General features: G+C 62.4%; 53 protein-coding genes (1 of these 53 cut by a window edge). 36 read left to right on the forward strand and 17 right to left on the reverse strand.

Features of this window, described 5'->3' with window-relative positions; all coding sequences use genetic code 11:
* Window positions 1-49: 49 nt before the first annotated feature.
* From AT959_RS17945 to paaN, 7 genes are all read right to left on the reverse strand, one after another.
* Entirely contained in the window at window positions 50-1,195 is a 1,146-nt protein-coding gene (locus AT959_RS17945) for an ABC transporter substrate-binding protein (RefSeq protein WP_066886155.1), read from the reverse strand.
* A gap of 95 nt (window positions 1,196-1,290) precedes the next feature.
* Window positions 1,291-2,496 carry a 3-oxoadipyl-CoA thiolase gene (gene pcaF, locus AT959_RS17950; protein WP_066886158.1) on the reverse strand — a complete coding sequence of 402 codons (1,206 nt, stop codon included), beginning with the start codon at window positions 2,494-2,496 and terminating at the stop codon, window positions 1,291-1,293.
* Window positions 2,497-2,624: 128 nt separating this feature from the next.
* The gene (gene paaK / locus AT959_RS17955; protein ID WP_066886161.1) at window positions 2,625-3,950 is read right to left on the reverse strand and encodes a phenylacetate--CoA ligase PaaK; all 1,326 of its coding nucleotides are present in this window, start codon (window positions 3,948-3,950) and stop codon (window positions 2,625-2,627) included.
* A 29-nt stretch (window positions 3,951-3,979) separates the two neighbouring features.
* A complete protein-coding gene (gene paaI / locus AT959_RS17960) occupies window positions 3,980-4,444 on the reverse strand; it encodes a hydroxyphenylacetyl-CoA thioesterase PaaI (RefSeq protein WP_066886164.1) in 465 nt (154 codons plus the stop codon).
* Window positions 4,437-5,909: a 3-hydroxyacyl-CoA dehydrogenase gene (locus tag AT959_RS17965; RefSeq protein WP_240481887.1), complete on the reverse strand. Its 1,473-nt coding sequence runs from the start codon at window positions 5,907-5,909 to the stop codon at window positions 4,437-4,439. Before AT959_RS17965 ends, paaI begins: the two co-directional genes overlap by 8 nt.
* Before the next feature lie 61 nt (window positions 5,910-5,970).
* Window positions 5,971-6,765, reverse strand: a complete 795-nt coding sequence (gene paaG / locus AT959_RS17970; RefSeq protein WP_066886171.1) for a 2-(1,2-epoxy-1,2-dihydrophenyl)acetyl-CoA isomerase PaaG — start codon at window positions 6,763-6,765, stop codon at window positions 5,971-5,973.
* Between the two features lie 132 nt (window positions 6,766-6,897).
* Window positions 6,898-8,565 carry a phenylacetic acid degradation protein PaaN gene (gene paaN / locus AT959_RS17975; RefSeq protein WP_066886173.1) on the reverse strand — a complete coding sequence of 556 codons (1,668 nt, stop codon included), beginning with the start codon at window positions 8,563-8,565 and terminating at the stop codon, window positions 6,898-6,900.
* A 378-nt stretch (window positions 8,566-8,943) separates the two neighbouring features.
* Here paaN and AT959_RS17980 point away from each other — a divergent pair, with 378 nt between their 5' ends.
* From AT959_RS17980 to AT959_RS21290, 8 genes are all read left to right on the forward strand, one after another.
* Window positions 8,944-9,972: a hypothetical protein gene (locus tag AT959_RS17980; RefSeq protein ID WP_066886175.1), complete on the forward strand. Its 1,029-nt coding sequence runs from the start codon at window positions 8,944-8,946 to the stop codon at window positions 9,970-9,972.
* Window positions 9,973-10,132: 160 nt separating this feature from the next.
* Entirely contained in the window at window positions 10,133-11,182 is a 1,050-nt protein-coding gene (locus AT959_RS17985) for a 2Fe-2S iron-sulfur cluster-binding protein (protein WP_066886178.1), read from the forward strand.
* Between the two features lie 76 nt (window positions 11,183-11,258).
* A complete protein-coding gene (locus AT959_RS17990) occupies window positions 11,259-12,137 on the forward strand; it encodes a branched-chain amino acid ABC transporter permease (protein WP_240481876.1) in 879 nt (292 codons plus the stop codon).
* A gap of 2 nt (window positions 12,138-12,139) precedes the next feature.
* Window positions 12,140-13,072: a branched-chain amino acid ABC transporter permease gene (locus tag AT959_RS17995; RefSeq protein WP_066886183.1), complete on the forward strand. Its 933-nt coding sequence runs from the start codon at window positions 12,140-12,142 to the stop codon at window positions 13,070-13,072.
* A gap of 1 nt (window position 13,073) precedes the next feature.
* Window positions 13,074-13,835, forward strand: coding sequence for an ABC transporter ATP-binding protein (locus tag AT959_RS18000; RefSeq protein WP_066886186.1), 762 nt, complete (start codon window positions 13,074-13,076; stop codon window positions 13,833-13,835).
* 13 nt (window positions 13,836-13,848) lie between these two features.
* Complete coding sequence (locus tag AT959_RS22085; protein ID WP_083518473.1) at window positions 13,849-15,165, forward strand: ATP-binding cassette domain-containing protein; 1,317 nt, start codon at window positions 13,849-13,851, stop codon at window positions 15,163-15,165.
* A 129-nt stretch (window positions 15,166-15,294) separates the two neighbouring features.
* On the forward strand, window positions 15,295-18,258 hold the full coding sequence (locus tag AT959_RS18010; protein ID WP_083518474.1) for an ATP-binding protein: 2,964 nt from the start codon (window positions 15,295-15,297) through the stop codon (window positions 18,256-18,258).
* Window positions 18,255-18,533, forward strand: a complete 279-nt coding sequence (locus tag AT959_RS21290; RefSeq protein ID WP_157651351.1) for a hypothetical protein — start codon at window positions 18,255-18,257, stop codon at window positions 18,531-18,533. Before AT959_RS18010 ends, AT959_RS21290 begins: the two co-directional genes overlap by 4 nt.
* 25 nt (window positions 18,534-18,558) lie before the next feature.
* Here AT959_RS21290 and AT959_RS18015 read toward each other — a convergent pair whose 3' ends face one another.
* Together AT959_RS18015 and AT959_RS18020 are read right to left on the reverse strand one after the other, a co-directional pair.
* On the reverse strand, window positions 18,559-19,488 hold the full coding sequence (locus tag AT959_RS18015; RefSeq protein WP_066886193.1) for a viperin family antiviral radical SAM protein: 930 nt from the start codon (window positions 19,486-19,488) through the stop codon (window positions 18,559-18,561).
* Window positions 19,479-19,754, reverse strand: coding sequence for a WG repeat-containing protein (locus tag AT959_RS18020; protein ID WP_066886196.1), 276 nt, complete (start codon window positions 19,752-19,754; stop codon window positions 19,479-19,481). The genes AT959_RS18015 and AT959_RS18020 overlap by 10 nt, the downstream gene beginning before the upstream one ends.
* A 411-nt stretch (window positions 19,755-20,165) precedes the next feature.
* Between AT959_RS18020 and AT959_RS18025 the strand changes: the two genes are divergently transcribed.
* Window positions 20,166-22,943: an ankyrin repeat domain-containing protein gene (locus AT959_RS18025; RefSeq protein WP_066886203.1), complete on the forward strand. Its 2,778-nt coding sequence runs from the start codon at window positions 20,166-20,168 to the stop codon at window positions 22,941-22,943.
* An 87-nt stretch (window positions 22,944-23,030) separates the two neighbouring features.
* Here AT959_RS18025 and cysN read toward each other — a convergent pair whose 3' ends face one another.
* Window positions 23,031-24,299: a sulfate adenylyltransferase subunit CysN gene (gene cysN, locus AT959_RS18030; protein WP_066886206.1), complete on the reverse strand. Its 1,269-nt coding sequence runs from the start codon at window positions 24,297-24,299 to the stop codon at window positions 23,031-23,033.
* Window positions 24,299-25,237 (reverse strand): sulfate adenylyltransferase subunit CysD, encoded by a 939-nt coding sequence (cysD, locus tag AT959_RS18035; protein WP_066886209.1) that lies wholly within the window; start codon window positions 25,235-25,237, stop codon window positions 24,299-24,301. Before cysD ends, cysN begins: the two co-directional genes overlap by 1 nt.
* Before the next feature lie 203 nt (window positions 25,238-25,440).
* Here cysD and AT959_RS18040 point away from each other — a divergent pair, with 203 nt between their 5' ends.
* Window positions 25,441-25,959 carry a superoxide dismutase family protein gene (locus AT959_RS18040; RefSeq protein WP_066886212.1) on the forward strand — a complete coding sequence of 173 codons (519 nt, stop codon included), beginning with the start codon at window positions 25,441-25,443 and terminating at the stop codon, window positions 25,957-25,959.
* 79 nt (window positions 25,960-26,038) lie between these two features.
* On the opposite strand, the gene fumC is transcribed toward AT959_RS18040, so the two are convergent.
* The 3 genes from fumC to hpaR form a co-directional block, all read right to left on the reverse strand.
* Window positions 26,039-27,427 (reverse strand): class II fumarate hydratase, encoded by a 1,389-nt coding sequence (gene fumC / locus AT959_RS18045; RefSeq protein ID WP_066886215.1) that lies wholly within the window; start codon window positions 27,425-27,427, stop codon window positions 26,039-26,041.
* A 12-nt stretch (window positions 27,428-27,439) separates the two neighbouring features.
* Window positions 27,440-27,682, reverse strand: coding sequence for a DUF2789 domain-containing protein (locus tag AT959_RS18050; RefSeq protein ID WP_066886218.1), 243 nt, complete (start codon window positions 27,680-27,682; stop codon window positions 27,440-27,442).
* Between the two features lie 99 nt (window positions 27,683-27,781).
* Complete coding sequence (gene hpaR, locus AT959_RS18055; protein WP_066886221.1) at window positions 27,782-28,267, reverse strand: homoprotocatechuate degradation operon regulator HpaR; 486 nt, start codon at window positions 28,265-28,267, stop codon at window positions 27,782-27,784.
* Between the two features lie 137 nt (window positions 28,268-28,404).
* Between hpaR and AT959_RS18060 the strand changes: the two genes are divergently transcribed.
* Together AT959_RS18060 and hpaA are read left to right on the forward strand one after the other, a co-directional pair.
* The gene (locus AT959_RS18060; RefSeq protein WP_066886225.1) at window positions 28,405-29,421 is read left to right on the forward strand and encodes a TRAP transporter substrate-binding protein; all 1,017 of its coding nucleotides are present in this window, start codon (window positions 28,405-28,407) and stop codon (window positions 29,419-29,421) included.
* 55 nt (window positions 29,422-29,476) lie between these two features.
* Window positions 29,477-30,391, forward strand: a complete 915-nt coding sequence (gene hpaA / locus AT959_RS18065; RefSeq protein ID WP_066886498.1) for a 4-hydroxyphenylacetate catabolism regulatory protein HpaA — start codon at window positions 29,477-29,479, stop codon at window positions 30,389-30,391.
* 63 nt (window positions 30,392-30,454) lie between these two features.
* Here the strand turns inward: hpaA and AT959_RS18070 are convergent, their stop codons facing one another.
* The 3 genes from AT959_RS18070 to AT959_RS18075 all read right to left on the reverse strand — a co-directional run bounded on the left by AT959_RS18070 (window position 30,455) and on the right by AT959_RS18075 (window position 32,053).
* The gene (locus tag AT959_RS18070; RefSeq protein WP_066886227.1) at window positions 30,455-30,886 is read right to left on the reverse strand and encodes a GFA family protein; all 432 of its coding nucleotides are present in this window, start codon (window positions 30,884-30,886) and stop codon (window positions 30,455-30,457) included.
* Between the two features lie 92 nt (window positions 30,887-30,978).
* Window positions 30,979-31,284 carry a high-potential iron-sulfur protein gene (locus tag AT959_RS20720; RefSeq protein ID WP_083518476.1) on the reverse strand — a complete coding sequence of 102 codons (306 nt, stop codon included), beginning with the start codon at window positions 31,282-31,284 and terminating at the stop codon, window positions 30,979-30,981.
* Between the two features lie 205 nt (window positions 31,285-31,489).
* The gene (locus AT959_RS18075; RefSeq protein ID WP_066886230.1) at window positions 31,490-32,053 is read right to left on the reverse strand and encodes a YkgJ family cysteine cluster protein; all 564 of its coding nucleotides are present in this window, start codon (window positions 32,051-32,053) and stop codon (window positions 31,490-31,492) included.
* 284 nt (window positions 32,054-32,337) lie between these two features.
* Between AT959_RS18075 and AT959_RS18080 the strand changes: the two genes are divergently transcribed.
* From AT959_RS18080 to AT959_RS18195, 24 genes are all read left to right on the forward strand, one after another.
* Window positions 32,338-32,604: a phenol hydroxylase subunit gene (locus tag AT959_RS18080; RefSeq protein ID WP_066886233.1), complete on the forward strand. Its 267-nt coding sequence runs from the start codon at window positions 32,338-32,340 to the stop codon at window positions 32,602-32,604.
* Between the two features lie 60 nt (window positions 32,605-32,664).
* Entirely contained in the window at window positions 32,665-33,657 is a 993-nt protein-coding gene (locus tag AT959_RS18085) for a ferritin family protein (RefSeq protein ID WP_066886236.1), read from the forward strand.
* Between the two features lie 10 nt (window positions 33,658-33,667).
* Window positions 33,668-33,937 (forward strand): MmoB/DmpM family protein, encoded by a 270-nt coding sequence (locus AT959_RS18090; RefSeq protein WP_066886238.1) that lies wholly within the window; start codon window positions 33,668-33,670, stop codon window positions 33,935-33,937.
* A gap of 25 nt (window positions 33,938-33,962) precedes the next feature.
* Window positions 33,963-35,507 carry a YHS domain-containing protein gene (locus tag AT959_RS18095; protein ID WP_066886240.1) on the forward strand — a complete coding sequence of 515 codons (1,545 nt, stop codon included), beginning with the start codon at window positions 33,963-33,965 and terminating at the stop codon, window positions 35,505-35,507.
* A 10-nt stretch (window positions 35,508-35,517) separates the two neighbouring features.
* Entirely contained in the window at window positions 35,518-35,880 is a 363-nt protein-coding gene (locus AT959_RS18100; RefSeq protein WP_066886243.1) for a phenol hydroxylase subunit P4, read from the forward strand.
* Between the two features lie 65 nt (window positions 35,881-35,945).
* Entirely contained in the window at window positions 35,946-37,007 is a 1,062-nt protein-coding gene (locus AT959_RS18105; RefSeq protein WP_066886245.1) for an NADH:ubiquinone reductase (Na(+)-transporting) subunit F, read from the forward strand.
* Window positions 37,008-37,109: 102 nt separating this feature from the next.
* Window positions 37,110-38,258 carry an ABC transporter substrate-binding protein gene (locus tag AT959_RS18110; protein ID WP_066886248.1) on the forward strand — a complete coding sequence of 383 codons (1,149 nt, stop codon included), beginning with the start codon at window positions 37,110-37,112 and terminating at the stop codon, window positions 38,256-38,258.
* 377 nt (window positions 38,259-38,635) lie between these two features.
* The gene (locus AT959_RS18115) at window positions 38,636-39,634 is read left to right on the forward strand and encodes a helix-turn-helix domain-containing protein (protein WP_083518478.1); all 999 of its coding nucleotides are present in this window, start codon (window positions 38,636-38,638) and stop codon (window positions 39,632-39,634) included.
* A gap of 96 nt (window positions 39,635-39,730) precedes the next feature.
* Window positions 39,731-40,891, forward strand: a complete 1,161-nt coding sequence (locus AT959_RS18120; RefSeq protein ID WP_066886256.1) for an amine dehydrogenase large subunit — start codon at window positions 39,731-39,733, stop codon at window positions 40,889-40,891.
* A gap of 1 nt (window position 40,892) precedes the next feature.
* Window positions 40,893-41,438, forward strand: a complete 546-nt coding sequence (locus AT959_RS18125) for a MauE/DoxX family redox-associated membrane protein (RefSeq protein ID WP_066886259.1) — start codon at window positions 40,893-40,895, stop codon at window positions 41,436-41,438.
* Complete coding sequence (gene mauD, locus AT959_RS18130) at window positions 41,435-42,052, forward strand: methylamine dehydrogenase accessory protein MauD (protein WP_066886262.1); 618 nt, start codon at window positions 41,435-41,437, stop codon at window positions 42,050-42,052. The genes AT959_RS18125 and mauD overlap by 4 nt, the downstream gene beginning before the upstream one ends.
* A gap of 3 nt (window positions 42,053-42,055) precedes the next feature.
* Window positions 42,056-42,589 carry a methylamine dehydrogenase light chain gene (locus AT959_RS18135; RefSeq protein ID WP_066886265.1) on the forward strand — a complete coding sequence of 178 codons (534 nt, stop codon included), beginning with the start codon at window positions 42,056-42,058 and terminating at the stop codon, window positions 42,587-42,589.
* Window positions 42,586-43,047, forward strand: coding sequence for a c-type cytochrome (locus AT959_RS18140; RefSeq protein ID WP_066886268.1), 462 nt, complete (start codon window positions 42,586-42,588; stop codon window positions 43,045-43,047). The genes AT959_RS18135 and AT959_RS18140 overlap by 4 nt, the downstream gene beginning before the upstream one ends.
* 9 nt (window positions 43,048-43,056) lie before the next feature.
* Window positions 43,057-43,497 (forward strand): cytochrome c family protein, encoded by a 441-nt coding sequence (locus AT959_RS18145; RefSeq protein WP_066886271.1) that lies wholly within the window; start codon window positions 43,057-43,059, stop codon window positions 43,495-43,497.
* A gap of 132 nt (window positions 43,498-43,629) precedes the next feature.
* A complete protein-coding gene (locus AT959_RS18150) occupies window positions 43,630-44,745 on the forward strand; it encodes a hypothetical protein (RefSeq protein ID WP_066886274.1) in 1,116 nt (371 codons plus the stop codon).
* A gap of 151 nt (window positions 44,746-44,896) precedes the next feature.
* Window positions 44,897-46,279 carry a DUF1329 domain-containing protein gene (locus AT959_RS18155; protein ID WP_083518479.1) on the forward strand — a complete coding sequence of 461 codons (1,383 nt, stop codon included), beginning with the start codon at window positions 44,897-44,899 and terminating at the stop codon, window positions 46,277-46,279.
* A 35-nt stretch (window positions 46,280-46,314) separates the two neighbouring features.
* The gene (locus AT959_RS18160) at window positions 46,315-47,943 is read left to right on the forward strand and encodes a DUF1302 domain-containing protein (protein ID WP_066886276.1); all 1,629 of its coding nucleotides are present in this window, start codon (window positions 46,315-46,317) and stop codon (window positions 47,941-47,943) included.
* A gap of 82 nt (window positions 47,944-48,025) precedes the next feature.
* On the forward strand, window positions 48,026-50,419 hold the full coding sequence (locus tag AT959_RS18165; protein WP_066886279.1) for an efflux RND transporter permease subunit: 2,394 nt from the start codon (window positions 48,026-48,028) through the stop codon (window positions 50,417-50,419).
* Window positions 50,420-50,430: 11 nt separating this feature from the next.
* Window positions 50,431-51,420, forward strand: a complete 990-nt coding sequence (locus AT959_RS18170; RefSeq protein ID WP_066886282.1) for a WD40/YVTN/BNR-like repeat-containing protein — start codon at window positions 50,431-50,433, stop codon at window positions 51,418-51,420.
* Window positions 51,421-51,440: 20 nt separating this feature from the next.
* A complete protein-coding gene (locus AT959_RS18175) occupies window positions 51,441-52,871 on the forward strand; it encodes an aldehyde dehydrogenase family protein (protein WP_066886288.1) in 1,431 nt (476 codons plus the stop codon).
* Between the two features lie 80 nt (window positions 52,872-52,951).
* On the forward strand, window positions 52,952-53,482 hold the full coding sequence (locus tag AT959_RS18180; protein WP_066886290.1) for a GNAT family N-acetyltransferase: 531 nt from the start codon (window positions 52,952-52,954) through the stop codon (window positions 53,480-53,482).
* Window positions 53,483-53,676: 194 nt separating this feature from the next.
* The gene (locus AT959_RS18185; protein ID WP_066886293.1) at window positions 53,677-54,696 is read left to right on the forward strand and encodes a TRAP transporter substrate-binding protein; all 1,020 of its coding nucleotides are present in this window, start codon (window positions 53,677-53,679) and stop codon (window positions 54,694-54,696) included.
* Window positions 54,697-54,722: 26 nt separating this feature from the next.
* Window positions 54,723-55,265 (forward strand): TRAP transporter small permease, encoded by a 543-nt coding sequence (locus tag AT959_RS18190; protein ID WP_083518480.1) that lies wholly within the window; start codon window positions 54,723-54,725, stop codon window positions 55,263-55,265.
* On the forward strand, window positions 55,262-56,251 hold the 5' portion of the coding sequence (locus AT959_RS18195; RefSeq protein ID WP_066886299.1) for a TRAP transporter large permease. The gene runs 339 nt beyond the window's last position; only the first 990 of its 1,329 coding nucleotides appear in the window; it begins with the start codon at window positions 55,262-55,264; its stop codon lies off the right edge, out of view. The genes AT959_RS18190 and AT959_RS18195 overlap by 4 nt, the downstream gene beginning before the upstream one ends.

Below are 56,251 nucleotides of genomic sequence, written 5' to 3' on the forward strand. Positions count from 1 at the left end.
GAAAGCGGCCCGAAGTTGCTGCAGGGGTTGTGGCGTTCTTTGAGCCGGCTTACTGGGAAATGGTCCAGTCGCCGCCCTTGACTTCCAGCATGCGGAAGGCAGAGAGGTCGAGGCCCATGTGGTCGGTGGCCGACATGTTGAAAGTGCCGCTGGTGCCGACGAAGCCCTTGGTCGCTTCGAGTGCGTCGCGGACCTTGGCCTTGTCAGTGGAATTTGCCCGTTTCATGGCGTCGACCGCCAGCATCAGGCCGTCGTAGGCATAACCGCCAAACGTCGACACATCCTGCTTGTACTGGGCCTTGTAGGCCTTGTCATAGGCGGTGACGATCGGTTTCTGCGGGTCGTTGGCGGCCAGTTTCTCCGGAATCAGCTGGGCCGGCGAGGGCAGGCGGACACCTTCGGCCGCCGGGCCGGCCAGCTTCAGGAATTCGTCGGAAGCGACGCCGTGCGACTGATAGAGCGGCAGCGTGATGCCCAGTTGCTTGTAGTTCTTGGTGACGATGGCCGGGCCCTGGCCGAGACCGAAGACGAAGACGGCCTGGACGCCGGCGGTGTTCTTGATCTTGGTCAGTTGCGGGCTGATGTCGGTGTCCTTGGGGCCGTAGGTTTCGTTGGCAACCAGCGTGACGCCGTACTTGCCGGCAACCGCCTCGGTTTCCTTCTTGCCGGACTGGCCGAAACCGGAGGTTTCGGAAAGCAGCGCCACCTTGCTGATACCGCGCTTCTTCATGTCCTCGAATACCTTTTCGGCGGCCATGCGGTCAGTGTGCGGCGTCTTGAAGACGAACTTCTTGACCGGCTCGACGATGACGACCGCGCCGGCCAGCGAGATGAAGGGCGTGCCGGACTTCTCGGCCAGCGGCACCATCGACATTGTGGCGCCGGTGGTGGTGCCGCCGACCAGGATATCGACCTTGTCGTCGTCGATCAGGCGCTTGGCGAAGCCGTTGGCCTTGTTGGCATCGCTGCCGTCGTCGTAATGGACCAGTTGCAACTGGCGACCGAGGACGCCGCCCTTCTTGTTGAGGTCGTCGACATACATCTGCAGCGTCTTCAGTTCCGGGTCGCCGAGGAAGGCGGCCGGGCCGGTGACGGACAGCACGGAACCGATCTTGATCGGCTCGGCAGCAATGGCAGCAAAGGCGCCGACGACCAGGGCGGCACCGGCAACGAGCTTCTTCATTGTGTGTTTCATGGGTTTGTCTCCTCCACGGGGTTGTTGTCTGTTACTGCGGTAAAACTTGTTGTGTTTCAGTCATTCCCGGTCAAGCCGGGAATGACGCCGGTACGTCAAATACGCTCGATCACCATGGCGATGCCTTGCCCGACACCGATACACATGGTGCACAGGGCGTAGCGGCCGCCACGGCGTTTGAGTTCATAGGCGGCGGTGGTCACCAGCCGGGCGCCGCTCATGCCGAGCGGGTGGCCGAGGGCGATAGCGCCGCCGTTGGGATTCACGTGTGCCGCGTCGTCGGCCAGGCCGAGATCGCGCAGCACGGCCAGCGCCTGCGCGGCGAAGGCTTCGTTGAGTTCGATGACGTCCATGTCGGCCAGGGTCAGGCCGGTCTGGGCCAGCACCTTGCGGACGGCGGGGGCGGGGCCGAAACCCATGATGCGCGGTGCGACGCCGGCCGTCGCCATGCCGACGACGCGGGCCAGCGGCTTGAGGCCATACTGGCCGGCGGCCGCTTCCGAGGCGATGAGCAGGGCGCAGGCGCCGTCATTGACGCCGGAAGCGTTGCCGGCCGTGACCGTGAGATCCGGGCCATTGACCCCTTTCAACTTGGCCAGTTGTTCCAGCGTCGTTTCCGGGCGTGGATGCTCGTCGGTGGTGACGACTTTCGGCTCGCCCTTCTTCTGGGCGATGACTACCGGCACCAGTTCGTCGGCAAAGCGGCCGGCGGCATTCGCGGCGCCCCAGCGCTGCTGCGAACGGACGGCGAAGGCATCCTGGTCGGCCCGGTTGATCTTGAACTCTTCGGCGACGTTGTCGGCTGTCTGCGGCATCGAATGCGTGTCGTAGAGCTTCTTCATCAGCGGATTGGCGAAGCGCCAGCCGATGGTCGTGTCGTAGATCGCGGCGCTGCGCGAGAAGGCGGATTCGGCCTTGCCCATGACGAACGGGGCGCGCGACATGCTTTCGACGCCGCCGGCGATCATCAGCCGGGTTTCGCCGGCCTTGATCGAACGGGCGGCGAGGCCGACTGCATCCATGCCGGAACCGCACAGGCGGTTGACCGTGGTGCCCGGCACCTCGATCGGCAGGCCGGCCAACAGGCCGGACATGCGGGCGACGTTGCGGTTGTCTTCGCCGGCCTGGTTGGCGCAGCCGTAGATGATGTCGTCGACGGCCGTCCAGTCGACCTGCGGGTTGCGTTCCATCAGCGCCTTAAGCGGGATGGCGCCGAGGTCGTCGGCACGCACGCCGCTCAGGGCACCGCCGTAGCGGCCGATCGGGGTACGGATGGCGTCGCAGATAAAGGCTTGAGTCATGAAAATCCTTTCAGCTTTTGACGGTCATCCCCGCGCAGGCGGGGATCCAGCGTCCTTTCTGGGTTCCCGCCTGCGCCCCGAAGGAAGTGCCCTTGGGGTACGCGGGAACGACGGCAAATAGGGTGTTCTCAGTCGCGCTTCGGGCGTTCGTCCAGCACACGCTTGGCCTTGCCGACCTGGGTGCGCGGGATGGCGTCGAATTCCATCACGGTGATCTTGGTCGACACGCCGATGATGGTCTTGATGCGGTGCTGCAGTTCCTTGGAAATGGCCTGGATTTCGACCGGCGCCAGCTTGCCGGACAGTTCGCGCTGGACTTCGCAGCGCACTTCCAGGTTGTCCATGTGCCCGTCGCGGGTGACGACGACCTGGTAATTGCCGGCCAGGCGGGCGTCGCGCAGGATCTGTTCCTCGATTTGGGTCGGGAAGACGTTCACGCCACGGATGATCAACATGTCGTCGGAACGGCCGGTCAGCTTGCCGATGCGGCGGAAGGAGCGGGCAGTCGGCGGCAGCAGGCGGGTCAGGTCGCGGGTGCGGTAGCGGATGACCGGGAAGGCTTCCTTGGTCAGCGAGGTGAATACCAGTTCGCCTTCGGAACCGTCGGGCAGCACTTCGCCGGTTTCCGGGTCGATGATTTCCGGGTAGAAATGGTCTTCCCAGATCACCGGGCCGTCCTTGGTCTCGATGCATTCACAGGCGACACCGGGGCCCATGACTTCGGTCAGGCCGTAGATGTCGATGGCGTCGATGCCGAGCTTCTTCTCGATCTCGTGGCGCATGCCTTCTCCCCAGGGCTCGGCGCCGAAGATGCCGACCTTCAGCGAGATTTCCTCGGGCTTGATGCCCAGGCGTTCGAATTCCTCGGCGATCACCAGCGAGTAGGACGGCGTGACCATGATGATTTCCGGCTTGAAGTCCATGATCTGCTGGACCTGCTTCTCGGTCTGGCCGCCGGACATCGGCACGGCGATGCAGCCGGCGCGCTCGGCGCCGTAGTGGGCGCCGAGGCCGCCGGTGAACATGCCGTAACCGTAGGCGACATGGACCATGTCACCGGCCCGGCCGCCGGCGGCGCGGATCGAGCGGGCGACGACATTGGCCCAATTGTCGAGGTCGTTCTTGGTGTAGCCGACGACCACCGACTTGCCGGTCGTGCCGGACGAAGCATGCAGGCGGGCCAGCTTGTTGCGCGGCACGGCGAACAGGCCGAACGGGTAGTTGTCGCGCAGGTCGAGCTTGGTCATGAACGGGAACTTGCTCAGATCGCTCAGCGTCTTCAGGTCGTCCGGGTGCACGCCCTTGGCTTCGCACTTCTTGCGGTACGGCTCGACGTTGTCGTAGGTGTGGCGCACCGACCACTTCAGGCGCTCCAGTTGCAGCGCCGAAATCTCGTCGCGGCTGGCCGTTTCGATCGGCTCGAGGTCGCCGGGCAGGGGTTTTTTGACGGTCATGGTTGTCTCCTCTGTTATGTCTGGTCGGCTCAGTCGGCCTGTTGCAGGCCGGCGATCACTTCGCCGCTGATGCGATAGCTCTTGCCCCGGAAGAGGGCGATGGTCTTGCCGTGCGTCGTGCGCACGGTGATGTCATAGACGCCGGTGCGCCCGGCCGCCGATTGCTCGACGGCTTCGGCTTCCAGCGTTTCGCCTTCCTTGGCCGGAGCCAGGAAATCGATGTGGCAGGCCGAGGCGACGGTGGTCTTGTTGTAGCTGTTGCAGGCGTAGGCGAAAGCGGTGTCGGCCAGGCTGAAGATCATGCCGCCGTGGCAGATGTGGTGGCCGTTGACCATGTCGCCGCGGACCACCATGGTGAGCAGCGAGGCGCCGGGCTGGACGCGAACGATTTTGATACCGAGCGCCTGGGCGGCACGGTCGCGGGAAAACATCGCTTCGGCGGTGGCTTCGGCCAGGGCTTGTGCCTCGGCCGGGTTGAGCTTGTGTTCAGTCATGGATCTTCCTTCCGGCGCAGACGGCGCGCTGGATCAGCGGCGAAATGCGGTAGCGGTCCTCGCCGTAGCTGGTGCCGAGATTGGCCAGCACGTCGCGGATGGCGGCGACGCCGACGGCATCGGCCCAGGCCAGCGGCCCCTGCGGATAATTGACGCCGAGACGCATTGCCGAATCGGCGGCGCTTTCCGAGCAGACGCCCTGGTTAACCGCATCGGCCGCTTCGTTGGCCAGCATGGCGACGGTGCGCATGACGGCCAGGCCGGGAATGTCGAGGAAGCGGGAGACAGCGTAACCGGCTGCCTGCAACAGGCCGACGGCGGCCGAAATGGCAGCGGCTTCGCACTGTTCGGCGGCGGCGATGGCAAGGCGGCTGGCCTTGCCGTAGTCGAGGGCGAGGTCGATCAGCACGGTATTGGCGACACCGGTTTCAGCGGCGCGTTGCGTCGCGCTGCGGCCATCGGTGACGTAAAGCGCGGCGCGACCGATTTCGGCGATGCGGCCATCGGTGTCCGGGGCGCGGCTGAAGGAGAGGCTGCTCAGTTGCAGGCGCTCGATAAGGCATTCCGCTGCGGTCGACTCGCCAAAAACGGTGATTTTGCCGGCCGGCGTTTGCGGCGCTTCGCTTTGCGGCTCGGGCTGGACGGCGCCTTCGCGGTAGTCGTAGAAGCCGCGGCCCGTCTTCTTGCCGTAGAAGCCGGCATCGACCAGTTCCTGCTGGAGCAGCGAGGGCAGGAAGCGCTGGTCGTTGTAGAAGGCGCGCCAGACAGAATTGGTCACGGCGAAATTGACGTCGTGGCCGATCATGTCCATCAGTTCGAACGGCCCCATGCGGAAACCGCCGGCCTCGCACATGACGGCGTCGATGGTGGCGTAGTCGGCGGCGCCTTCCTGGGCCAGGCGCAGCGCTTCGGCGTAATAAGGGCGGGCGACGCGATTGACGATGAAGCCGGGCGTCGACTTGGCATGGACCGGGGTCTTGCCCCAGGCGGCGGCGGTGGCGAACAGGGTGTCGGCGACGGCCTTGTCGGTGGCGAGGCCGGAAACGATCTCGACCAGCGCCATCAGCGGTGCCGGGTTGAAGAAATGCAGGCCGGCCAGGCGTTCGGGGCGCTGCAATTTGGCGCCGATGGCGGTCACCGAAATCGACGAGGTGTTGGTGCCGAAAATACAGTCGGCACTGACGATGGCTTCGAGATCGCTGTACAGCGTCTGCTTGGCTTCGAGATTTTCGACGATGGCTTCGACGACCAGCGAGGCATCGGCCAGGTCGGCCAGGCTTTGCGCGGCGACTAGGCGGGTGCCGGCGGCCAGCGCCGCTTCGGTACTGAGCTTGCCTTTGTCGGCGAGCTTGGCGAATTGGGCGCGAATGCCGTGGATGGCCTGTTCGGCGGCACCGGGCCGGTTGTCGAGCAGCTTGACCATGTGGCCGGCGGCCGCCGCGATCTGGGCGATGCCGGCCCCCATGGCGCCGGTACCGACGACGGCGACGATGGCCTGTTGGGGCAGGGGTGGATGACTCACGCGTTCACTCTCCGGTGAAATTCGGCGCACGCTTGGCCATGAAGGCGGCCACGCCCTCGGCGTAATCCGGGCTCCAGCCCAGCTCGCGCATGAAGCCGCCTTCCATCGACAATTGCTGTTCCAGCGTGTGGCCGGGGGCGGCGTGCATGGCCTGGCGGGTGCGGACCAAGGCCTTGGTCGGGGCGGTGGAAAGTTGCTTGGCCAGCGCGTCGACCGCAGCAGCGAATTCGGCATCCTCGACGCATTGCCAGATCAGGCCCCAGTCGGCGGCCTTCTCGGCCGACAGCTTGTCGGCCAGCAGGGCGAGGCCCATGGCGCGGGCCATGCCGACGCGTTGCGGCAGGAACCAGGTGCCGCCGGTATCCGGAATCAGGCCGATCTTGCTGAAGGCTTGCAGGAAGGAGGCGGATTTGGTGGCGACGACCAGGTCGCAGGCCAGCGCGACCGAGGCGCCGGCGCCGGCGGCGATGCCATTGACGGCGGCGATGGTCGGCACGCGCAGGTTCTGCAGGCGGAGTACGAGCGGCTTGTAGTTGGCTTCGACGACATTGCCGATATCCGGCATCTTGCCGTCCACCATCTGCATGGCCCGGTCGGCGAGGTCCTGGCCGGCGCAGAAGGCGCGGCCGGCGCCGCTGAGGACCAGGACGCGGATGTTCTTGTTGTCCTGGATATGGTCGAGGGCGACACGCAGCTCGGCGTGCATCTCGGTATTGAAGCTGTTCAGCTTGTCCGGACGGTTCAGGGTCAGGCGGGCGATGCCGGCGTCGACAGTGAAGGTGATGGTTTCAAAGTTCATCGTTAGCTTTCTTCATGACATTGCAACTCGGATCGTCGTCCCCGCGTAGGCGGGGACCCAGAGGTTTCTGGATTCCCGCACCCCAAGGGTACTTCCTTCGGGGCGCCTGCGCGGGAATGACGGCGTCAGAGGTCATACGTGGTAGCGGCGCTGCACAACACAGAAGCGGTTGGCGACAAAGGCAGCGTCGGCGTAGGAGGCGTTGGCGGCCGGGTTGCCGCCGGTGCCGTGGTAGTCGGAGTAGGCGGCCGACTGATTGACGAAGACGCCACCGGTCAGGTTGATCGACAGGGCGACCTTGGAACGCATGGTGGCGGCAGTCATCGCGTCGAGCACGTCGGCCTTGGTCGAGTAGATGCCGGCGGTCAACGCGCCGTGGGTGGCAATAATGCGCTCGGACAGCGCGATGGCGGCGGCGGTGTCGGCCACCTTGACGATGAAGCTGATCGGGCCGAAGCGCTCTTCCATATAGGCCTTCTCGTCGGCGGCATCGCAGGCGAGCAGGACCGGGGTGCGCACTTCCGATTTCGGGAAGTCCGGGTTGTCGAGTTTGGTCGAGGCGAGGATGACCTTGCCCAGTGCGCCGCTATCGGCCTCGTTGATGCGCTTCAGCGTATCGGCCGACTGCACGGCGCCGAGCACGGCGAGGGCGACTTCCGGCTTGCTCAGGAAGCCGGAGACGGCGCGGGCCAGGTCGGCGCAGACGTCGTCGTAGGACTTGTGACCGTCTTCCGTCTCGATGCCGCCGGCCGGCACGAAGATGGCCTGCGAGGTGGTGCACATCTGGCCAGAGTACAGCGACAGCGTGAAGGCCAGGTTGCGCAGCATCGGCTTGTAGGCGTCGGTCGAGTCGATGACGATGTTGTTCACGCCAGCCAACTCGGCATAGACGCGGGCCTGGCGGCAATTGTCGATCAGCCACTGGCCGAAGACGTTGCCGCCGGTGAAGTCGATCGATTTGACGGCCGGGTGGGTGACCAGCTTTTGCGTCGTTTCGCGCTTGTCGGCGACGCACAGCGTGACCAGATTGGGATCGATGCCGTTTTCGGCGAGCACGGTGCGGATGGTGCGGACGGTGATCGCCGCCGGCAGGATGGCATTGCTGTGCGGTTTGACGATCACGGCGTTGCCGGTGGCGAGCGCGGCGAACAGGCCGGGGTAGGTGTTCCAGGTCGGGAAGGTGCCGCAGCCGACGACGACGCCGACGCCGTGGCCGACCAGTTCGAAGTGCTTCTTCATGACCAGCGGCGGGTTCTTGCCCTGCGGCTTTTCCCAGGTCGTTTCGCCGGGCACGAACTTCATTTCACGATAGGCGTAGGCGACGGCTTCGAGGCCGCGGTCCTGGGCGTGCGGCGCACCGGCCTGGAAAGCCATCATCCAACCCTGGCCGGTAGTCATCATCACCGAATGGGCCAGTTCGAAGCTCTGTTTGTTCAGGCGATCGAGAATTTCCAGGCAGATGCCGGTGCGGCCTTCGCTGCCGGCCTTCTGCCAGCCGGTCATTGCCTGCTGGCCGGCGGCGATCAGCGCTTCATGATCGCAGACCGGGTATTGCACATTGAGCTCGATGCCGTAGGGCGACTGTTCACCGCCCAGCCAGCCGGTCAGGCCGGGCTGATTCAGTGCGAACTGCCGGCCGAGATGGGCATCGAACGCTTGCTTGCCATCTTCGGCAGCGGTTTCGCCGTAAGTCTTCGGGCTGGGCATCTCGTTATAGGCCGACCAGTAACCACGGGTGTGGATGGCATTGAGGGCGCCGTCGAGCGTGGCGCGGTGCTTTTCGAGTAGTTGAACGGACATCGGTATCTCCATGGAGGCGTTGTTCTTTGTCAGGTGTGCGCCGGGCAGCACCAATCTACTTGCACGATACGAACTAAGTTTATTTTTGTCAAACAAAAGTATCGTAAAAAATGCACCGTTTTTGTATTCCGTTTAGAGAAAAAGATTACGAAGAAATATAATTTATACAAAAAAACAAATAGATACAAATTTTAAATTTGATGTGTTGTTTGGGTATTCTGAAATGAGGAATTTGTTCCCGATGAGATTTTTAACGATACGATACAAAAAATGTTGACACATCGTACTCATTGGTATCATTATTCAACCAACGCCACACGCCCTGTCGGGTGGCAGATCAACCTGATGATTAAATTCCTACCTAGAGGAGACAGAGAGATGGCTAGCAACAAGGAACGTTTTGCCGACAAGATGGAATTCCCGCCGGAAATCCAGCAGCCCAACATCTATCCGCTGTCCTGGAACAGCAAGACCAAGAAGCTGCAGGAAGTCTGGGAAGCCTCGCTGCGCGAGAACTGGGATCCGGAAAAGCTGCCCTGGGATACGCTGGATGTAGACAGCTACACCTGGGAAGAGCGCGAATCCATCGCCTACTGGTGGAGCCTGCTCTCGGTGTTCGACGCCTCGGCCCCGCCGGTCTTCGCCGAAGCGCTGATCAAGACCTATGAAGTGCATGAGGAAGATCCGGTTCGCAAGTGCTTCTTCTCGGTGACCCGCGACGAGCAGAACCACGAAATCATGTGCGGCCTGGCCATCACCAAGCTGCTCGGCCATCCGGACCCGATCACCTACGAGCCGAAGACCGACCTCGGCCGCCGCCTGCAGAAGAACGTCAAGTGGCTGTACTTCAACGGCGCCCGCTACTGGACCGGCTACAAGCAGGCCGTGCCCAAGTACGACCTGGCCGTGCTGTTCAGCTCCTTCCTGATGGGTGAAATCGCTGCCGCCACCATCTTCAAGCAGATGTTCGACAACTCCCGTGAAGCCGTCTTCAAGGAAGGCTTCAAGAACATCGGCCGCGACGAAGGCCGCCACATGGCGATCTGCATGGCCGTCATGGAACGCGACTACCCGGGCCTCAAGGAAGAAACCAAGGCCGTCGTCACCAAGCAGATCCGCGCCGGTTACCTGTTCCTGTCGGCCGTGCTGTTCGAGCCGCCGATGGAATTCTGGGACCTGCCGGAAGACTTCATCGCCAACCAGCGTGAAGGCGAGGAAGTGGCCCGCGGCGCCGGTTTCGGCATCCCGAGCTACGAAGCCAAGCTCGAAAACTGGAAAAACGCGATGATCAACCTGAAGGGCGTGCTCGACCGCTACAACATTCCGTTCCCGGCCATCCCGGAAGTCGGCATTACCGGCCAGGAAGTCAGCGAAATCGACATGGAAGACATCATTCCGGTCTTCTGAAGCATCGGACAACGTCATCCCCGCGAAAGCGGGGATCCAGAAGAGCACTACTGGATTCCCGCCTGCGCGGGAATGACGATGCCACAACTGGCCGGCGCCCCGAACAAGGGTGCCGGCCTTGCCGCAACAGAGAAACCAAGACAAATAAAGGGGAAGACAAATGGCTCGTATCATCATGCAACCGTCCGGCAAGTCGGTCGATTGTGCCTATGGCGATACCGTTTTGATGGCGCTCGAAAAGGCGGGTTATGCCCTGCCCAACAACTGTCGCGCCGGTGCTTGCGGCGAATGCAAGGTCAAGGTCACGTCCGGTCAGTTCGACCAGGGCATGGTGCTCGACATGGCGCTGTCGCAGGACGAACGCAAGCAGGGTTTCGGCCTGATGTGCATGGCCAAGCCGATTTCCGAGGAACTGACCATCGAATGGGGCACCGAAGATGCCAAGCCAAAACTCTTCCCGCCACGCGAGGACGCACTGTTCGTCGTCGTCGATAAAAGACAGATTGCCGACCGCGTCGTCGAGCTGCGCCTGCGCCCGGTCGGCCAGCCGATCCGCTACTGGCCCGGCCAGTATGTGACGATCGGCAACCCGCGCGCCGATATTCCGGCCCGCGCCTATTCCATTTCCAATGCGCCGCGCCCCGATGGCGAGCTGGTGCTGCAGGTTGCCCGCGCCGATGGCGGCGTGACCAGCAACTGGGTCCATGACCAGTTGAATGTCGGCGAAGGCGTCAAGGTTTCCGGCGCTTACGGCACCTTCATTGGCGATCCGTCGGTCGATACGCCGGTCCTCTGCATCGCGGCCGGCACCGGCCTGGCGCCCGTGCTGGCCCTGGCCGAAGCGGCGCTGCGCCGCGGTTTCAAGAAGCCGGTGACCATGCTCTTCTCGGCGCGGACCCGCGAGGATGTCTACAGCCAGGGCATGATGGCCTGGTGGCGGACCAAGCACCGCAACTTCGACTACAAGGTGACGCTGACCCGCGAAGAGGCCGAAGGCTTTCTGAAAGGCCGCATCGATGTCGTGCTGCCGCAGCTGTTCAAGGATCTGTCGAAGCACACCATCTTCATTGCCGGCAGCCCCGAGTTCGTCGATGCCGGCGTCGACGCCGTCAAGCTACAGGGCGCCCAGGACGGGCTGATCCACACCGAGGGCTTTTTCGCCCAGCAGCAGCCGGTGACGGCCGATGCCGACCATTTATTGCCGAGTTGAGCGGTCGACCGCCGGAATACCCCAATAAATAGAACGGAGACGACATGAACACGATACGCCCACAGGCTGGGAGGGCATGATGCTGGCCCAGTTCCTGCAATTCCTCTTTTCCGGGATCACGGTTGGCGCGACCTACGCGCTGGCCGCACTCGGCTTCACGCTGATCTACAACGCCAGCAACGTCATCAACTTCGCCCAGGGTGAATTCATCATGCTGGGCGGCATGCTGGCGGTGTTTTTCACCCAGATGGGCCTGCCGCTGCCGGTCGCGCTGCTGCTCGCCATCGTCGTCCCGGCCATTGTCGGCGTACTGGTCGAGAAACTGGCGATCGAGCCGGTCAAGGGCGCCGAGACGGTGACGCTGATCATCATCACCATCGGTGCCTCGCTGGTCATCCGCGGCCTGACCGCGGTGATCTTCGGCAAGGGCACGCACAGCATGCCGGCTTTCTCCGGCGATGCGCCGATCGAGGTGCTCGGCGCCACGCTGCTGCCGCAAAGCCTGTGGGTGCTCGGCGTCACCGCGCTGGTCGTCGTCGCGCTCTGGTACTTTTTCAACCGCACGCTGCAGGGCAAGGCCATGCTGGCCACTTCGTACAACCGGCTGGCCGCTGAACTGGTCGGCATCAACACCAGCTGGGTGCTGTTCATGAGCTTCGCGATGTCGGCGGCGCTCGGTGCGCTGGGCGGCATCCTGATCACGCCGATCACGCTGACTTCCTACGATGTCGGCATCATGCTCGGCCTCAAGGGCTTCGTCGCCGCGGTCGTCGGCGGTCTGGGCAACGGCCTGGGCGCCGTGGTTGGCGGCCTGCTGGTCGGCATCCTGGAGGCGATGGGGGCCGGCTACATCTCGTCGGCCTACAAGGATGCGATTCCCTTCGTGCTCATCCTGTTCATCCTCTTCTTCATGCCGCGCGGCCTGTTCGGCGGTAAATCGACGGATCGGGTGTAAGCATGAAAAAAAGCGTCTACAACGGCCTCTACCTGGTCATCGCCATCCTGCTGGTGCTGCCTTTCGTGCTGCCCAACAGCTTCTATCTCGACCTTGCGGTACGGATGGCGATCAACGCCGTGATCGTCCTCGGCCTCAATCTGCTGATCGGCTTCGCCGGCCAGATCAGCCTCGGCCATGCCGGCTTCCTCGGCATCGGCGCCTACGCCTCGGCGGTGTTGCCGACCCACTTCGGCTGGCATCCGCTGCTCGCCATGGGGGCGGGCGCCGCCGCCACCGGTCTGCTCGCTGGCCTGGTGGCGCGGCCGATCTTCAAGCTGAAGGGGCATTACTTGGCGATGGCGACGCTCGGCCTTGGCATCATCATCAACATCGCGCTGCGCAACGAAGCGCAATGGACCGGCGGCCCGGACGGCATGCCGGTGCCGGGCATGGGCCTGTTCGGCTTCGAGCTGAGCAACGACAAGCAATGGTACTGGGTCGTCGCGCTGCTGCTCTCGGTCTCGGTCTGGGCCTCGCTGAACCTGATCGACTCGCCGTTCGGCCGCGCCCTGCGCGCCCTGCATGGTTCGGAAGTCGCCTCGCAGGTGGTCGGCGTCGATGTCGTCCGCTACAAGGTGGCGATCTTCGTGCTCTCCGCCGTCTTCGCCAGCCTGATGGGCAGCGTTACGGCGCACTACGTCGGTTTCGTCAGCCCCAACTTCGCCGACTTCTTCCATTCCATCGAACTGGTCACCATGGTGGTGATCGGCGGCATGGCCTCGGTGTACGGTTCGCTGGTCGGCGCCGTGCTGCTCACCGCGCTGCCGCAGGCCCTGGCTACTTTCGAGGGCTGGGAAACCGTGGTTTTCGGCGCCATCCTGATGCTGTCGATGATCTTCATGCCGAAGGGCCTGGTCCCGACGCTGGCCGCCAAGTTCGGCAAGGGAGAGTGAGATGAGCATGCTGCAAGTAAAAGACCTCTCGATCCACTTTGGCGGCGTCAAGGCGGTGCAGAACGTCAGCTTCAACATCGATGCCGGCATCGTCTATTCGGTGATCGGCCCCAATGGCGCCGGCAAGACGACGCTATTCAACCTGATTACCGGGGTGTACAAGCCGACGACAGGTGAAATCCGTCTCGACGGCGAAGCCATCCACGGCAAGTCGCCGAACGAACTGGCGACGCGCGGCGTGGCGCGGACTTTCCAGAACCTGCAGATCTGCATGAACATGACTGCGGTCGAGAACGTCATGGTCGGCGCTCATCTGCGGCTCGATCGCAACCTGGTCAAGGCGGCGCTGCGCTTCCCCGGCCTCAAGCGGCGCGATGCCGAAACGCGGGCTGAAGCGGCCGAGCTGATGTGCTTCGTCGGCCTGGAAAAATACGTCGAAGCGCGTGCCGACGCGATGTCCTACGGCGCACTGAAACGTCTGGAAATTGCCCGAGCGCTGGCCATGAAGCCGCGCCTGATCTTCCTCGACGAACCGGCGGCCGGCCTCAATCCGAAGGAGACCATCGAGGTCGACCACCTGGTGCGCAAGATCGCCGATTCCGGCGTCACCGTGGTGCTGGTCGAGCACGACATGAAAATGGTGATGAACCTTTCGGACCGCATTCTGGTGCTCGATTACGGCAAGAAGCTGGCCGAAGGCAGCGGCGAAGAGGTCAGAAAAAACCCGGACGTGATTGCCGCCTACCTTGGCGCCCACGCCTGATCAGGGGAAGAACATGGAAGCACTCAGAATCATCAGCGAGGAACATCGCAACCTGTGGCGCATCGCTACCACCATGGATATGGTGGCCGACGAGGCGGAGGCGGGCAGCAAGGTCGATCCGGCCTTTTTCAACGCCATTTTTGATTACATCGAGGAGTTCATGGACGGTTGCCACCACGCCAAGGAAGACGAATACCTGTTCCCGGTGCTGCGCCAGCGCAGCACCGAGGCGGCGGCCATCCTCGACCGCTTGCAGGCCGAGCACCGCAACGGTCCGGAAAACCTCAAGGCGCTGCGCGACAAACTGGCTGCAGCGGCGAGCGGGGCGGTCGGCAATGCCGAGTTCGTCGCCGCGCTGCGCGTCTACACGCAGAGCCTGCGCGGCCACATCCGCAGCGAGGAAAAGGACGCCATGCCGCTGGCCCGGCAGGTGCTCAGTGCCGAGGACTGGTCGGGCATCGACCGCGCCTTTCTCGACAACGACGATCCGCTGTTCGGCGAGAAGGCCAAGGCCGAGTTCCGCGAACTGTTCCACCGCATCGCCAGCCTGGCGCCGGAGTCGATCGGCCTCGGCGCGCACAGTGCCGGCGAACTGCAGCCGGGCGCTTCGCCCGGGGCCGGCGAAGTGCTGCTTTCGGTGTCCGGCATGGAAAGCTGCTACGGCCGGATCAAGGCCCTGAAAGGCATCGACCTCGAAGTCCGCAAGGGCGAACTGGTCGCCTTGGTTGGCGCCAACGGTGCCGGCAAGACGACTTTCCTGCGCACGCTGTCCGGCGTCCAGCCGATGAGCGCCGGGCGCATCACGTTCGACGGCGAGGATATCTCCGGCCTGCGTTCCGACCTGCGCATGCGGCGCGGCATCTGCCAGAGTCCGGAAGGGCGGCAGGTTTTCGGGCCGCTGTCGATCGAGGACAACCTGCGGCTCGGCGCCTACACCCAGCCGAAAGGGCAGGTCGAAGGCGACCTTGAAAAGGTCTTTGCAATGTTCCCGATCCTCAAGGAAAAGCGGGCTTTGCCGGCCGGTACGCTGTCCGGCGGCCAGCAGCAGATGCTGGCCATCGGCCGGGCATTGATGGGGCGGCCGAAAATGCTGCTACTCGATGAACCGTCGATGGGCCTGGCGCCGCTGCTTGTCGAAGAGGTCTTCAATGTCGTCAAGACGCTGAAAGCGCAGGGCATGACCATCTTCCTGGTCGAGCAGAACGCCTTCGCCGCCCTGGCCATCGCCGACCGCGGCTATGTGCTGGAAACCGGCCACATCACCTTGACCGGCACCGGCCAGGAATTGATCAGCAACGAGCAGGTGCGCGCCGCTTACCTCGGCATGTGATCGGCCCTGAAATCCTGCCCCTGCCGGCCGGATCGCTCCCCGGCAGGGGCAGGGCAGGCGCAGAGGCGCGGCAAAGAGGTAGAATCGCCGCCATTGCCAAATCGGCCGCTGCTGATCGATGGGAGAGGGATGAATCCAATCGCGGGGAAAACATCGCGACATCTGCGCCGGTTGTTGATTGCCGGCCTGCTCTGTTCCAACGTGGTGGTCCTGGGCCTCTCTGCCTACTCGCTGGTGCAAAGCCGGCAGCAATATCAGTTGCGGGCCGAGGCGCTGACCCAGAACACGGCCAATGCGCTCGATCAGTCCGTCTCCGGTTCGATTGAAAAAATCGAACTGGCCCTGCGCACGGTGGGCGATGAACTGCAGCGGCAACTGGCGGCGGGCAAGGGGATCGACGAGTTGGCGATGAATGCCTTTCTGCTGCGTCAGGAGCGGCGTTTGCCCGAGGTCGAGGCATTCCGGGTGGCCAATGCGGACGGCCGGGTCATCCTCGGCAAGGGCGTCAGCAAGCGCGAGGTTGCCAGTTGGGCCGACCGCGATTACTTCATCTATCTCCGCCAGCATGCCGATCCGGCCGTGCAGATTTCCAAGCCGCGGATGGGGCGGGTTGCCAAACAATACATCGTCGGTTTTGCGCTGCGCTACAACTATCCGGACGGTCGTTTTGCCGGCGTCGTCTCGGCGCCGATTTCGCTCGATCATTTCACCCGCCTGCTCTCCCGCTATGACGTCGGGGCGCAGGGCGCCATTAGTTTGCGCGATACCGAGCTTGGCCTGATTACCCGAGCCCCGCTGATTCTCGACCAGCCGGCCGGCCAGATCGGCAATACCCTGGTTTCCCCGGAATTTCGCCGCCTGGTCGAATCCGGGGTACCGGCTGATACCTTCCACACCCCGGCCAGCGGCGACGGTTTCGACCGTTTCGTCACGTTCCGGCGCCTGGCCCGGGCACCGATGTACGCCATCGTCGGGGTGGCCAGTGCCGAAGCGCTGGCCGACTGGTATGACGAAGTCTACAAAACCTCGTTCATGGCCGGCGGTTTCCTGTTGTTGTCGCTGATTCTGGGGGGCGTTCTGTTGCGTCAGTTGGCCCGGAATGACAGCAAGCAGCGGCTGCTGGCCGAGCGCGAAGCGCAGTTGAGTTCGCTGGTCGAGGCGGTGCCCGATGCCATCATCTTCAAGGACGGAGGCGGGCGCTGGCTGGTCGCCAATAACGTCTGTCTGCGCATCTTCGGCCTCGCCGACAAACCCTGGCAGGGCAGGACCGACGCCGAACTCGGTATCTCCGCGCTGAATGCCTGCCAGCGCAGCGACGAAGAGGCCTGGGCCAGCGGCAGCCCGCTGCAGCGCAGCGAGGAGTGGCTTGACTACGTCGATGGTCGGCGTATCGACATCGATGTTACCAAGGTGCCGCTGTTCGACGGCGAGGGGCGTCGTCAGGCCATGCTCGTCGTTGGCCGCGATATTTCCGAACGCAAGCGGAACGAAGCTGAACTTGAACAGCACCGGCGCCATCTCGAAGAACTGGTGGCGCAACGGACCGCAGCCCTGCTCGAAACCGAGGCCAAGGCGACGCATATCCTGAACTCCAGTGCAGCCGGCCTCTACGGGATCGATGATGCTGGGTGCATTACCTTCATCAATTCGGCCGCCTGTGCCACGCTGGGCTACGAGCCGGCGGACGTCATCGGGCAGTCGGCGCATACGCTGTTCCATCATCACCGGCCGGATGGCAGTCCCTATCCGGCCGAGGCTTGCCCGAGTTACAGCGCCTTGCATCTCGGCCAGAAAATCCGGGTCGACAACGAGGTTTATTGGCATGCCGACGGCCATGCCGTGCCGGTCATCTATGCCACCCATCCGATGTTCCTGAATGATCGGGTGAGCGGGGCGGTCACCAGTTTCGTCGATGTCAGCGAGCAGCGCGCCGCGACCCAGGCCCGTGAAAAGGCGCTGGCCGCCGCCGAGAACCTGGCTCGGGTGCGCAGTGAGTTCCTGGCCAACATGAGCCACGAAATCCGTACCCCCTTGCATGGCGTGCTCGGCTTTGCCCAAATCGGTTTCCGCAACTTCGACAACAGCGAAAAGGCCCGTGAGGCCTTCGCCAAGATTCTGGCTTCCGGTCAACGCCTGCTCGGGGTGATCAATGATGTCCTCGATTTCTCGAAAATCGAGGCTGGCAAGCTCGGCATCGAGCAGGCGACGGTGACGCTGAGCGAAGTGCTCGGCCATGCCGTCGAGCTGGTGCGCGACCGGGCCGAGGCGAAAGGGATCGATCTGCGCCTTGAGGTCGCCGACGATTTTCCGCGCTATTGCGTCAGCGATCCGCTGCGCATGGGTCAGGTGCTGCTCAACCTGCTCTCCAATGCCGTCAAGTTTACCGAAAGCGGCAGTGTCAGGCTGACCGCTTCACTGGATGCCGACGAACTGGTCTTCCGGGTGATCGACACCGGTATTGGCATGAACAACGAACAACTGGCCGAACTGTTCACGCCCTTCCAACAGGCGGATGCCTCGGCCAGTCGTCGCTTTGGCGGCACCGGTCTCGGCCTGGCGATCAGCAAGCGAATTCTCGAACTAATGAACGGTTCGGTCAGCGTGCACAGCCAGCTGGCAATCGGGACTACCGTCGAAGTGCGCCTGCCCTATGTCGCCTCGTCCTTCGTCGCCCCTTCCTTACCGTTGCCCGCCCTGACCGATGAAACCAAGCCGCTGGCCGGGCTGTCGTTCCTGATTGCCGAGGACGACCTGATCAACCGGATGGTTATCGAGGACAACCTGCTTGAGGATGGGGCGCGGGTGGTGATGGCCGTCAATGGCCGGGAGGCGGTCGAGCGGATCGTGCAGGATGGCCGCGATGCCTACGATATCGTGCTGATGGATATCCAGATGCCGGAGATGGATGGCTACGAGGCGACCCGGCGGATTCTCGAACTGGCCCCCGATCTGCCGATCATTGCCCAGACGGCGCATGCTTTTAACGAAGAGCGCGACAAATGCCTGGCGGCCGGCATGGTCGATCATGTCGCCAAACCGATCCGGATCGAGGACTTGATCCGGGTGGTCCGGCAGTACGTACAGCCGAAATGAAGAAGGCCCCGCAGGGCGGGGCCTTCTTCATGGGCGAACTGCCGAAGGGCTGGTCAGAGGATCATCCCGGCGCCGACCGTGTTGTTGCTTTTGTCGATCTTCATCCGGATTCGAGCGCATGTCGAACGTCGCGTCTGAAATTCAAAAAGGCTCTTCTATCGCTTGGTGTGCATGGGACGCTCAGGCTTACTTTGCCAGCAGAGGATTGCAATCGTCCGTGCTTCCCGCCCCATCGGAATGACCACCCCTTTCGAACGAGCCGCCTGATCAACTGATCGATTTCTTTTGCTGAACAGTACTTCATGCGATGGTTTCGCTAACCGATGTCCGGTATCTGAAGCGGAATTTATCGGGCTGCCAGCCAATCTCCCGAAAAGCCGTTTCGGCGCCTACCTTTAGTATTTCATCGCTGTAGTGGTAGCCAGTTCCTCTGGATGAGTTCTGGAAGAACCGGCCGTGTGGGTCAATCATGATGTACGACTCAACCATGTCATTGTTGTCTTCTGCCGCCATGATCACGCCAAGCCGCTTGTGACGTGTAACAAATTCGGCAAATTCGTGGTCGGCAATGGCCAGGTCACTGGTGATCGTGGGCAACATGCGCAGCACCTTCCATTTGTCCGGGGCGAGTTGCTGAATCAGTTGGCTCATGTCTTCCGTGAAATTAAGCGCGTTGACTACGGTGTTGATCTTCATGCGCAACGCCGGATTCAGGTGCCGTCCGGATTCAATGACGATAGCCAGATCGCTCAGGGAGAGAATCTGCTCATGTCTATCTGCCCGACCGATTTCCCGGTTGGTCGAAGCTATCGCCGAATCAAAGCTTAGACCGAGGATTGAAAGCTGCGGGGCAAGTTCAGTCATTAATGGCTGAGTCAAGCGGCTACCGTTTGTAATCAGTGAAACCTTGAAGCCAAGCTCTCTGGCTTGGGCAACGATGCCAACGATTTCCCGGCTATAAAGCAAGGGTTCTCCGCCGGCCAGGCTGAGTCGTACCGAATCCCATTGCATGCCCAGCCGAGCTTGGTTCAGTCGGTTGTCCGGCGAGAAATGGCGATATATTTCTGCCAGCATGGCGGCGCTGGCTTTCGGCGAATGAATCAATTCCTTCCTGCTGCCCTCAGCGTGCCATTTCGAATAGCAGTAGCGACAACGGTAATTGCAAGCTTCGGTCACATGCCAGTTGATGACCAGTTCGCCGGATTGGGTGCCGTGGTAAGTCACAGCCATTCCCCCCGCTTGTTGATGAAACCCCATTTGCCGTTCTGGCGAACGGCGGCCTTGCCACCCTGAAACTCCCCGGCGTCTTCGAATTTCGGCTGGATCACCCATTCCTGCCGTTCATTGACGAATCCCCAGCGTCCGCCTTGGGTTTGAACAGGGGCGAGGCCTTCGCTGTAGGAACGGACGTTGCGGTATTTCGGGCCGGGTGTGCCGCAGGCGTTTAGCGTGAGCACAGACAGGGAGAGCAGGGCGGCGATCAGTTTTTTGAACATCGGTTTGGCCTTTCTGGCGGGTGCGTTTTTGCGACGGGCGCTCCGTGGGGAGCGCCCGTGCTTAGGCTTGCTTACTTTTTGGGGGCGGGTGGGTTGTTGCCGCGACCGGGGCCGGATGGGTTGCCGGTTTTGCTGGGGCCGTTTTTGAGATAGGTGGTCATGGTCTTTCTCCTGTGAATTTCCTCTCGATAATCCGTTTCAGCTTGAGGAATTTCTGAAACGGCATCGAATGCAATCTGCTTTCGATAGCGCTCAGTATTCAAAATGGCACGGGGAAAGACACGGAAAGATCGCGAACACACCGTTTTTTAGAATGGCTCAGGCGGAAAATAGGTGTGTTCGCGATCTTTCCTTCGGGTTTTTATAGGCAGATGGTTTAATTGATTCGTCATTCATTACGCGAGAAAAATCATGGCGGCGCTCGCATCCTTTGAAGAAATCCTGACAGAAGTTCATGCTCGGCTTGGCCTCAAGGCATTGCCTAACAGAAGGCTATTTACCGGCTACAAGATGGAGGTCGATGGACATGTCAACCGTGTACAGCAGTTGTTACGGGGCAAAAAGTTGGATACCGATGATTTGACCGGCATTTACCAGGCTTTGGAGCTTGATGAGCGGGCACAAAGCGATGCGGAGTATTTCGTTGGGAAACTTGCGGGAATATTGAAAGCCCTTGAGTTGCGGACTTGGACAGGAAATGCCAGTCAGCAGCAAGTGCTTTGGCAACTGCTGGCTTCCGTGCATGTGCCGATGTGGGCGCGAAATGTCGCATTCTGGTCATTAGCCAATATCGAACATGATTTGCCGCCAATTGATGCGGGGATGCCGGGTGGGGAATTCTGGTTTTTGCCAACGGCGGATGCTGAAGGCGGCAAAGTCAAATTGCCAGTACCCAAGGTGTTGGATTGGTTGTTGAAATTGCTTGAAACACCCTCGATTGACTCGCTTGGTAGTGCCGTCGGTAGGCAGTTTTTGCGCGAGCAAGACGAAAAATCTGGGAGAGATGAATCCGCAGTTAAAACCTTGCGCTACTGGCGGGAGGATGGCCTGCCAAAAAGTGCAGAGCAGATAGAGCAGGTTTTTCCTGATGATGCGACGCTGTCTTTTAATGGGGTGTTCGATCTTTTCTATGTCTTGTCGCCAGACGTGCAGTTTGAAAATGCGCTCAACTTTGTCGTCGACCGCAAGGGGCTGAATGTCGAGCAGTTGAGTGCCCAAATTCCGATGTCACCGGAGCGCCTGCCTCCTGTTTTTGAGAAAACTGCAACCGATGATGAAAAAGCGGCCTTCGTCCGGCATGTGAACACTCGGTATTCCACTCCGTCGATGGCAACCATTCGCCAGCGCCTGCGGGTGGCGCGTTTGATGCAGGCGGGCTATCAAGAGCTCGTCAAGTTTCTTTGCCCTGATTTGAAGCCCGAAGACGAGCATGATCCGAAGCAGAATAAAGTGCTGCAATTGATCGCCTTATTCGAATCGATCTACAACAAGACGATTCAGGCGCGGCATCAAGGCGATACAGAGGCCGAACAAGACGCTTGGTTCGAGAAACAGTTTGCGCCTTGGGATAGCTACGATTTGCTATTGCCGATTCTGTCATCTATCGATTGGGAAGACAGGGTTCACCTCCTTGCTGAGCGTTTGACTCGGCGTTTTCTGTCGCTTACGCCAGAGCGAGGGCTGGAAGACATCCTTCCGGTGAATGAGGGGGATCTCGAAGCGGTATGGGGCCCCAGGATTGAGCGTATTCAGAATGAGCTTGACGAGGATAAGCGGGTTGAAATGCTCCTCCAGCGGGTCAAGGCGGCATCGCCTTACCGGGCGTTGCAGGCCGAAGAAAGTTTCTGGGTGCTGAGTCAATTTGCGCAATCGGAGAGCTTGAGCGAAAACATTCGCCAGATGGCGCTGAATCGCCTGGCCGAGGTGTCAATAACCCCTTTGGAGCGCGGGAGTTTCAGGTTGCTAAAACTGGGGTACTTGTTGAACGGAGAGACTCGTTCGTGGCCGAAAGATGTGCGCTTGCAGGTTCAGCAGCAACTGGATACGGCAGCGGCGGATAAAGAGGCATGGGAGATGTGGAAAGCGCCGATGCTGAGGTTGAGTGCAAAACATGCGTTGTTCGAGAACCGCATTGCCGATGCCGAGCAGGATTTCAAGGCTGCGCTGGCGGCTTGTTCCGAACGGTCATTTGGTGGATCGCGTGGTGAGATTGCACAAGATGGGTTTGCTACCGCCATTGTGCGGATGGCATTGAATAAAAGGAATCACGAGCCGTACTACAGGAACATGCTGCATTTCATGGAATTCCAGAATGGCGTGCCGTCGTTTGAAGACGCCGCGACTGAGTGCGAAGAGTTTTTCTGGTCGACACTCTATCGACCCTATCCGGGACTTGATCCCATGGATGCCGTAGGCAAGGCGAATTTGGTTGCCGCTATCAAGGAAACCTTTGGTCTGATTCAAAACGGGGATTGGGGTGCCTTCAAGGCGTGGATGGAGAAAAACAAAAAGGCATTCCACGACGACGACCTCAAGGATGCGCGCCGGAGTAGTGTTCTGATGCAGTCGCTGAAATTCCTAAATGAATTTGAACTCAAGTTACCTATGCTCCGTGCCATGACGCCGGGCCATTTGCAAGGCGAGCTTCCCAAGGTGGAACAGCACATGCGGAATCGTCGGGAATCGATTCGCTTGTTGCTTGAAAGCTGGCCAAAGCAAGCCAACATTGCCGATTTCAAAGGGCAGACGCCATTGATGTTGGCGGCGAATCATGGCGATGTTGAACTGGTTCGGTTGTTGGCGTCGCTATCAGATATCGATGCCCGGGACTACCTTGGCCGCACGCCTTTGCATTCAGCGGTCGCGGGGCGTTCGCTAGTATGTGTCGAGGCCATTCTGGCGAACAATCCCGATGTTGCCAAAGTGAGCGAGGGCGAAGCCAATACTGTCGCTCACACCGCTGTACGCTTTGGCTGGACAGATGGTCTGCGCTTGATTCTGGATGAGTTTCCCAGATTGGCTGCTGTTGAAAATGCGGCAGGTCAGACGCCACTGGCGATGGCCTGCGAGCTTCTTGAATACTATGAGGAGTGGCGGACTTTCATGCAAAACCAGAAAGCTCGTCGGGTGGGAACTAAAGAGGATTTCGAGTCGGTCGTCGCGCTATTGAAAGAACGCCAACTCCATTGATGGAGATCGAATCAATGTGAAAACGCCTCCATCTCGGAGGCGTTTTGATTTTTGGCCGTTTTTTGCGGTTGACCGCAGGAGTCTTGCTTACAGAATCATCCCGGCCCCGACCGTGTTGTTGCTGCTTTCGTCGATGATGATGAAAGCGCCGGTGCCGCGGTTTTCCAGGTAAGGGTCAGCAAACAGCGGCTGGGCCAGCTTGAAGGTGACCTGGGCGATGTCGTTCATCGCCAGCTTCTCGGCCGGGACTTTTTCCAGCGTGTTCACATCCAGACGATGGTCGATGGCGGCCAGCTTGGCCTTCGAGTCGCGCGTCGTGTGACGGATCAGGTAGGTGCGGGCGCGGTCCATCGGGGCTTCGGCCATCCAGCAGACGGTGGCTTCGATCTGCTTGACGGCGGCCGGCACTTCGTTCGACTTGACGATCATGTCGCCGCGCGAGGTGTCGATTTCATCGGCAAGCAGCAGGGTGATCGATTGTTCGGTGAAGGCTTCGCCGATATCGACGCCACCGATTTGCACGGCTTTGACGGTCGACTCGCGGCCAGAGGGCAAGACGGTGACGGCATCACCGACCTTGATCGAGCCGGCTTCGACGCGGCCCATGAAGCCGCGGTAGTCGTGCAGCTCCGGATTGGCCGAGTCCTGCGGTCGACAGACGTACTGGACCGGAAAACGGAATTTCTCGGTGTGCTCGGTGTGGGCGGCCGGGGCGGCTTCGAGCATGTCGAGCAGGGTCGGGCCGTCGTACCAGTTCAGGCTGTCACCCCGGTCGACGATCATGTCGCCGTTCAGGGCCGACAACGGGATGAAGCGGATGTCCTCGATGCCGACCTTGGCGGCGAATTCGAGGTATTCGGCCTTGATCCGCTCGTAGGTTTCCTGCGAATAGTCGACGAGGTCCATCTTGTTGATGGCGACGATCAGGTGCGGAATACCGACCAGTGCAGCGAGCTTGGAGTGACGCCGGGTCTGCGTCAGCACGCCCTTGCGCGCGTCGATCAGGATGATGGCGAGGTTGGCGGTCGAGGCGGCGGTCACCATGTTGCGGGTGTACTGCTCGTGGCCCGGGGCGTCGGCGATGATGTACTTGCGCGTGCCGGTCGAGAAATAGCGATAGGCGACGTCAATCGTGATGCCCTGCTCGCGCTCGGCCTGCAGGCCGTCGGTGAGCAGCGACAGGTCGACGGCGCCGAGGCCGCGCTTTTCCGAGGTCTTGGCGATGGCCGACAGCGTGTCGGCGAGGATGGTCTTGGTGTCGAACAGCAGGCGGCCGATCAGGGTGCTCTTGCCGTCATCGACGCTGCCGCAGGTCAGGAAGCGGAGCAGGCCGTGGTCTTCAACTTGGGCGGTCATCAGAAGTAACCCTCTTTCTTGCGTTGTTCCATGGAGGCGTCGCTGGTCTGGTCGTCCAGGCGGGTAGCGCCGCGCTCGGTGATGGTGGTGGTGGCGGTTTCGAAGACGATCTTCGCAACGGTGTCGGCATCTGACTCGACCGGGGCGGTGCAGGAAATGTCGCCGACGGTGCGGAAGCGCACCTGCAGGTCGATGATTTCTTCACCGGCCTTGACCGGGTTGGCGACGTCGCCGGAGACGAGCGGCACGTTGACCGGCACGATGGCGCCCTGGCGCATGACGACCGGGCGGGTGTGGGCGAAGTAGATCGACGGCAGCTCGAGGCCTTCGCGCTCGATGTATTGCCAGACGTCCATTTCCGTCCAGTTCGAGATCGGGAAGGCGCGAATGTTCTCGCCCTTGTGGCTGCGGGCGTTGTACAGGCTCCACAGTTCCGGGCGCTGGTTCTTCGGGTCCCACTGGCCGAACTCGTCGCGGAAGCTGAAGATGCGTTCCTTGGCGCGGGCTTTTTCCTCGTCGCGGCGGGCGCCGCCGATGCAGGCGTCGAAGCCGAATTCCTCGATGGCTTCGAGCAGCGTCACCGACTGGTGCTTGTTGCGCGATTCACCTTCATGCTTCAGCACGACGGTGCCGCGTGCCATGGAGTCTTCGACGGAGCGCACGATCAAACGCTCGCCCAGCTCGGCGGCCCGCTTGTCGCGGAAGGCGACCACTTCCTTGTAGTTGTGGCCAGTGTCGATGTGCATCAGCGGGAAGGGAAACTTGCCCGGGCGGAAGGCCTTTTCGGCCAGGCGCAGCATGCAGATCGAGTCCTTGCCGCCGGAGAAGAGCAGCACCGGGTTGGAACACTGGCCGGCCACTTCGCGCATGATGTGGATGGCTTCGGCTTCGAGCCAGTCGAGGTGGCTCAGTGTCGCGCGTTGAGTCGTTTGGGTCATTGCAGGGGAATCCAAGGATGGATGTGGAATGGTCCGCATTGTAGCAAGGCCTTAATATTGTTTTAAGAACATGTACGCATCTTGTTAGTTTCTTTGGTTATAAAAGAATATGTCCGTGGCGTGGAACGTTTGCCGCCGCGGCCGGTCATCCAATAGCTCGTCGTCATTTTGGTGACGCTGCTGTTCTTTCCCTGGGAGAAACCATGAAAAATCGTTCCGTTTTCGTTCTCAGCGCTTGCGCCGCTGTCCTGCTCGGCGGTTGTGCAAGTTCCCTCGGCGGCCCCTCGGCCATGGCCGAACTGCAGGCCCGCTCCGGCAGCACGGTGTCCGGTGGCGTTCGCTTCAGCGAAGTCGACGGCAAGTTGCGGGTCGAGGCCAAGGTGGCCGGCTTGACGCCGGGCGAGCATGGTTTCCACGTCCATGAAGCGGGCGATTGCAGCGCAGCGGATGCGAGCTCGGCCAAGGGCCATTTCAACCCGGCCGGCAAGGCGCACGGTCATCACGGCGGTAGTGAACGGCACGGTGGTGACCTGCCCAACCTGCTGGCCAATGCCCAGGGCGAGGCGAAATACAGCGCCGAGGTGACGGGGCTCAGCCTGAGCGGCGCAACCGGCGTGGTCGGGCGCAGCATCGTGGTGCATGCCGACCCGGACGACTACAAGTCGCAGCCGGCCGGCAACTCCGGCAAGCGTGTTGCCTGCGGAGTGATCGCGGCGCACTGAGGCGAGGCCGGTTCGCCGGCTGAGAATGCCCTGTTTTCGGCAGTCGACCGCAGCTATCGGTGTGGGCGGCTGGCCGGACTCAGGGCGCCGGATGCAGCATGTCTTCCGGTCTGACCCAGCGTTCATAGTCGTCCGCACTGACGTAGGCCAGCGCCAGCGCCGCCTGTTTCAGGCTGCAGTTCTCGCGGTTGGCGTACTTGGCGATTTCGGCTGCCTTGTCGTAGCCGATGTGCGGGGTCAGGGCGGTGACCAGCATCAGCGAGCGCTCCATCAGTTCGGCGATGCGCGGCCGGTTGGCAGCGATGCCGCGCACGCAATGGCGTTCGAAGCTTTCCATGCCGTCGGCCAGTAGCCGGACGCTCTGCAGGAAGTTGTGGGCGAGCAGCGGCTTGAAGACATTCAGTTCGAAATTGCCGGAGGCGCCGCCGATGCCGATTGCGACATCGTTGCCCATGACCTGGCAGCAGAGCATGGTCAGCGCCTCGCACTGGGTCGGGTTGACCTTGCCGGGCATGATCGAGCTGCCCGGCTCGTTTTCCGGGATGCTGATTTCGCCGAGGCCGGAACGCGGGCCGGAGGCCAGCCAGCGGACATCGTTGGCGATTTTCATCAGCGCCACGGCCAGCGTCTTCAGTGCGCCGTGGGCGGCGACCAGGCCGTCGTGGGCGGCCAGTGCGGCGAACTTGTTGCTGGCGCTGGTGAAGGGCAGGCCGCTGCCGGCGGTCAGTTCGGCGGTGACCCGGGTGGCGAATTCAGGGTGGGTGTTGAGGCCGGTGCCGACCGCGGTGCCGCCGACGGCGAGCGGGTAAAGCGAGGGCAGGCTGGCGGTGATGACCGCTTCGGCATGCTGCAACTGGGCGACGTAGCCGGAGAATTCCTGGCCCAGGGAGAGCGGCGTCGCGTCCTGCAAATGGGTGCGGCCGATCTTGATGATGTCGGCGAATTCGACCGACTTTTCCTCCAGCCGGCTGGTCAGTCGGCAAAGGGCGGGCAGTACCCGGCGGGTCAGGCCGATGACGGCGGCGACGTGCATCGCGGTCGGGAAAATGTCGTTCGACGATTGGCCGAGATTGACCTCGTCATTGGGGTGCACCAGGCGCTGGCTGCCGCGCTCGCCGCCGAGCAATTCCGAGGCGCGATTGGCCAGCACCTCGTTGAGGTTCATGTTGGTCTGCGTGCCGGAACCGGTTTGCCAGACGACGAGCGGGAATTCATCGGCATGCCGGCCTTCCGCCACTTCTTCGGCGGCAGTGACGATGGCCTCGGCCTTGGCGGCCGGCAGCAGGCCGAGTTCCTGATTGACCCGGGCACAGGCCAGTTTGACTTCGGCCAGCGCCTGGATCAATTCATCCGGCATCCGCTCGCTGGAAATGGCGAAATGCTCGAGCGAACGCTGGGTCTGGGCCCCCCACAGCCGGTCGGCGGGAACACTGATTTCGCCGAAGGCATCCTTTTCCGGGCGGGTCATGCTGGCGGCTGCCTAGTGTACGGCGGCGTGCAACTCGACGTTCAGTTCGTCGACGACCTCGGCCCAGTCGGCATCCTGAAGAATCGCTTCGCACAGGAAAGTGGCCTGAGCCGGTGTCCAGAAGCTGGCTTCATGCAGCAGCACATTGCTGGCCAGCGGGCGCCAGGTTTCGATGAAGCGGGCAATGGCCGGCGCATCGTCGGCTTTGCCGAGCTGGGCAAAAAGCATGCTCAGGTTATGAACAGGGGTTTCCATGCGCTACTCCTTGGCAGGCCACAGCGGCGACGGCGTCGCCAGCCGGGTGTAATGCTTGGAGTAGCTGCCGGCCAGTAAGTTCGGGCCGGCCGGGGTGGGTCAAAACTGCAGGTTGGCCCAGTCTTTTTTCTCGGGCAGCGCGACGCGCGGGATGGGGCCGCGCTCGGCGACGATCACCTTGTCCATGACTTCGTAAAGCTGGCGGATCAGTTCCGGCCCGAAAGCCTGTTCGATGACCCGGTACTGGGCTTCGATCAGCGGCCCCAGTTCGGCGACGAGCTGTTCGCTCTTGCGGGTCAGGCGGACGATGACTCGGCGCTGGTCTTCGGGGACGCGGGTGCGGGTGACCAGTCCCATTTCCTCCATCCGCGACAGCACACCGGTCATGCTTGGGCTGAGGATGTGGCACAGCTCGCAGATTTCACGCGGTTCCAGTTGCTCCATTTCGCTCAGCGTGCGCAGAATCCGCCACTGCTGTTCGGTCAGCCCGAAATGGCTGATGATGGGGCGGAAATGGCAGAGCAGCTCTTCGCGGGCTTTCAGGAAGAGTTGGGGCAGGTTTCGGTAGGCTAGCTTGCGGGACATAGGGACGATTCCTCCAGTCAGGTGGGCTGGATGTGCAAATTATGGCATTCGGTTTGCAGCAATGATACCAGTTGACTGCTTAATATGTTAGTGATTACATTGATAATATATTAGTAAATAAGTTCGCGGAGAAAATCGTGATTGCTCGCTTTGCCCTGGCCGTCGGTGCCCTTGCCTTGTCCACCCCGCTTCTGGCCCAGGAAGTGACCCTGAAAGTCGCCCACTTCCTGCCGCCCGCCGCGCCGGCGCAGCAGAAGGTGCTGCAGCCGTGGTGCGAGACGCTGAAGAAGGAGTCGGCCGGGCGTATCGCCTGCCAGATGTACCCGGCCATGCAACTGGGCGGCACGCCGGCCCAGCTGGTCGATCAGGTCAAGAACGGCGTCGCCGATATCGTGTGGACGGCGCCGGGTTATTCGGCCGGGCGCTTCCCGGCGATCGAGGCTTTCGAACTGCCCTTCATGGTCAGCAATGCCACTTCCGGCAACCGCGCCATGTGGAAGTATTACCAGCAAAACGCCCAGTCCGAATTCTCCGCTTTCAAGGTGCTGGCCTTCATGACCGATGGCGGCCAGGCGACGCATACCGGCAAGACCGAAATCAAGACGGCGGCCGACTGGAAAGGCCTCAAGCTGCGCACCTCGACCCGTCTCGGTGCCAAGACGCTGGCCGCACTGGGCGGCAGTCCGGTCGCCATGCCGCCGGCTCAGGTCACGGAAGCGATTGCCAAGGGCGTCGTCGATGGTGCGATGGGCGCCTGGGAAGTCGTGCTGCCGACCAAGCTTGACGAAGTCGCCAAGTTTCACGTCCAGCCGCCGGCCGGACAGGCTTTTCCGTCCACGACGGTGCTGATGGTGCTGATGAACAAGCAGAAGTTCGATGCCCTGCCGGCCGATCTCAAGGCGATCATCGACAAGAACAGCGGGGCCGTACTTTCCGAGTCCTTCGGCAAGGTCTGGGATGAAGAAAACCTGACGGCCCACAAGAAAGTGCTGGCCCGAGGCAACAAGATCAACGAATTCAGCGCCGCCGACATGGAAGCGATGAAGAAGGCGACCGCCGGTGTTGAACAGGAGTGGATCAAGCAGGTTGGCGAGAAGGGGCTGGACGGCAAGAAACTGGCTGCCGCCGCCCGCGAACTGGCCGGCCAGAAGTAGGGCGGGGCAAGACGATGTAAACTGGCGGTTTCGTGGTTTGGATTGGATGGACAACATGGCGGCCGCACCCGTTCAGGCAATTCCGGATATTCACATTGGTCGGGTTTACGATCAGCGTGATCCGGAATGCGAAATCCACTACGAAACCTTCGGCCGCCTGGCCGAGTTTTTCGGCCGCAACACGCCGCCGCATCGCCACTACTGTTTTTTCCAGATCCACCTGCTGCTGCGCGGCAGCATCAGCCTGAATCTCGATGGCCGGGTCTACGGTGGCAAGGCACCGCTGCTGATCTTCACGCCGCCGACCATTCCGCATTCCTTCTACTCCGAAGAAGATACCGACGGCCATGTGCTGACCGTTCGCCAGGAGGTCGTCCGCGGCTGGTATCGGGCGATGCCCGGTCAATGGCCGGATGCGCTGCTGCGCGAGGCGGCTTTTTTTGAACTGGACAGCCTGCCGGCCGAGAGCGCGGCCGATTTTTCGGCGCTGGTCCAAACCGTCGAACTGTTGCAGCGCGAATTCGAGCGCGATGCCAAGGGGCATTCCGCATTGCTGCAGGCGTTGGGCGAATGTGTCTTCATCCATCTCAGCCGCCTACTGCTCGCCCATGAGCCGACGGCGGCGCAGCGCCCTGAACGCAGCGAGGATTTGCGCCTCTTTCTCAATTTCTGTGATCTGGTCGAGGCGCATTTCCGCGACCACCTGACGCTGAGCGAATACGCCGGCCGGCTGCTGATTACCGAAGCCCGGCTCAACGACATCTGCCGGCGGATGGCCGAACGGCCGTCGAAAGAGGTCGTCCATGAGCGCCTGCTGCAGGAAGCTCGCCGCCTGCTGCGCTACTCGGCGGTGCCGGTCAGCGAAATCAGCTACCAGCTCGGCTTCGCCGACCCGGCCTATTTCTCCCGCTTCTTCACCAAGCGAACCGGCACGCCACCCAGCCAGTTCCGCCTGGCCGGGCAGTATTAAGTTGGTTTTTGCTTAATTTGGGGTGTGTACCGCAGCAGTGGCTTGCCCCGGTCGACTCACGGTTCAAAGCGGGTCTTCGCTAATAAGGACCTCGGCAATCCAGTGCTGACGACGCCTGGCCATTCTGGCCTCGGCGCTTTCCCCATCGAAGCTGGTTGACTGATGCTTGAGTAGTGCCGGGGCAATCCCCTGGAGTGCATGGGTGTTGACGACGGCAAAAGTTTGGCCCTCGATCTGGCTGGTCACCAGAGGAACATCGCCACAGCCCTCGCAAACATGAAATTGGGCCGTTTCCGTGGCGAAACTGTGTTTGCGGACCTGCGCGGGATTCCGGATTCGCACCTGCAGCTTGCCGGATGGGCAGGATGTCCAGACGCCGGCGTGGGTGGCGCAGAAAGAGCATGAGCAAGCGCGCGCGGGTATCGCAATGGGATCTGGCAGCCATTCGAGAATGAACGAAATATTGCCGCACTGGCAGCGACCGGGAGTCAGCATGAAGTCTCCTCTTTCGGCCAGTCTAACTATTTCGCCTTCTATTCGGCGCGAGGAAGCGCCGACCTGCAATTCAAGAATGGCTAGACCGCGCGTCAGCCTTTCTTGGCCCACAAGGTGCACCAGCCCTCTGGACTGATCTTCCCTTCGACCACTTTGCAGGTGTTCGATTCAGAAATGAAGTGCGTGCATAGGGCGCATTTTTGCTCACCCTTGGGTTTGGGTTGGTATTGCACGGTAGCCTGTGGCGTCTTTTTTGCCTGAGCGGGAGCATCTCCTGGCGCGGGTTTCGTGCTTTTCGTCGTGCTATCTGCAGCGAAGGCTGCCGGTACGCATAGCACGCAGCCAGTGGCCAGAGCGGCCCGGAAAACAGCGCGGCGCGATTCATTCATGTTGTCCATGATTCTCTCCTTCGCAAACCTCGATCGGGCTTCCAAATTAGCAGTGGGGATCACATGCCACCGTGCGCTAGCGCACAAAGTGATTGGAGATGGGCCGAATTTAGGTCGATTTGTCAAAGCAGCTGTTTAGCCAATGGGTTTGCCAATGGCCAGCATCGAAAGCGTCACCGGTCTTCGAGGATTTGAAGCGCCGGTGGTTTCCCGATTACGCCGGAGTGACAGTCCGACGGCTAGGTTTACGCCGGCCGCCTGCCCGCTTCACCGACAGCGTGACCATGAAAGGGAACTCCTCGTCGGCAGACTGAATGACGCGAAACTCCGGGCCGAGCGCGCGGGCCATCCAGGCAACCAGTGCCTTGAGGTCCACGGCTTCGCAGCGCAGGTCGGCGATCACGCTGCCCTGATCCTCGTATACCGGGAAGTCCGAGCACCCCTGCGGCTTGAGTTCCTGGCCGTAGATCTTGCACGAGCCACACGCATCGTCATAGGCGGGGCAGGGCTTGCTATGGATGTAGTAAAGCCCGTTGCCGGCCCGGATTTCCTCCGGGCCTTTGCCCGCGGCGAGCTGCTTGTCGAAGGCGGGGCGCGATTCGCCGAGATGCCAGAGCGTTTTGACCTGCTTCCATTCCAGTTCGAGGACGAGTGCATCGAGTCGGCAACAGGGCTTGGCGCATTCGGCGCAATGCGGGATGACGGCGGCAGCCTGGTAGGCCGCGGCTGCGGCGGCAAGTTCCTGGGCCAGGAAACGGCGGGAGTCCTTGGCGCTCATCGAAGGGCGGGCCGGGGCAGGGAGGTGGATGGTGGCAGATGGATCACGGGCAATGGATATCAGGGAGCGGAAATGGCGCGACTGGTGCGCGGGGCGATTCAGGACGAATCCTGAGCAACGACCAGTATACGACCGTGGGCTTGCCGCTGGTCGACGATCGACCGGGTTACGAAAAGTACAAGTCATTTCCCCAAACGTCCATTCATTAACATCTTAGTAAATGGTTTAATGTGCCTCATCAGAGAGCCGCTTTCGAGGCGGACAAAAAAGAGGAGCGAGACGACATGGCAAGCAGCAATTTCGACATCACGCGCAAGTTCGTGCGCGTCATGCGCACCCTGCCCAACGGCCTGATCGAATTCGAGTTCGCCGTTGGCGACCCGGATGTCGCGGTCGAGCTGGTCATGCCCAAGGCCGCCTTCGAAGAGTTTTGCGCGGCCAATCACGTCGAAGTGCTGACTGCGGCGAAAGCTGCCCCAGTCGATGCCGACGCGGCCGATGCCGATTTTCAATGGAACCTGCACCAGGCAACGCATCAGCGCTTCCGCTAAGGGTTTTTGGCTTTTAGCTGCGGTCGACCGCAGCGCATCTGTTTATTTGAGGAGACAAGCATGGCAATAGATTTGCGGACGGTCAGCATTACACCGCTGCGCCAGACCTTTGGCCACCTGGCGCGCCGCATGGGCGCCGACAAGCCGGCTTCGCGCTACATGGAAGCGACGATGGACCTGCAGCCGGTTGAAAACTATCACTATCGCCCGACCTGGGAACCGCAGTACGACATCTTCGATACGACCCGCACCAGTATCACGATGAAGGACTGGTATGCGCTGAAGGACCCGCGCCAGTACTACTACGGTGCCTGGACGCTGGCGCGCGGCAAGATGCAGGAAATCGCCGAAGGCGACTTCGATCTGGTCGATGAACTCGGTCTCGCCGCCGCCTATCCGGCCGCCGGCAAGGAAGAAGCCCTGCAGGTTTTCCTGCCGCTGCGCCACGTTGCCTGGGCCTCGAACCTGAACAAGGCCTACGTCTCTTCCTACGGCTACGGCATCGCCATTTCGCAGGCCGCCTGCTACGCCAGCATGGATCAGCTGGGCGTCGCCCAGTACGTGACCCGGCTCGGCATGGCCTTCAATGACCTCGACGCGCTGGCTACCGCCAAGACGGCCTGGCTCGAAGGGGCCGAGTGGCAGGAAATGCGCCGCTACGTCGAAGACCTGATGGTCGAGAAGGATTGGTTCCAGGTCCTGGTCGCCCAGGACTTCGCCCTCGAAGGCCTGCTCTATCCGCTGATCTACGAGCGCTTCAACGACAAGCTGAACGCCGCCTACAGCCCGGTGTTCTCGATGCTGACCCGCTTCCAGCGCGAATGGTTCGGCGAAACCACCAAGTGGCTGGACTCCATCCTGAAGACGACCGCCGCCGACAACGCCGACAACAAGGAACAACTCGCGGTGTGGATCAAGCACTGGCGCGCGCGGGCGATCAAGGCGGTGCAGCCGATCGCCGCCCTGGCCTTCGGCAGCGAAGCCGATGCCGTCATGGAAGAAGTCGTCCAGAACCTGAATGCCCGCGCCGCCAAGGCCGGGATCGCCCTGTAAAGGAAGCCGCATGTCCAACGCATTTATCGCATTCCAGAAGAACGACGACTCCCGCTGCATCATCGAGGCCATCCTCGACGACAACCCGGGGGCGATGGTCGATGACCAGCCGTCGATGGTGAAGATCGACGTCCCCAACCGCCTGGTCATCAAGCGCGAGACGGTCACCGAAAAGATGGGTCGCGAGTTCGACCTGCAGGAACTGCAACTGCACCTGATCACCATCTCCGGCAATCTGGACGAAACCGACGACGAATTTACCCTGACCTGGAATTCCTGATTCCGGCCGCCAAGGAGAGAACACCATGGATATGAAAGTTGCCAAGAAGCTCGGCCTCAAAGAGCGCTACGCCCTGATGACCCGGGATCTGGCCTGGGATACGACCTACCAGCCGATGGACAAGGTCTTTCCGCAGACCACCTACGAAGGCATCAAGATTCACGACTGGGACAAGTGGGAAGATCCGTTCCGCCTGACCATGGACGCCTACTGGAAGTATCAGTCGGAGAAGGAGCGCAAGCTGTACGCCATCCTCGACGGCTTCAACCAGAACAACGGCCACCTGTCGGTCACCGATGCCCGCTACATCAACGTCCTCAAGCTCTTCCTCGGTTCGACGCCGCCGCTGGAGCTGATGGCCGCCCGTGGTTTCTCGATGATGGGCCGCCAGATGAACGGCGCCGGTCCGCGCGTCGCTTGCCAGATGCAGGCCGTGGATGAATACCGCCACTTCCAGACCCAGATCCACTCGATCTCCAACTACAACAAGTACTACAACGGGATGGACGAGTTTGCCCATCAACAATCCCGCATGTGGTACCTGTCGGACGGCAAGTCCTTCTTCGACGATGCGATCACCGCCGGCCCCTTCGAATTCATGGTCGCCATCGGCTTCGCCTTCGAATACGTGCTGACCAACATCCTGTTCGTGCCCTTCATCTCCGGTGCCGCCTACAACGGCGACATGGCGGCGATGACCGTCGGCTTCTCGGCCCAGTCCGACGAAGCGCGCCACATGACGCTCGGCCTCGAATGCATAAAGTTCATGCTCGAGCAGGACCCGGACAACCTGCCCATCGTCCAGCGCTGGATCGACAAATGGACCTGGCGCGGTACGCGCAAGCTCGCCTCGGTCGGCATGATGATGGATTACATGCTCCCCAAGCGCATCATGAGCTTCAAGGAAGCCTGGGAAATGTACGTCGAGGAAAACGGCGGCGCGCTGTTCAAGGACCTCGCCCGTTACGGCATCACCATCCCGAAGTGCTTCGGTCAGACCATCGAGGAAAAGGAACACGTCACCCACCAGTCGTGGATCGGTTTCTACATGAAGCCGCAGGCGACGCCTTTCCACACCTGGATCCCGACGCCGGACGAAATGGACTGGCTGTCCGAGAAGTACCCGAACACCTTCGACAAGTACTACCGTCCGGTGCTTGAGCATCTCGACGCCCAGGAAAAGGCCGGCAACCGCTTCGACAACAAGACGGCGCCGATGAACTGCCAGGTCTGCGTCAGCACCATGAAGTTCAACGAGCCGGGCGATCCGATGGAAATGTGTTTCCGCGAGTCGATCTACCAGGGCGAGAAGTTCCATACCTGTTCGGATCACTGCAAGGAAATCTTCGACAACGAGCCGGAGAAGTACATCCAGACCTTCATCTCCTCGCACCAGGTGCTGCAGGGCAACTGTGAACCGGAAGGCACCGACGTCAATGCTGCCGACTTCAAGCCGGGCCAGAACATGCTCGACTACTGGAAGCTCGACAAGCGCGCCCTCGGCGACTTCAACGGCTCCGAGGACCAGAAGAACTTTGCCGCCTGGCGCGAACAAGCCACCAAGAACTAAGGAGACAGCCATGACGATGTTGAAAACCCTTGCTCCCTACGAGTTCAAGTCGCGCGACGCGGTCGAGAACTACAAGGGCCGCCAGTTGCTCTACGTGAACTGGGAACGTCACCGCATGTTCTCGCGTCCCTTCGTGCTGGCCCTGCCGCCGGAAACGCCGTTCTCGGTGATCATCGACCAGTACATGACCGAGTGCTTCAGCTACCACCCGGACTGGAAGCAGATCGACTGGAACACGGTCGTCTGGCAGAACGGCAACACGCCCTTCACGCCGGATCGCAACAAGAGCCTGAAAGAGAACGGCATCGGCCACAAGGACCTGATCCGTTTCCGGACGCCGGGCCTGGACGGTATTGCCGGTACCGGCTACTGATGGCCTGCCGGTCACCCCGCTGGTGGGGGTGACCGGCTAAGCATTCCCCACGGAGAGACAAGAACATGAGCTACGAACTGACCATCGAGCCGCTCGGCCGCAGCATCGAAGTCGAAGAAGGCCAGACCATCCTCGACGCCGCGCTGCGCGCCGGTATCTACCTGCCGCATGCCTGCGGTCAGGGCTACTGCGCCACCTGCAAGGTGTGCATCACCGACGGCGAAGTCGATCACCAGAATGCGTCGAGCTTCGCGCTGATGGACTACGAGCGCGAGGAAGGGCAGACCCTGGCCTGCTGCGCGACGCTGGAATCCGATACGGTGATCGAAGTCGAGATGGAAATCGACGAGGACGCGCGCGATATCCCGGTCAAGGATTTCCACGGCACGGTCAGCCGCATCGAGAACCTGACGCCGACTATCAAGGGCATCTGGCTCAAGCTTCCGAACGACGAGGTGCTCGACTTCCAGGCCGGCCAGTACATCAACCTGTACCTGCCGAACGACATGGGCCACCGCGCCTTTTCGCTGGCCAATGCACCGTCGGCCGGCAACGAGATCGAACTGAACATCCGCATCGTCCCCGGCGGCGTTGGCACGACCTGGATCCACAACGAACTGAAGGTCGGCGACCAGATCACGGTGTCCGGTCCCTATGGCCGTTTCTTCGTGCACAAGTCGGCCAACGTGCCGTCGCTATTCATGGCCGGCGGTTCCGGCCTGTCCAGCCCGCGCTCGATGATTCTCGAACTGCTCGAAACGGGCAGCGAACTGCCGATCACGCTGGTCTATGGCGCCCGCAACCAGGGCGAGCTGTACTACCACCAGGAATTCCTCGATCTGGCCGCGCAGTATCCGCACTTCACCTACGTGCCGGCCCTCAACGATGAGCCGGCCGACAGCGGCTGGGAAGGTTTCCGCGGCTTTGTTCATGAAGCGGCGAAGGCTCATTTCGACAACGATTTCCGCGGCAACAAGGCCTACCTGTGCGGCCCGCCGATCATGATCGAAGCCTGCATCACCGCCCTGATGCAGGGCCGACTGTTCGAGCGCGACATCTATACCGAGAAATTCTTCTCGGCCGCCGATGCGCAGCAGGTACGCAGCCCGCTGTTCAAGCGCGTCTGAACCGAAGCCCTCGGAAACCAGGCCCCGCTGGCGGTTGACCGCCGGTGGGGCGATTTTTTGCAGTGGCAGCGACATAAAAAAATGCCACGCAAGGAGACAGCAATGAAGAAAGCCATTTTCCGCTGGCTGGCCGGTCTCGGCCTGCTCGCCGGTGCCCTGGCCGCATCGGCGACGCAGTCGGTGCCGGGCGTGACGCCGAACGCGATCGTGCTCGGCCAGTCGGTCGTGTTGAGCGGGCCGATGGCCGAAGTCGGCCGGCAGTATGCCAAGGGTGTTGCGCTGGCGATCGCCGAGAGCAACCGCAAGGGCGGTATCCACGGCCGCCAGCTCGACCTGCAGACCCTCGACGATGCCTACGATCCGCAACGTGCCGAAAGCAATACCCGGCAGCTGATCGAGGAGCGGCAGGTATTTGCGCTATTCGGCTATGCCGGCACCGGCGCTACGATCGCCGGCCAGGCGCTGGCCGAGAAGGTCGGGGTGCCTCTGATCGCGCCGCTGACCGGGTCCGACGCGCTGCGCGAGAAGCCGGCGGCCAATCTGTTCTTCCTGCGCGCCAGCTACGGCGACGAGATGGATCGGATCGTCGAGCACCAGGCGACGCTGGGCATTAACCGGATCGCGCTGGTCTATCAGGACGATCCCTTCGGCCGCGCGGCGCGGCGCAGCTTCGAGGAGGCGATGCACCGCCAGCGCCTGGCACCGGTCGCCATTGCCAGCGTCGACCCGCAGGCGATCGACGTCGCCCCGGCCCTCGCTGAAATCGGGCGCAGCCAGCCGATGGCGATCGTGCTCGGCACCACCGGCAAGGTATCGGCAGTCCTGCTCAAGGGCCTCGGCCAGGGCGGCCAGCGGCCGTCGATCTTTGGCCTCTCGGTGCTCAGCCCGGCACTATTGCGCAGCGAGCTGAAGAGCGGGGTCGGCGGCATCGTCATGAGCCAGGTCGTGCCCTCGCCGTGGAACACCAAGTACGCCATCGTTCGCCAGTACCGGGCGGCGCTCGCTGCCAGCGCCAATCCGGCCGACATCCATCACGCCTTGATCGAAGGCTACATCGCCGGCCGCGTGCTGATCGAGGGGCTGCGCCGGGCCGGCAAGGAACCGACCCGTGCCGGACTGGTCAGTGCGCTGGGCGGGCTGCACAAATTCGATCTCGGCGATTTCATCGTCGATTACGGCAATCGCCGCCACGCCGGCTCCAGTCTTGTCGAGCTGTCGATCCTGCGGCACGACGGCAGCTTCGCCAACTGATTCCGATCACCTCTCCGCCACTCCGTCACACGGGTGGTTTGATGGCCGCGTAAATCGCGGCCTTTTTTTGCTGACCGCCGCGCCCCGCGGCTGGGTGATGCTCCCCGTTTTGGTGCCTTGGCGACAGTTGACCGCCGGTGTTTCATTCCTGCCTCGTCTCCGCCCGATTTTGAAAAAAACCTTGTTCGTCAGTCGCTTGTCGATCCCGCCCTGATCCCGTTCGGGTTTTTTCGGCCCGCCTGGCGGCTTGGGCCGAATTTTTGCTTTTCAGGAATATTCATTGGCACAGCGAATTTATCGGGAAACGCTATTGACGGTTCCCGTTGATTCACTAATATGTTAATAGTTGCATTAAACGAAATTCACGGGGGCGGCAAATGAACATGGTGATGGAATCCGTAGTGGGTCACGGCGCCGTCCATCGCCGTACCCGGCAGAATGCCGACGTCGATCTGCAGGCCTCGGCACTGATCTACGAACGCTGGGGCCAACGCTACGATCAACTTTCGGCGGGGCGTTTCGACGGCTCGCTGCACGAAATCCAGTTGCCGGCCTTTACCCTGTTGCGTGAAACCAGCAATCGCGTGTTGCTGCAAAAGGGCTGCACGCCCGATGGGGTCTTCGCCATCGGCTCGGTGATGAGCCTCGCCGAGCATGGCTACCATTGCGGCGAGATCATGCGGCATCGCTCGGCGGCCTTGCTCGACCCGAAAACCGAGTTCGAAATCCGGACGCCGGAGAGCTTCGACCTGGTCGCAGCCGTGTTCACGCCGCAGGAACTGTGCGCCAATCTCGACGATTCGACGATCGACCATCGCGAACTCGAACTCGACCTGCTGCGCAGTTCGAAAACGATCGATTCGACCTATTCCGAGGCGCTGGCCGATTTTCTGCTGCGCGCCTTCGAAACCAGCCAGGAATCGCCGGAGCGTCTGTTCATCCCCTCCAACCAGAAGCAGCTGGCCGAAGAGTTCTATGCGCTGATCAGCGAAACGGTCAGCGCCGGGCAGGGCAACCAGGCGCGCTCGGTGTGCCCGAATCGGGAGCGGGTCACCCGCCGGGTGCGCGCTTTTCTCGACGCCAACCCGGAGTCGGCGCTGAGCATCACCGATATCTGCGACGAGGTCGGTGTGACGCGGCGCACCCTGCAGAACGCCATTCAGGAAGTGTTCGGCATTTCGCCGCAGCATTACCTGAAAGCCATCCGCCTGAACGGTTTCCGGCGCGCCCTGAAGGCCTGTGCGCCGGGCCGCGAGTCGATCGGCGACGTCGCGGCGCGCTGGGGTTTCTGGCATTTGTCGCAACTGGCCCAGGACTATCGCCGCCTGTTCGGCGAACTGCCGTCGCAGACGCGGGAGCGCTGCCTCAACGCCTGAACGGCGTAGTTTTTTTGCCAATTCTTGATACGCCTCAAAGGAGGCTTTCCAAGATACTGAACTCGCATTCTCAACAGAGTCGAGCGAGGTCAGAAGATGCAGAAAAAGAAAAAACTGATCGCTTTGCTGGTGCTGGCAGGTTTGGCATCGGGCATGGCGATTGGCGAACCCAGACGGCCCCCGCCGTTACCCGAAGAAGAAATCAAGGTCGAGCGGCTGGCGCCGGCTGACGGCAACCGGCTGTACGTGGTCGACCCCGCCTTCGGCCACATGGTGGATGGCCGGACACACGTGCTGGACGGCAAGAGCGGCCGTTTTCTGGGCATGATCGGCACCGGTTTCGGTTCGCTGATGCTGCCGTCGAAGGATGGCCGCAGCCTGTATCAGGTCACCACCTATTACCCACGCCTTTCCCGCGGTCAACGGACCGATGTCGTCGAAATCCACGACACGCAGACGCTGGTGCTGAAGGGCGAGATCGATATTCCGCCACGGCGGGCGCAGAGCATTTCCTATCGCGGCATGCTGGCGACCAGTGCCGACGGCCGCTTCCTTTACATCCAGAACGCGACGCCCGCCACCTCGGTAGGCATTGTCGATCTGGTGGCCGGCAAGTTCGTCGCCGAGGTCCAGACACCCGGTTGCTGGTCGATTCAGGCCTGGCAGCAGGGCTATCGTTTCTCGGCGATTTGCGGCGACGGCACCTTGTTGACGGTGACGCTGGACGAGGCCGGGCAGGCCAAGTCGCGCGAGCGCAGCGCACCGTTCTTCGATCCGGACAAGGACCCGATCTTCATCCATCCGGAAATCGTTGGCGACGAACGCTACTTCGTTTCCTACAACGGCAATGTGTACAAGGTCGGCCTGGCCGGCGAAACGCCGCACTTCGAGGCGCCCTGGTCGCTGCTCGACCAGGCCGACCGCAAGCGCAACTGGCGGCCAGGCGGCCTGCAGATCAGTGCGCTGCATCGCGCCAGCGGCACCTTCTTCGTCAATATGCACGACAAGGGGGCGGAAGGGACGCACAAGAACCCGTCGAAGGAAATCTGGGCCGTCGACCTGCAAAGCCGCAAGCGCCTCGCCCGGATTGCCTCCAACCAGTCGATTTCGGTCGCCGTCAGCCAGGGTGCCGAGCCGCTGCTCTATGGCCTGAGCCACGACGGCAAGGTGCAGGTGCGCCGGGTGGCGCCGGGCTACCCGGTACTGCGCGACATCGCCGGCATCGGCGAAACGCCGATGTTCATGGAGGTGAACTGAGATGCAGGCCAGTCAGTTCATTTTCGACCCGGTCATCCTGCACGGCGTCAGCGCCGCCCTGAGCATCATCCTGATCCTCGGCGCGCTGACCAAGCTGCGCGATATCGAACTGTTCCGCTACGCCGTCGAGAACTATCGCCTGCTGCCGGCGCCAACGGTGCTGCCCTTTGCCTGGGGCTTCGCGCTGGCCGAATTGCTGGCCGGCCTCGGCCTCGTCGTCGAGCCGCTCCAGTTCTGGGCCGCTTTGCTCGGCCTCGGCGTCATGGCGGTGGCAACCGGCGGGGTGGCGATCAGCCTGCGCCGTGGCCTCGACCGCATCGAATGCGGTTGTGGTGGCAGCGGCCAGCGCATCTCGTGGGGCCTGGTTGCCCGCAACGCGGTGCTCGCCGCGGCCATTGCCCTCGCTGCCGGCGATGAAGCGGCCCGCCCGCTCGCCGCCTTCGATTATTTCAGCGTCGCCGCCATCGCCCTCGCGCTGCTCGCCCTCTATGCCTGCGCCAACCAGTTGTTGGCCAATCAACCGTTTTTGAAGGAGATCCACTCATGATCGATCCCATGCTGATTTCTATCGTTGCCCTGTGGCTGCTGGTCATTGCCCTGGGCGTCTGCGTCATCGCGCTGTCCCGCCAGATCGGCATTCTCTACGAGCGCGTCGCGCCGATGGGGGCGCTGATGATGGACCACGGGCCGAAGGTCGGCGAACTGGCACCGCCGGTCGAAGTGACGACCTGGGAAGGCCGCGCCCTGACCCTGGGCGCCGGCATGACGAAAAGCACGCTGATCTTCTTCCTGTCGCCGACCTGCCCAGTGTGCAAGAAGCTGCTGCCGATCATTCGCTCGGTCCAGGCCCGCGAAGGGCAGTGGCTGGATGTCGTGCTCGCCTCCGACGGTGAACGCAGCGAACATGCCGCTTTTTACGCCAAGTACCAGCTGGCCGATTTCCCCTACGTGCTGTCGCAGCCACTGGGCATGACCTACAAGATTTCTAAGCTGCCTTACTGCGTGCTGCTCGACGCGGCCGGCGCCGTCCGCGCCAAGGGCCTGGTCAATTCCCGTGAGCAGGTCGAAAGCCTGTTGAGCGCCTTCGAACACGGCGTCGCCTCGGTGCAGGAACATCTCGACCGCAGCCTGGCGGTGCCCGCCATCCTCGGAAAGGGCTGAACCATGAATTTCCTCAAACTGTTCGACAGCCTGGCCGAGCGCAGTACGCGCGGCGTCGCCCAGCGCTCCGGGCGGCGCGGCTTCCTGGTCGGCGTCAGCAAGGTACTGGTCGCCAGCGCCTTCGTGGTGCCGGTGCTGCCCTTCGACCGCACCGTGCAGGCAGCCGGCAAGCCGGCGCCGAAGAAGGAACCGACCGATACCGATTGCGATTACTGGCGTTACTGCAGCGTCGATGGCTTTCTCTGTTCCTGCTGCGGCGGCACGATGACGACCTGCCCGCCGGGCACGACGCCGTCGGCCGTGTCCTGGGTCGGGACCTGCCACAACCCGGCCGACGGCCGCGACTATTTGGTCAGCTACAACGACTGCTGCGGCCGGACGACCTGCGGCCGCTGCGGCTGCAACACCAATATCCGCGAGCGGGCCGGCTACCGGCTCGGTGTCCATAACGACATCAACTGGTGCATGGCCAACCAGAGCAGCCTCTACCATTGCACGGTGTCGGTCATTGTCGGCCTGGAAGAGGGGCAGTCATGATGCGACGCGCGGTTTTTGCCCTTTTTCTGCCGTTCACCGCAGGAGTCGCCTTGGCCGAGGACGGCAAGGCGATCTACGATGCCCACTGCGCCGCCTGCCATCAGCCGGATGGCGGCGGCGCGCTCGGCCTGGCGCCGCCGCTGCAGGGCACGCTCGGCAAGCGGCTGGCGACGCCGGCTGGCCGCCAGTACGTGCCGGGCGTCGTGCTCAGCGGGCTGGCCGGCAAGCTGGTCTCGAAGGGCGTCACCTACACCGGCGTCATGCCCTCCTGGCAGCAGCTTTCCGATGCCGAACTGGCCGCCGTCGTCAATCACGTGCTGACCACCTTCAACACTGCCGAACTGCCGCCCGGCCACCAGCCGCTGAGCGCCGAGACCTTCACCCAGTTGCGCGAGAAGAAGCCGACGGCCAAGGATCTACGGGCCTGGCGGGCCGAATCCGAGCCCAAGTCCGAGTAAGGAGAGAAGATGCGCGCCCCGAACATCCTTGGCCGTGGCCTGCTCCTGCTCGCCCTGGCCTGCGCGATCAGCGGCCCGGCCCGGGCCGACGCCGCGAAAAAGAACTACCGCCTGCACTGCATGGGCTGCCACCAGGCCGACGGCAGCGGTTCGCCGGACAACGGCATCCCCAGCATGCGCGACGAGGTCGGCCATTTCCTGGCCGTGCCCGGCGGCCGGGCCTACCTGTCGCAGGTGCCGGGCACGTTGAATACGCCGCTCAGCGACGGTGAAACGGCGGAGTTGCTGAACTGGGTGTTGCTCAATATCGGGCGGCAGAGCACGCCGGCCGACTTCCGGCGGTACACGGCGGTGGATGTCAAAAACTACCGAGCCTCGATTCCCGAGGATATTCCCGGGATGCGCGTCAAGTTGCTGGAGCAGATGGCAGCGGGCAAAAAAGCCGATTGAGCCTGAGCCGCCGGCGGCGAACCCGGGGGCGGGGCGCCGCCGTTTTTATAGGCAAATTACAAACATATTCGTGAATCTGCCGGCGCGGCCTGGAGCGGTTCGGGCGGCGCACGTCTGGAGAGGGTTAAAAAAATGTCAAACAATGATGCGGTTTCCTTGCGCACCGGCGGGCTTGCCGCCGGCGTGGTGATCGTCGGCGCGCTCGCGCTGTCGGCGGCGCTGGCGCCGGATTTCCTGATCGGCTGGGCGACGCTGGGCCTGGTTGCGATGGTGCCGACGCAGATCGTGATCAGCCTGGTCTGGCAGAGCGCCTATCCGAAATTCATCGCCAATCTGCCGCAGCCGTGGCGGGGCCTCGGCTTCATGCTGCTCAATGGCCTGCTCGGCGGGGCGATCGGCTATGTGGCCTGGGCCGTGGTCGGCGGCGGCAGCGCGCCGCCGACGCCGTTCGTCAACATGTACCTGATCTTCGCCGTGCCGGTCATGCTGTTTCTGGTCATTCCGCTGCAGGCCTGGCCGTGCAGCCGTTTCTGCCGGTCGCCGGGCAGCCTCGGGGCCGCCTTGATCGTCAGCGCCTATGGCCTGGCCTACCTGCTGTTCCGGCTGCTCTTCAACTTCGATTTCATGGCCGACGCCCCGTTTTATGCGGTCGACCTCGATCCGCAGGGCCTTTTCATGGCCTGGCAGCCGCTGGTGCTCAGTATCGCGGCGGTGGTACCGATGCTCGCCCTGGTGCTTTTCGATTTCTGGCCGATCAGCGTCCTGGCCGGGCGTTATCCGGCACTCGCCCGGCAACCGCTGAGCGGCCTGCTGGCCAGCGTGCTGGTCGCCGGCGTCACGCTGGCGTTGTGGGGCTATTGCGTCGAGCTGCTGGCGATGGACATCGTGCTCTTCATGGTCCGTGTCTGCGTCACGCTGAATTTCGGCTTCTTCATCATCCTCGTCATGTTCGAGGGCATGCCCAGCCTTCGCCTGCCGCAGCCGTGGCGCGGGCTGCTGCTCTGCCTGCTCGGCGGCGGCCTGGCCATGCTGATGCTGTTCATCTACCAGCTGGTGGCGGTCGGGCGCTTTGCGCTGCCTTCGGGCGGCCCCGGCTATCCGCTGGAACTGTGGCTGGCCTCGGCCATGCTGGCCGTGAGCTTTCCGGCGATGGTGGCCTTTGCCGGCTATTTCCAGTTCTGGCCGATGGCCCGGCGTGCGGCGCCGGCGGCCAAGGACGATACCGGAAATGACAAGCGCGTTTCCTGACACAGATCTGACGCTGGTTCCGTGATCCAAATCAAGAAAACTTGCCGATTTTTGATAACGGGCAGCGGCCGCCGATTTCTACACTCAAGTCACCAATAGGCAGTTCGGGTTCGGCGAGAGGTCGTTCCCTTCACCCAACAAGGAGGTTCAAATGATTCAGATGCGTAAAGTGGGCGTGGTCCTGGCTGCCGCCTTCGCAGTCAGCGGCGGGGCGTATGCTGCAACCGATGCCGAAGCGGCCAAGCTGGGCAAGGAGCTGACCCCGGTCGGCGCCGAAAAGGGTGCCAACAAGGATGGCTCGATTCCGGCCTGGGCCGGGACCGAAGCACCGAATGCCGGCTGGAGCTACGGCAAGAGCCGCGCCGAGTTCTGGAAGCACCATGACGACAAGGCGCTCTACTCGATCGATGCCGGCAATGTCGACAAGTACGCCGAGAAGCTGTCGCCGGGCCAGATCCAGCTACTGAAGCAGAGCAAGGGCTACAAGATGGAGGTCTATCCGTCGCGCCGGACTTGCGGCAACCCCGATTTCGTCGTCGAAAACACCAAGAAGAATGCGACCAGCGCCAAGCTCGGCCCCGATGGCTGGAGCCTGAAAGAGGCGACCGTGCCGGGCGTGCCCTTCCCGATTCCGAAGAGCGGCACCGAGGTGATGTGGAACGCCAAGATGAAGTATGCCGGCGTCGGCTTCGAGTTCCCGACCTTGCACACCGCGCTGTCGCCGCGCCAGGGGGGGAGCGAATGGATCGATGCGACTTCGACCCAGACCTATTTCTTCCCGTGGGGCAAGAAGGGTTCGACCCAGTTGTCGTCGCTGCCGCCGGTCGAGTATTTCACCTTCTTCTCCTACAAGTCGCCGACGGCGCTGGCCGGCCAGTCGCTGGCGATTACCAACTTCCTCGACAAGACCAACGAGGTCTTCTACTACTTCCCGGGTCAGCGCCGCGTGCGCCGCATGCCGACCTACGCCTACGACGCGCCGCAGATCGGCTTCGAGAACCAGTACACGATGGACGAGCCGCGCATGTTCAACGGCACCATTGAGCGTTTCGACTGGAAGCTGGTCGGCAAGAAGGAACTGATCGTCGGCTACAACGCTTTCGGCATGTACGACCCCAAGGTCGGTTTCAATGATGTCGCCAAGAACGAAGGCCTGAGCAGCGCCAACCGCCGCTATGAAACGCACCGCGTCTGGGTCGTCGAAGCGACCGTCAAGCCGGGCGTTCGCCACGTCGCACCGAAGCGCACCTTCTACATCGACGAAGACAGCTGGGCGATTGTCGTGGCCGAGGATTACGACGCCCAGGGCAAGCTGTGGAAGGTTCGCGAAGGCTTCGTCATCCCGGTCTATGAGACGGGCAGCTGCGACAACCCGGCCTTCGTTCAGCACAACCTGATCGACAACCGCTACCTGGTCGACCAGAGCTCGCTCGGCGGCGGCAAGGACATGCGCTGGTTCGTCGAAGCCAGCGATCCGAAGCTGAAGGAAGGTTTCTACACCTCCGAAAACCTGCGCGCGATCAGCGAACGTTGATCCGGCTGCCATAGAAAAACACGGAGGGTAAATCCATGACCAAGGTATTCAAGAAAACCATTCTGGCGGCACTGATCGGCTACGCGGGGAGCGCGGCCGCCTTCACTTTCGAGACCGAGAGCATTTCGGGCAGTTTCGATTCGACGGTCAGCTTCGGCGTCGGCGTGCGCGGCCAGGACCCATCCTGCAACCTCGTCGCCGCCGGGGCAAGCGGCAGCGGCGCGCCGACCGGCTGCACGACGACGGCCGGGGTCGGCGACCAGGGCAACATCAACTACAAGAAGGGCGACGCCTTCACGACCTATCTGAAAGGCACCCACGAGCTGTTGCTCAAGATGCCCGACGACTGGAAATTCATGGGCCGCTTCAGCTGGCTGCGCGACTTCTCGGCAACGCGGACGACCGATTTCGTCAGCGCGGCGACCGGCCCGAACGGCTATTCCGCCTCGCAGTCGGACGCCGCCCGCGACGATCTGGCGTTCAAGACCCGTCTGCTCGACCTCTGGGTCAGCAAGGAGTTTTCGCTCGGCGAACAGCGGGCTCGGGTCCGCGCCGGTAACCAGGTGATCAGCTGGGGCGAGAGCATGTTCCTGCCCGGCGGTATCAACCAGACCAATTCGCTCGACATCATGCGGCTGTCGCAGCCGGGCACGCAGTTGAAGGAAGTCTTCCTGCCGGCGCCGATCGTCAGCTTCGCCACCGGGCTGGGCAACGGCTTCAACGTCGAGGCCTACTACCAGGCCAAATGGGACGACAGCTATTTCCCGCCGACCGGCAGCTACTGGTCGCAGCTCAACGGCCTGGGCAAGGGCGATACCGCCTACGGCATCCCCAAGCGCGACGCCAAGGATCAGGGCCAGTACGGCGCGGCGCTGCGCTGGCAGCCGTCCGGCACCCAGCTCAATCTCGGGGTTTACGCGATGGCCTACCACGACAAGGTGCCGCAACTGAGCTTCGCCAACGGGCCGGAATGGGTCTTCGCCGAGGATCGCCGCCTGTACGGCATTTCCGCCAACATGCCGCTCGGCGACTGGGCGGTCGGTACCGAACTGTCCTACCGGCCGAAGGATGCCGTTTCGCTCAACCCGAATGCCGACGGCTGTGCGGCCAACGGCGGGCGCTGCTGGGTGGATGAGAAGAAGTTCCAGTGGCACCTGACCGGCCTGCTCAGCATGACGCCGGGTGACTACGGCGGCATCCTGAAGCTGCTCGGCAACGCCTCGACCGCCACGCTGATGATCGAAGGCGTTGCCACCTACTATCCGAAACTAAAAAAGTTCTACAACGGCGAGCCGATTGCGGCCGGCGTCTGGGGCTGGGGCCAGGAATTCGACCTCGGCGGCACGGCCGAGGCGGTCGGCGACAAGTTGTCGGCCGGCTACAACCTCGACTTCAGCTGGGTGTACGACGGCAGCCTGATTCCCGGCTGGCAGGTCATTCCGGAAATCTACTTCTTCCACGCGGTCAGCGGGCGGACGCCGAATTCCTCGGCGCTGTTCATGGAAGGGGCGAAGTCGGCCAACTTCATGGTCAATTTCATCCAGAACCCGGCCAACTGGCAGCTCGGCGTCAATTACGCCAAGTTCTGGGGCGGCTCGCGCGTCTTCGACCAGCCCTACGCCGACCGCGATTTCTTCGGTGCTTACGTTTCGCGCAATTTCTGATGCTGTGAGGGGAGGGCGGTCGTTGATCGCCTTCCCAAAAAGCTAAATAACAACAGGCCTTACCCCCACGGAACAGCTGACCATGCTTAATTTATTCAGCGTCAATGATGTAGACCAGTACCTGACCCGGGCCCTCAAGGGGCTGGAGAATTTCTGCTTTCGCTTCCGCACGCCATTTTTGATCTGGCTTGCCGTGTTCACCGTCGGCATGGGCTACTTCGCATTGCAGTTGCGGATGGAAGCCGGTTTTGAAAAGCAGATGCCGACCGGCCACGAGTACATCGAGACCTTCCAGAAATACCGCAACGACGTACTCGGCGCCAATCGACTGAATGTCGTCGTCAAGGCGAAGAACGGCACGGTGTGGACGCAGGCCGGCCTGCAGCGCCTGTACGCCGTAACCCAGGCCGTCATCTACCTGCCCGGCGTCGACCGCCTGGGCGTGCAATCGCTATGGACGCCGAACAGCTTCGTCAATGAGATCACCGAGGAGGGCTTTCGCGCCGATCCGTTGATCCCGGGGACGGTGATGCCTGAGCAGCTCAATCCGGAAATCATCGCCGGCATCCAGCGTTCGGCCAGCCAGGGCGGCTTTGTCGGGACGCTGGTCTCGCGCGACCAGACCAGTGCGATGATCGTCGCCGAACTGGCCGAGGTGGACAAGGACGGCAACAAGATCGACTACGTCGCCTACGACAAGCTACTTGAAGAACTGCGCGGCAAGTACGAGGACGCCGATTTCGAGATCCAGATCATCGGCTTCGCCAAGCAGATCGGCGACATCGCCAACGGCGCCTCGGCGGTGCTCGAATTCTGCGCCGTCGCGCTGTTGCTGACCGCCGCTGCCGTGTACTGGTACTGCCACTCGCTGCGCTTCACGCTGCTGCCGGTGCTCTGTTCCTTCACCTCGCTGGTCTGGCAGTTCGGCGCCCTGCGCCTGCTCGGCTTCGGCCTCGATCCGCTGGCCGTGCTGGTACCTTTCCTGGTCTTCGCGATCGGCGTCTCGCACGGCGTGCAGCAGATCAACTTCATCGTCCGCGAACTGTCGCACGGCAAGACCACTGAAGAGGCCGCCCGGGCCAGCTTTTCCGGCCTGCTGATTCCCGGCGTGCTGGCCCTGGTCACCGCTTTCGTGTCCTTCATTACGCTGATCCTGATTCCGATCCCGATGGTGCGCGAACTGGCGATCACCGCCTCGCTCGGCGTCTTCTTCAAGATCACCACCAACCTGGCAATGCTGCCGATCGCCGCCTCCTATTTCACCTTCACCAAGGCCTATGCCGACAAGGCGATGCTCAAGCGCGAGAAGCGGGCGCGTTGGCTGCGCTCGCTGGCCCGCGTCGCCGAGCCGAAAAATGCGCTGGTCGTCATTGCGCTGACCACCGCCATTTTCGGTGTCGCCGTCTGGCAGAGCAGCGACCGGGTGATCGGCACGCTGCAGCCGGGGGCGCCGGAATTGCGCCCCGAGGCCCGCTTCAACCGCGATGCGGTGGCCATCTCCGAAGCCTACGACACCGGCCTCGACTGGCTGACCGTGGTTTTCGAGGCGGCGCCGGATTCCTGCGAGAACGTCGCGCTCGGTATCTACCAGGACAAGTTCGTCTGGGATCTGCAGCACACCGAGGGCGTGCTTTCGGCCAGCTCCTACGCCGGCCAGTTGCGGACCTACAACGAGGGCTACAACGAAGGCAACCCGAAGATGGGGGCGATTCCGATCGACCCGGGCAACTACGCGGCGCTGAGTACCGAGGTCGGCCGCATGCGCGGCTACATGAAGAAGGATTGCAGCATGACGGCGGTGCACCTGTTCCTGACCGACCACAAGGCGACGACGATCAATCGCGTCATCGACCAGGTCAAGACCTTCCGCGCCGAAAACAAGCTGGACGGGGTCACCATCCGACTCGCCTCCGGCAACGCCGGCGTGCTGGCGGCGGTCAATGACGAAGTCGAACACAGCGAATGGCCGATGATGCTCTACGTCTATGCCGCCATCGTCATCCTGGTTGCGCTGGTGTACCGCGATTTCCGGGCGGTTTTGGCCTGCTGCCTGCCGTTGACCGTCGGCACCTTCATCGGCTACTGGTTCATGAAGGAACTGCAGATCGGCCTGACCGTCGCCACCCTGCCGGTGATGGTGCTCGCCGTCGGCATCGGCGTCGATTACGCCTTCTACATCTACAACCGCCTGCAGATGCACATGGCGCATGGCGAGAACATCGTCAAGGCGCTCGAACATTCGATCCTCGAAGTCGGCACGGCGACCATCTTCACCGCCATCACGCTGGCCATCGGCGTCGCCACCTGGGCTTTCTCGGACCTCAAGTTCCAGGCCGACATGGGCAAGCTGCTCGCCTTCATGTTCATGGTCAACATGGTGATGGCGATGACGGCGCTGCCGGCCTTCGCGGTCTGGCTGGAAAAGCTCTTCCCGCGCAAGACGCCGGTGCGCGCCCCGGGCATCCTTAATCACTGATCGGACGAACCATGTTTTCTGCCAACGCAAAATTCCGTCTCGGCCTGCTCAGTCTGGCCCTCTGTTCGACGCTGGCCTGGGCCCAAACGCCGGGCGCGCCGGTGAACCTGACGGCGCAGCCGGCCAAAGTAAACGCCGCCGCGACCAGCGCGCCTATCCTTGGCGCGGCACTGGCCGGCCAGCGCATCGTCGCCGTCGGCGACTACGGCACCGTGCTGCTCTCCGACGATGCCGGCCAGTCCTTCCGCCAGTCGGCCAAGGTGCCGCTGTCCTCGACCTTGACCGCCGTCAGCTTCGCCGACGCCAAGCAGGGCTGGGCGGTCGGCCACTGGGGGGCCATCCTGCATACGACGGATGGCGGCGAGTCGTGGGCGATCCAGCGCCTCGACACGCAGGAGGATCGGCCGCTGTTCTCGGTGCATTTCTTCAATGCCCGCGACGGGGTGGCCGTCGGTTTGTGGTCGCTGGTGTTGCTGACCAGCGACGGCGGCAAGAGCTGGACGCCGAGCGAGCTGCCGGCGCCGCCGGAAGGCGGCAAGGGCGACCGCAACCTGTTCAAGGCCTTCGTTTCGGCCAAGGGCAGCCTGTTCGTCGCCGCCGAGCGCGGCGCCGTGCTGCGCAGCGACGACCACGGCCATAGTTGGCGTTACCTGATGACCGGCTATAAGGGCTCGTTCTGGTCGGGCGTTGGCCTAGCCGACGGCACGCTGCTGGTCGGCGGCCTGCGCGGCACGATCTACCGCAGCGGCGATGACGGCCATTCCTGGCAGGCCGTGAACAGCGGCGTCAAGAGTTCGCTGACCGATCTGCTGGCGGTCGGCGACAAGGTGGTCGGCGTCGGGCTCGACGGCGTCCAGGTGGATAGCGCCGACCGCGGCTCCAGCTTCAGCTGGACCCAGCGCGACGACCGCCTGTCGCTGACCGCGGTCGCCGCAGCCGGCAACGGCAAGCTGCAGCGTTTTTCCAAGCGCGGTGTCGTCAGCGACGGCGCCGGCAAATAACAATGATACGAGGAGACAAGATGAAAACTATCGCCATGCTGATCGACGGCCAGCCGGTCACCACGCCCGCCACTTTCGAGGTCATCAACCCGGCCACCGGTGCCGCCTTTGCCCGGGTCGCCGCCGGTACTGTCGCGCACGTCGATGCTGCGGTCGACGCTGCACAAAGGGCATTTTCCGGCTGGAGCCGGACCAGCGATGCCGAGCGCCAGCGCCTGCTGCACGCACTGGCCGATGCACTGGCCGCCGACATGCCGGAACTGATGGCGCTGGTCACCCAGGAAACCGGCAAGCCGCTGAACGGCCTGAACGGTGTCGGCGCCGGCATGGAAGTCGGCGGTTCGATTGCCTGGACGCAGGTCACCGCCAACCTGGACCTGCCAGTCGAAGTGCTGCAGGACAACGCCGAGGCCCGTGTCGAAGTGCATCGCAAGCCGCTCGGCGTGGTCGGTTCGATCACCCCGTGGAACTGGCCGCTGATGATCGCCATCTGGCACGTCATCCCGGCCTTGCGGGCCGGCAATACGGTGGTCCTCAAGCCTTCCGAGCTGACGCCGGTGGCGACGGCGCGTTTCGTCGAACTGGCCAACGCCATCCTGCCGCCCGGCGTCCTCAACCTGGTCACCGGCGCCGCTGGCGCCGAGGTCGGGCCGGCCATGGCCAGCCATCCAGGGATCGCCAAGATCGTTTTCACCGGATCGACCGCCACCGGGCGCAAGATCATGGCGGCCGGGGCGGGCAATCTGAAGCGCCTGACCCTGGAACTGGGCGGCAACGATGCCGGCATCGTGCTGCCCGATGTCGACGTCAAGGCCGTGGCGCCCAAGCTGTTCGGCGTCGCCTTCCACAACAACGGCCAGACCTGCGCCTGCCTGAAACGGCTCTACGTGCATGACAGCATCTACGAGGAGCTGTGTGCCGAACTAGCCGCTATCGCGCAGAAGACGGTGGTCGGCGACGGCATGCAGGCGGACAGCCAACTCGGCCCGATCCAGAACGCCATGCAACTGGCCAAGGTCGAAGAAATCGCCGCCGACGCCCGCGCCCAGGGCGGTCGTTTCCTGTGTGGCGGCCAGCGCCGGGCCGGGCCGGGTTATTTCTACGAGCCGACCATCGTCGCTGATCTGAGCGACGGCACGCGCCTGGTCGATGAAGAACCTTTCGGGCCGATCCTGCCGGTCATCCGCTACAGCGACATCGACGAAGTGATCGCCCGCGCCAACCATAATCCGAATGGTCTGGGCGGCTCGGTCTGGTCGTCCGATCCGGTCGCTGCCGCCGCCCTGGCGCTGCGTCTGGAGTGCGGCACGGCCTGGGTCAACGAGCACGGCGCGGTGCAGCCGGATGCACCGTTCGGCGGCGTCAAGCAGTCCGGCATCGGCGTCGAATTCGGCCGTCACGGGTTGGCCGAATTCACCTCGATCCAGACGCTCAAAATCATGAAGTCCTGAGCCGCTTCCCTTTTCTCCCTCCTCTGCGAGTTCACCGGCTGCCTTGTGCAGCCGGCTTTTTTCCCGGCATCATCCTCGACATGAAACATTTCGAAATTCCCCTGTACCTCGAATCGGAACGCCTGGTCCTGCGCATGTTTCGCGACAGCGACTGGCGCAGCATGCACGCCCACTATGCGAACCCCGAGTGCACCCGCTTCACGCTGGGCCGGGTGCTCAGCGAAGGCGAGAGCTGGCGGCAGACGGCAACCCTGGCCGGGCATTGGCTGCTGCACGGCTACGGGCCTTACGCGCTGGAGGAGAAGACGAGCGGGGCGCTGATCGGTGCCGCCGGCCTGTGGTATCCGGCGGATTTTCCGGAGCGTGAAATCAAGTGGGCCTTGCACCCCGACTGGTGGGGCAGGGGATACGCCAGCGAGGCGGCCCGTGCCGTTCAGCGCATGGCGCGGGCGGCCTATCCCGAGGCGCTGCCGCCGATCAGTTTTATCCATCGCGACAATCTGGCCTCGATCCGGGTGGCGCTGTCGGTCGGGGCGGTGCTGGAAAACGAAATCGATTTCCGCGGCGGCCGCTTTCAAATCTATCGCCACCCGTCGCCGCGCGCCGGCTGAGCGCTGGCCGATACAGGCAGCCGGCGGCCGCTAAGGGCCGTCCGGAATGCTGCGCTGCAGCAGCGATGGCGGGCAAAAAAGGACGGAAAAATTTTCTTCAAGTCTGTTGACTCACTAACATCGTAGTGATTTAATCGCTAACATATTAACGAAGATTGGGCTTCGGCCTTGTTTCCAAAAAAGAGGAGATAGACATGAACTACCGTAACTTCGCTGTTCTTGGTGCTCTGGTCGTTGCCCTGCCGGCGGCAGCCCAGGAAGTCACCTTCAAGATCGCCCACTTCCTGCCCTCGGCCGCGCCGACGCAGCAGAAGGTTCTGCAGCCGTGGTGCGAGGAAATGAAGAAGGAATCGAACGGCCGCATCGCCTGTCAGTTCTACCCGGCCATGCAACTCGGCGGCACGCCGGCCCAGCTGGTGGATCAGGTCAAGAACGGCGTCGCCGACGTGGTGTGGACCGGTCCGGGTTACTCGGCCGGCCGCTTCCCGGCGATTGAGGCGTTCGAGCTGCCCTTCATGGTCGCCGACGCGACGTCCAGTTCCAAGGCGCTCTGGAAGTTCTACCAGCAGAATGCGCAGCAGGAATTCGCTGCCTACAAGGTGCTGGCTTTCCATACCGATGGCGGCCAGGCGATTCATACCTCCAACAAGCAGGTCGCCGGTTTGACCGGTTTCTCCGGCATGAAGCTGCGTACCTCGACCCGGGTCGGTGCCAAGACGCTGGCCGCCCTCGGTGGTGCGCCGGTCGCCATGCCGCCGGCCCAGGTCACCGAAGCGATTGCCAAGGGTGTCGTCGATGGTTCGCTCGGCGCCTGGGAGCTGGTTTACCCGACCAAGCTTTCCGAAGTCACCAAGTTCCACGCCCAGCCGGCGGCTGGTGTTGCTCACCCGACGGCGACCGTGCTGACGGTATTGATGAACAAGCAGAAGTACGATGGCCTGCCGGCCGATCTGAAGGCCATCGTCGACAAGACGACCGGCGAAGCCATGGTCGGCAAGTTCGGTGCGATGTTTGACGAAGTGGCGGCCGATACCCGCAAGCGCATTGCTGCCCAGGGCAACAAGATCACCACCTTCAGCGCCATCGAGGTAACGGCGATGAAGCGCGCCACGGCCAGCGTCGAGGAAGAGTGGGCCAAGCAGGTTGGCGAAAAGGGTCTGGACGGCAAGAAGCTGATTGCTTCGGCCCGCGATCTGACCGGCACCAACAAGTAATACGTTTTTTCTGGAAGGGGTGAATCATGCAAGATCCGATGGGGATTCCCCACGATCTGGTAGAGCACGACAAGGTCGAGCACTACCTGATCATGGCGGGCAAGGCGATGGCGATTTCAGGCGGGATGTTGTTCATCGCGCTGATCGCCATGTCGCTGGTTTCGATCATCGGCCGCAAGCTGGGCTTCGGCTCGGTGAACGGCGATATCGAACTGATGCAGGCCGGCACGGCAGTGGCGGCGACGGCTTTCCTGCCGTACTGCACCCTGCTCGGCGAGCACATCAAGGTGGATTTCTTCACCGAGAACATGCGTGATTCACTGAAGCGCCCGATCGATGGCGTGGCCGAAGTGCTGTTCGCCATCGTTTCCGGCATTCTCGTCTGGCGGACTATCTTGTCTGCTATTGCCACCTACGAGTCGCAGGAGGTGACGACCCTGGTCTCGCTGCCGCTGTGGATTCCGACCGCGCTGCTGGTGCCCGGTCTGTTCCTGATGGCGGTCTGTGCCATCTATCGTGCCTACGCCCACTTCCATCCGACCAAGAATATTCCGGGAGCCCACAAATGAGCGGTACCGCAATCGGCCTGATCGGCTTCGCCTGCCTGCTCGGCATGCTGGCCGTCCGGATACACATCACGATGGCAATGTTCATCACCGGCTCGGCGATTTACCTGGTGATGAACCACGGCGAGACTTCCGGCCTGCTGTACACCCTGAACAACCTGGTCTATGCCCGGGTTTCCAATTACGACCTGGCGGTGATTCCGCTGTTCATCCTGATGGGCCAGTTCGCCACCCATGGCGGCCTGTCGAAGGCGCTGTTCAAGGCGGCCGGCACGTTGATCGGTCACTGGCGCGGCGGTCTGGCGATGGCCTCGACGGCTGCCTGTGCCGCCTTCGGCGCCATTTGCGGCTCCTCGCTGGCTACCGCCGCGACGATGGGCCAGGTCGCGCTGCCCGAACTGAAGGCCGCCGGTTATTCCGGCCGGCTGGCCACCGCCACGCTGGCCGCCTCCGGCACGCTCGGCATCATGATCCCGCCGTCGGTGCCGCTCGTCATCTACGCCGTGCTGACCCAGGAATCGATTGGCAAGCTGTTCGTCGCTGCCGTCATTCCCGGCATCATCGCCGCCCTCGGTTACATCCTGGTCATCGCGATCATCGTCCGTCGCGATCCGGCGGCCGGTCCGGCCGGCAAGAAAGTGCCGTTCGCCGAAATGATCAAGGCCCAGATCAACATCATTCCGGTGCTTTGCGTCTTCCTCGTCGTTATCGTCGGCATCTACGGTGGTTGGGCCAATCCGACCGAGGCAGCATCGATCGGCGCGGCAGCCTGCGGCATCATCGCCGCGGTCTCCGGCGGCATGCGGACCAAGGACTTCCTGCAGAGCGTCTATGGCACCGCCCACGCCACCGGCATGATCTTCATGGTGCTGATCGGGGCCGACCTGCTCAATTCCAGTCTGGCCCTGTCGCAAATGCCGACCGAGCTGGCGACCTGGGTGGCCGGTAGCGGTCTGCCGCCGCTGGTCGTGCTGTTCTCGATCCTGCTC

It is taken from the genome of Dechloromonas denitrificans (genome assembly GCF_001551835.1).
GTDB lineage: Bacteria > Pseudomonadota > Gammaproteobacteria > Burkholderiales > Rhodocyclaceae > Azonexus > Azonexus denitrificans.

Excerpts from the sequence above, each read along its gene's own strand:
- AT959_RS17945 (WP_066886155.1), bottom strand. The coding sequence starts at position 1,195 with ATGAAACACACAATGAAGAAGCTCGTTGCCGGTGCCGCCCTGGTCGTC.
- pcaF (WP_066886158.1), bottom strand. The coding sequence starts at position 2,496 with ATGACTCAAGCCTTTATCTGCGACGCCATCCGTACCCCGATCGGCCGC.
- paaK (WP_066886161.1), bottom strand. The coding sequence starts at position 3,950 with ATGACCGTCAAAAAACCCCTGCCCGGCGACCTCGAGCCGATCGAAACG.
- paaI (WP_066886164.1), bottom strand. The coding sequence starts at position 4,444 with ATGACTGAACACAAGCTCAACCCGGCCGAGGCACAAGCCCTGGCCGAA.
- AT959_RS17965 (WP_240481887.1), bottom strand. The coding sequence starts at position 5,909 with ATGGGGGCCGGCATCGCCCAGATCGCGGCGGCCGCCGGCCACATGGTC.
- paaG (WP_066886171.1), bottom strand. The coding sequence starts at position 6,765 with ATGAACTTTGAAACCATCACCTTCACTGTCGACGCCGGCATCGCCCGC.
- paaN (WP_066886173.1), bottom strand. The coding sequence starts at position 8,565 with ATGTCCGTTCAACTACTCGAAAAGCACCGCGCCACGCTCGACGGCGCC.
- AT959_RS17980 (WP_066886175.1), top strand. The coding sequence starts at position 8,944 with ATGGCTAGCAACAAGGAACGTTTTGCCGACAAGATGGAATTCCCGCCG.
- AT959_RS17985 (WP_066886178.1), top strand. The coding sequence starts at position 10,133 with ATGGCTCGTATCATCATGCAACCGTCCGGCAAGTCGGTCGATTGTGCC.
- AT959_RS17990 (WP_240481876.1), top strand. The coding sequence starts at position 11,259 with ATGATGCTGGCCCAGTTCCTGCAATTCCTCTTTTCCGGGATCACGGTT.
- AT959_RS17995 (WP_066886183.1), top strand. The coding sequence starts at position 12,140 with ATGAAAAAAAGCGTCTACAACGGCCTCTACCTGGTCATCGCCATCCTG.
- AT959_RS18000 (WP_066886186.1), top strand. The coding sequence starts at position 13,074 with ATGAGCATGCTGCAAGTAAAAGACCTCTCGATCCACTTTGGCGGCGTC.
- AT959_RS22085 (WP_083518473.1), top strand. The coding sequence starts at position 13,849 with ATGGAAGCACTCAGAATCATCAGCGAGGAACATCGCAACCTGTGGCGC.
- AT959_RS18010 (WP_083518474.1), top strand. The coding sequence starts at position 15,295 with ATGAATCCAATCGCGGGGAAAACATCGCGACATCTGCGCCGGTTGTTG.
- AT959_RS21290 (WP_157651351.1), top strand. The coding sequence starts at position 18,255 with ATGAAGAAGGCCCCGCAGGGCGGGGCCTTCTTCATGGGCGAACTGCCG.
- AT959_RS18015 (WP_066886193.1), bottom strand. The coding sequence starts at position 19,488 with ATGGCTGTGACTTACCACGGCACCCAATCCGGCGAACTGGTCATCAAC.
- AT959_RS18020 (WP_066886196.1), bottom strand. The coding sequence starts at position 19,754 with ATGTTCAAAAAACTGATCGCCGCCCTGCTCTCCCTGTCTGTGCTCACG.
- AT959_RS18025 (WP_066886203.1), top strand. The coding sequence starts at position 20,166 with ATGGCGGCGCTCGCATCCTTTGAAGAAATCCTGACAGAAGTTCATGCT.
- cysN (WP_066886206.1), bottom strand. The coding sequence starts at position 24,299 with ATGACCGCCCAAGTTGAAGACCACGGCCTGCTCCGCTTCCTGACCTGC.
- cysD (WP_066886209.1), bottom strand. The coding sequence starts at position 25,237 with ATGACCCAAACGACTCAACGCGCGACACTGAGCCACCTCGACTGGCTC.
- AT959_RS18040 (WP_066886212.1), top strand. The coding sequence starts at position 25,441 with ATGAAAAATCGTTCCGTTTTCGTTCTCAGCGCTTGCGCCGCTGTCCTG.
- fumC (WP_066886215.1), bottom strand. The coding sequence starts at position 27,427 with ATGACCCGCCCGGAAAAGGATGCCTTCGGCGAAATCAGTGTTCCCGCC.
- AT959_RS18050 (WP_066886218.1), bottom strand. The coding sequence starts at position 27,682 with ATGGAAACCCCTGTTCATAACCTGAGCATGCTTTTTGCCCAGCTCGGC.
- hpaR (WP_066886221.1), bottom strand. The coding sequence starts at position 28,267 with ATGTCCCGCAAGCTAGCCTACCGAAACCTGCCCCAACTCTTCCTGAAA.
- hpaA (WP_066886498.1), top strand. The coding sequence starts at position 29,477 with ATGGCGGCCGCACCCGTTCAGGCAATTCCGGATATTCACATTGGTCGG.
- AT959_RS18070 (WP_066886227.1), bottom strand. The coding sequence starts at position 30,886 with ATGCTGACTCCCGGTCGCTGCCAGTGCGGCAATATTTCGTTCATTCTC.
- AT959_RS20720 (WP_083518476.1), bottom strand. The coding sequence starts at position 31,284 with ATGGACAACATGAATGAATCGCGCCGCGCTGTTTTCCGGGCCGCTCTG.
- AT959_RS18075 (WP_066886230.1), bottom strand. The coding sequence starts at position 32,053 with ATGAGCGCCAAGGACTCCCGCCGTTTCCTGGCCCAGGAACTTGCCGCC.
- AT959_RS18080 (WP_066886233.1), top strand. The coding sequence starts at position 32,338 with ATGGCAAGCAGCAATTTCGACATCACGCGCAAGTTCGTGCGCGTCATG.
- AT959_RS18085 (WP_066886236.1), top strand. The coding sequence starts at position 32,665 with ATGGCAATAGATTTGCGGACGGTCAGCATTACACCGCTGCGCCAGACC.
- AT959_RS18090 (WP_066886238.1), top strand. The coding sequence starts at position 33,668 with ATGTCCAACGCATTTATCGCATTCCAGAAGAACGACGACTCCCGCTGC.
- AT959_RS18095 (WP_066886240.1), top strand. The coding sequence starts at position 33,963 with ATGGATATGAAAGTTGCCAAGAAGCTCGGCCTCAAAGAGCGCTACGCC.
- AT959_RS18100 (WP_066886243.1), top strand. The coding sequence starts at position 35,518 with ATGACGATGTTGAAAACCCTTGCTCCCTACGAGTTCAAGTCGCGCGAC.
- AT959_RS18105 (WP_066886245.1), top strand. The coding sequence starts at position 35,946 with ATGAGCTACGAACTGACCATCGAGCCGCTCGGCCGCAGCATCGAAGTC.
- AT959_RS18110 (WP_066886248.1), top strand. The coding sequence starts at position 37,110 with ATGAAGAAAGCCATTTTCCGCTGGCTGGCCGGTCTCGGCCTGCTCGCC.
- AT959_RS18115 (WP_083518478.1), top strand. The coding sequence starts at position 38,636 with ATGAACATGGTGATGGAATCCGTAGTGGGTCACGGCGCCGTCCATCGC.
- AT959_RS18120 (WP_066886256.1), top strand. The coding sequence starts at position 39,731 with ATGCAGAAAAAGAAAAAACTGATCGCTTTGCTGGTGCTGGCAGGTTTG.
- AT959_RS18125 (WP_066886259.1), top strand. The coding sequence starts at position 40,893 with ATGCAGGCCAGTCAGTTCATTTTCGACCCGGTCATCCTGCACGGCGTC.
- mauD (WP_066886262.1), top strand. The coding sequence starts at position 41,435 with ATGATCGATCCCATGCTGATTTCTATCGTTGCCCTGTGGCTGCTGGTC.
- AT959_RS18135 (WP_066886265.1), top strand. The coding sequence starts at position 42,056 with ATGAATTTCCTCAAACTGTTCGACAGCCTGGCCGAGCGCAGTACGCGC.
- AT959_RS18140 (WP_066886268.1), top strand. The coding sequence starts at position 42,586 with ATGATGCGACGCGCGGTTTTTGCCCTTTTTCTGCCGTTCACCGCAGGA.
- AT959_RS18145 (WP_066886271.1), top strand. The coding sequence starts at position 43,057 with ATGCGCGCCCCGAACATCCTTGGCCGTGGCCTGCTCCTGCTCGCCCTG.
- AT959_RS18150 (WP_066886274.1), top strand. The coding sequence starts at position 43,630 with ATGTCAAACAATGATGCGGTTTCCTTGCGCACCGGCGGGCTTGCCGCC.
- AT959_RS18155 (WP_083518479.1), top strand. The coding sequence starts at position 44,897 with ATGATTCAGATGCGTAAAGTGGGCGTGGTCCTGGCTGCCGCCTTCGCA.
- AT959_RS18160 (WP_066886276.1), top strand. The coding sequence starts at position 46,315 with ATGACCAAGGTATTCAAGAAAACCATTCTGGCGGCACTGATCGGCTAC.
- AT959_RS18165 (WP_066886279.1), top strand. The coding sequence starts at position 48,026 with ATGCTTAATTTATTCAGCGTCAATGATGTAGACCAGTACCTGACCCGG.
- AT959_RS18170 (WP_066886282.1), top strand. The coding sequence starts at position 50,431 with ATGTTTTCTGCCAACGCAAAATTCCGTCTCGGCCTGCTCAGTCTGGCC.
- AT959_RS18175 (WP_066886288.1), top strand. The coding sequence starts at position 51,441 with ATGAAAACTATCGCCATGCTGATCGACGGCCAGCCGGTCACCACGCCC.
- AT959_RS18180 (WP_066886290.1), top strand. The coding sequence starts at position 52,952 with ATGAAACATTTCGAAATTCCCCTGTACCTCGAATCGGAACGCCTGGTC.
- AT959_RS18185 (WP_066886293.1), top strand. The coding sequence starts at position 53,677 with ATGAACTACCGTAACTTCGCTGTTCTTGGTGCTCTGGTCGTTGCCCTG.
- AT959_RS18190 (WP_083518480.1), top strand. The coding sequence starts at position 54,723 with ATGCAAGATCCGATGGGGATTCCCCACGATCTGGTAGAGCACGACAAG.